This window comes from Paenirhodobacter hankyongi (assembly GCF_003664585.1).
In the GTDB taxonomy this organism is placed as follows: domain Bacteria; phylum Pseudomonadota; class Alphaproteobacteria; order Rhodobacterales; family Rhodobacteraceae; genus Rhodobacter; species Rhodobacter hankyongi.
Window position 1 is genome coordinate 56,209 of the sequence record NZ_RCHI01000006.1, and the last position, 53,130, is coordinate 109,338.

A 53,130-nucleotide genomic window follows, 5' to 3' on the forward strand; every position below is an offset into this window, starting at 1 on the left:
TGCGAGGGCGGCGGCCAGTTCGCCGCGGCGCTGATGCGGGCGGGGCTGGTCGACGAGCTGATCGGCTTCACCGCGGGTGTGGCGCTTGGCGCTGATGCCCGCCCGGCGCTTGGCCCGCTGGGGCTGGCGCATCTGCCGGATGCGCCGCGCTTCACCCTTGCCTCGGTCGAGACGCTGGGCGGTGACGTGCTGCACCGCTGGCGGCGCTAGCGCCAGAGGAAGGCCCAGGCGGCGAAGGCCCCCTGCAGTTTCGCGAGGCTGCGGTTCAGCGGCCCGGGCGCAGGCAACGGGCCGTTCGCCAGCCGGTCGAGCACGACCTCGGGCGGGCAGGGGCGGCGTGAGACCGGGTCGAAATAGCGGGGATAGGCGATCAGCACGGCATGAACGAAGGCGAGCAGGTCGGGCCGTGCGCTGCGTCGGGCCGGGACCCTGCCCAGGTCGCGGGTCAGCCCCCAGCCGGCATAGAAGGGCGCGCCGGTCACGGTGACGGGCACGCCGCGGATCAGCGCCTCGAAGCCGAGAAGCGAGGTCATCGTCCAGACCTCGTGCACCGCCCCGATCAGGGCGACGGGATCGGCCTGTTCGACGATCTGGTCGGCGAACCGCAGCGCTTCGGACGGTTCCACGCGGCCCGGGCGCAGACCCGCCTCGACATCGGGGTGAGGTTTGAAAAGGATAATCGCAGTCGGATTTTCGGCCCTGGCACGGGCTAATAATGCCAGATTAGTGCAGGTCTCGCCAGCGCCCAGCCGGATCGAGGCATCGTCTTCGACCTGTCCGGGCACCAGGATCCGGTGGCCTTCGGGCAGCGGGGGCAGGGTGCCGCCGAGGTTGTATTTCGACACCCCCGCCTTGCGGATCGCGGCGAGCAGGCGCTCGGCCCGGAGCCGCCCGCTGGGGGGCGGTTCGCGCGAAATCAGCGTCTCGAGATCCGAGGGGCGGGTGGGGTCGTAATAGATGCCCTGCGCATCGGTGACGAGCGAGAGCGGCGGGATCAGCTCGGCGCCCAGCCCGCGCGAGCGCAGGAAACCGTCCTCGACCCGCAGCGCGGATAGGTCAGGGGCCGCCTTGCCGGCCCAGACCAGCAGACTGCGGCCGGTATCGCGCGCCACCTGCGCGGCGCGGGCGGGCGGATCGACGAAGCGCAGCGGCGTCTCGCGGCCGAAGACCTGCTGCAGCGGGCGTCGCTTCCACAGCCGCATGCCGCTGGCGACATGACCGGCGCGGTCCTGCCGCCAGGCGCGGACCTCGGCCTCGAGCTGATCGACCGCCTCCTCGAAGCTGCAGATCCGCTGCCGGCACGGGTCGAACCAGGTCGGGGCAAGGAGGTGGCTTGCGGCGAACAGCTGGGCGCGGGTCAGCTGACGTTCGCGCCGGGCGACGGGATTCTCATCCTGCGTCAGGCCCCAGCCCGCATAGAAGGGCTGGCCGAAGACGCGGGGGCGGTGGCCGGCGAGGATCGCCTCGAACCCCATCAGCGACGAGACGGTATAGACCGCGATGGCGCCGTCGAGCAGCTGCCAGGGCGAGACCGGATCGGCGAACAGCTGCGTGCGGGCGTCGCAATGCTCGGGGCCGTAATGGCCGGGGCGCAGGCCGGCGCGGGTCTCTGGGTGGGTCTTGATCAGGATCCGCGCGCCCGGATGCTCGATCTGCGCGACGGCGAGCATCTCGCGGAAGGTGCGGGCGCTGGCCCCGCCATGGGGGATCGAGGCATCGCCCGCGGTCTGGTCGATCACCAGCACATAGCCCGGTGGCGGCGGTTCGAGGCGTTCGTCAAAATTGTTGTATTTTGACAGCTCAAGTGCCTTCAGTCGGCCGATCCCGTCGCGGGCACGTTGCAAAAGGTAAGTGTCGTCGAGCGGATGGCGGGCCAGGAGGCGCTCCAGCATCGACGGGCGGGCGCTGTCGAAATGCACGCCCTCGGGGTCGATCAGCAGGCCGAGCGGGCCGTCCCTGCCCGCCCTCCCGGGGTGCACGCTGCGCAGGAAGGCGTCCTCGAGCCGCACCAGCCCGACGCCGCGCCGCGCCGCCACCGCCTCGCCGCGGCCCGCATAGCGCGACCGGCCCCAGACCACGACGCGGTCCTCGGGACCGGGCAGGCCCAGATGCAGAGACCAGCTCGCGGCGCGCAGGATCTGCCGCAGCCGGCGTTCGCGCAGGAAGCCGCCGTTGTAGAAGAAAAGCCGCCGGGAAGGCTCCCCGGCGGCCGGATCGGGCGTGACCCCGGGCATCAGTTGCCGGCGAGGCTGCTGACCGAATTGACCGGGCCGAGCGAGCCGGTAATCGCCGAGAGCGATTTCTGCCACTGCACGTAGGGCGCTTCGGTCACATAGACGGTGTCGCCGTCGCGGATGACGAAATCGCGCGCAAGGAACATGCCGTTGGGGCTGGTCAGGTCGAGCAGGTAGACCATGCGCTGGTCGCCCACGAGGTCGTTGCGGCCAAGCACGACCGAGGCGATCTCGGCCGGTTCGTTGCGGAACACGAAGACGCCGGTCGGGTCGGCCAGGCCGGTCTGCAGCCCGCCCACGGTGGCGATCGCCTCGAGCGCGCTGAGCGTCTGCGTCTCGAAGGGCACGCGCGCCTGCGCGCCGGTGGCGCCGAGCGAGGTGAAGGAGCGGGTGTCCTGCTCGACGAGGATGACGTCGCCGCCGCGCAGGGCGATGTCCATCTTCGGGTTCTCGTAGAGATCCTTGAGCCAGACCGTGCCGGTCTTGGTGCCGCGGGTGACGGTGATCTTCGCCACCTCGGGCTTGACGGTCACGCCGCCGGCCCGCGCGATCATCGCCGAGAGGGTGCGGGTCGGCCGCTCGATCGCATAGACGCCCTGGCCGGCGATCGCGCCCATCACCGAGACGGTCGAGCCGTCGCCGGGCGCGCGCGCCACCGCGACCTGCGGGTCCGGCGTCTGCGCGTCGAGTTTCTCGGTGATCACCTTGCGCAGCGCGTCGGGCGAATTGCCCGCGGCCTTGATGCGCCCGGCGTAGGGGATGAAGATATAACCCGCGCCGTCGACCTGCACCTCGGTCAGCTGGGTCGGCACGCCCTTCTTGCTCATCACGCCGTCGTCGACGTTTTCCCAGATCGTCAGGGTCAGCGTGTCGCCGGGGTTGATCGTGTCGGAGCCGAGCACACCCGCATTGACGAAGGACGAGGTGAAGCCGAGCGCCGGCTGCACCGCGGTCGCCCGCACCACGTGGTCGTTGACGGTGACGACGAAGGCATCGCCCTGTTTCATCACCGAGCCGGCGAAGATCTCGCGCTTGTTCGGACCGGACCGGGGCAGACCGCAGGAGGCGGTGCCAAGAAGGGCCGCAGACAGACCCAGAAGCAGGGTCCTGCGGGACGGTTTGACGTTCACTGCTCGTGCTCCTCTCGCGGGGGCGCTTTTATGCTTTTGCGGCTGAAGTTAACGAAAACGGCAAGAAAAAACCAGTCTGTTCAGCGCACCACCCGCAACTGTTGCCGGGGTGCCGCGTTGCCGGCCGTCAGCGCGTCATAGGGGTCCTCGGGCGACAGCATCATGTCGACGACCTGGCGCAGCAGGATCCGTCGCCCGCGGGTGGAGTAGAACCCTCCCGGCACCTGGCTGGTTTCCAGCAGGTAGTGGCGATAGTCGCGATAGGCGCGGGTGTCGGGGCGGCGGGGGCTGGCGAAGAATTCGGCGATCGGCTGGGCCGAGACGAATTCGGGCTTGTCGAAGACCGCCCGGCCGAAGGCCTTGAGCGGCAGGCCGCGCCACAGCACCTGCTGTGCGGCGGTCGAGTTCACGGTGACGGCGCTGCGCGCCTGCGCGAGCAGACCGGCCAGCTTGCCGCCGCGGATGAAATGCACCCGGCCCGTCAGGCCAAGCCGCGCCGTCGCCTCGCGGATCGCGCGGGTGATCGGCGCGCGTCCGTCCTCGAGCGGGTGGGCCTTGAAGACGAGATGGTGATGGGCCGGGGCGCCGGCGGCGAAGCCCTCCATCACCAGGGTCACGAACTCGGTCTGCGAGGCGAAGGAGGAGTGCATGCGGAAGCTCGAATCATGTTCGAGCTGCATCAGCACCAGATGCACCGGAAAGCCGCCCCGCCGCACCCGCAGCGTGGCAAGTGCCCGCTCGATCCGGTGGACGGGCATCAGCAGCAGCCGGTGCAGGTAGAGGCGAAACTCCTCGATCACGGTGATATCGCGATGCGGGCGGAAGCCGCGATAGCGCCGGTTCAGCGCCATCACGAAGAAATGGTAGAGCGCGCCATAGAAGATGTGGTGGCGCATGTCGCCCCAGCGGGGCGGGGCCTCGGGGAACTCGATCTCGCTTTGCGCAAGCGCGGCGCGCATCTCGGCGACGCCGAGGGTCATCAGCCGCGAATTGCCGTTCGAGCCGCCGCGCTCGTAGGTCACCCAATAGGGGCGCAGATAGCCTTCCTCGAAGACATGCACGGTCACCCCGGCGGCGCGGGCGGCCGCGATCGCCTCGGCATGGATCGGGCGGGTGTCGCCGTAAAGGACAAGGTCGGTCACGCCCTTCTCGGCGATCAGCGCGGCGATGCGGGCGGGCCAGTCCTCGGGCGTGTCGGTGTAGCGGATCAGCGTGGCCGCATCGAACCAGAACGCCTCGTCGCCGCGGTTGAAGGCGACGCGCCAGATCCCGGCGCCCGCAGCCGCCAGCATCCGCCCCAGCTGGTGGAAGAAGGGGCCGTGCGGGCCCTGCAGCAAAAGGAAGGTGCGGTCGGCGTAACGATGCATCGGCGGTTCCGGAACTGTTCCCCTTCTGGGGCGAAATCCCGGGGCTGTCACGGGAATTCGCCGATCCTGGAGGGCAAGCGCGGCCGCAATGGGGCGAAAGCGTGGCCGCGATGTCCATTTCGCGCAGGCGCTGTGCGGCGCCGGCCTTGCGTGAACGGGCGGTGCGGGCTAGGCAGGGTGCGCCAGAGCAAGGGGATAGGAATGTTCACCGGAATCGTGACCGATATGGGAGAGGTCCGGGCGCTCGATCAGGCGGGCGACCTGCGCGCGCGGATCGGTTGCCATTACGACATGGAGGGCGTCGACATCGGCGCCTCGATCGCCTGCGACGGCGTCTGCCTGACGGTGATCGCCAAGGGCGCGGACTGGTTCGACGTCGAGATCTCGGCCGAGACCGTGTCGAAGACCAGCATCGGGCGCAATTCCTGGCATGTGGGCAGGCGGCTCAACCTCGAACGCGCGCTGAAGGTGGGCGACGAGCTGGGCGGGCATATCGTCTCGGGCCATGTCGACGGCGTGGCCGAGATCGTCGCGATGCGCGACGAGGGCGACAGCACCCGCTTCACCTTCCGCGCCCCCGAGGCGCTGGCGAAATACATCGCGCCGAAGGGCTCGGTCGCGCTCAACGGCACCTCGCTGACCGTCAACGAGGTCGAGGGCACGACCTTCGGCGTCAACATCATCCCGCATACCAAGGCGGCGACGACCTGGGGCGCGGCGCAGCCCGGCTACCCGGTCAATCTCGAAATCGACACGCTCGCACGCTATGTCGCGCGGCTGCAGGAGTGGAACGCATGACGCAACCGGTGGACAAGTCCGGCCTTCACGATACGCCCGGTCCGGTGGAAAAGCGCTATTCCGACGTGATTTCCTCGATCGAGGAAATCATCGAGGACGCGCGCAACGGCAAGATGTTCATCCTTGTCGACCACGAGGACCGCGAGAACGAGGGCGACCTCGTGATCCCGGCGCAGATGGCGACGCCGAACGCGATCAACTTCATGGCGATGCACGGCCGCGGGCTGATCTGCCTGGCGCTGACCGGGGCGCGCGTCGATGCGCTTGGCCTCAGCCTGATGAGCGCGAACAACTCGTCGCGGCAGGAGACCGCCTTCACCACCTCGATCGAGGCGCGCGAGGGCGTGACCACCGGGATCTCGGCGCATGACCGCGCCCGCACCATTGCCGTCGCGATCGACGCCGGCAAGGGCGCGGCCGATATCGCCACGCCGGGCCACGTCTTCCCGCTGCGCGCCCGCGAGGGCGGGGTGCTCGTCCGCGCCGGCCATACCGAGGCCGCGGTCGACATCGCGCGGCTTGCCGGGCTGAACCCCGCCGGCGTGATCTGCGAGATCATGAACGAGGATGGCACGATGGCGCGCCTTCCCGACCTCGTGGCCTTCGCGCAGCGTCAGGGGCTGAAGATCGGCACGATCTCCGATCTGATCGCCTACCGTCGCCGCTATGACAACCTGGTGCGCGAGACAGCGCAGAAACCGGTGCGCTCGGCCTTCGGCGGCGACTGGTCGATGCGCGTCTTCAGTGACGAGACCGAGGGCGCCGAGCACATCGTGCTGACCAAGGGTGACATCACCACGCCCGAGCCGGTTCTGGTGCGCATGCACGCGCTCGATCCGATGGCCGACGTGCTGGGGCTGAACCCGGCCAAGGCCGGCGAGATGGGGCGCGCGATGGAGGCGATCGCGGCCGAGGGGCGCGGCGTCGTCGTGCTGCTGCGCGAGACCTCGATGAAGATGGCCCAGCCCGGCGAGACCTCGCCGCAGACGCTGCGCCAATACGGGCTCGGCGCGCAGATCCTGTCGGCGCTCGGCCTGTCGAAGCTGATCCTGCTGACCAATTCGGGCCTGCCGAAGGTGGTGGGGCTGGACGGCTACGGGCTCGAAATCGACGGCACGCGGGGGTATTGAGATGGCGGCGAACGAACAGCACTACACCCTGCCGCTGCCGGTCTTCGACAAGCCGGTGCGCCTGCTCATCGTCGTGGCGCCCTATTACCGCGACATCGCCGACAACATGATCGCCGGCGCGAAGGCCACCGCGGCCGAGGCCGGCGCGAGTGTCGATGTGATCGAGGTGCCCGGCGCGCTCGAGATCCCGACGGCGATCGGCATGGCGGCGCGGATGGCCGATTACGACGGTTTCGTCGCGATCGGCTGTGTGATCCGCGGCGAGACCACGCATTACGAGACCGTGTGCAACGACAGCTCGCGCGGGCTGACGATGCTCGGCCTGCAGGGCGTGTGCATCGGCAACGGCATCCTGACCGTCGAGAACCGCCCCCAGGCCGAGGTCCGCGCCGACCCGGCCGATCAGAACAAGGGTGGCGGTGCTGCCGCTGCGGCCTTGCATCTTGTCGCGTTGTCGCGCAAATGGGCAGGCCGGACGCAGGGGATCGGCTTCCGCCCGCAGGGTGAGTCGTTCCGCCTGGCCGGCGAGACCGAAGGACCGAGCCAAGCATGACCGACACCGCCCCCGAGACCCCGCAGAAGCTGACCCCCGAGGAGAAGCGCCGGATGAAATCCGCCGCGCGACTCTATGCGGTGCAGGCGCTGTTCCAGATGGAAGCCGCGGGGCAGGGGGTGGACCGCGTCGCGCTCGAGTTCGAGAACTATCGCTTCGGCCTTGCCCTCGAAGAGGGCGAGGAGGCGCTGGCGGAAGGCGACATGAACCTGTTCCGCCGGCTGCTTGACGATGCCGTCATGTGGCAGGCGAAGATCGACCAGGCGACCGACCGCGCGCTGGTGGCGAAATGGCCGATCGACCGCATCGACCCGGTGCTGCGCGCGCTGTTCCGTGCCGCCGGGGCGGAACTGGTGAACCCGGCGACCCCCGCCCGCGTGGTGATCAACGAATTCGTCGAGGTCGCCCGCGCCTTCTTCCCCGAAGGCAAGGAGCCGAAATTCGTCAACGCCGTGCTTGACCACATGGCGCGCGAGATCCGGCCCGAGGCGTTCTGAGCCAGCTGGCCCGCCCGACCGGCGGGCCTTCGCCGCTTCGGGAAAAGAATTTTCCCCTGCGGCATTCCGGACTGTTTGATTTTGTCAGACATGCGTTACATTGCATGTAGCGAAAGGGGAATCGTCATGCCCGAACTCGTCCGGCTCTATATCCGCAATGTCATCTTCGGCGCCGGCCTCTCGGCCGCCTTCGTCGGTCTGCTGCTTGGCTTCGACGTCGCGCATCTGCGCCATCTGATCCTGTCGTCGGATATCGGCTATATCGCGGTGGCCATCCTCTTCCTGGCGAACACGGTGGTCTTTGCCGGCGTGCAATTCGCGATCACCATCATGCGCATGGCCGAGGACGAGACGCCCCCGGGCGGCGGCAAGCGCGACGGCATCCCGGCCGGGCTCGACACCGCGGTGCAGCTGGCGCCGATTCCGGTGCCGGTCGAGGCGAGGGCCAGCCGCAAGGTGCAGCGCCTGCCGCGCTGATCCGCGCGCGCGTCCCGGAACGAAAAAAGCCCTCCGCGCTGCGGGGGGCTTTTTCATTGGGTGGCGGAAACCGCAGCAACCGTCGGGGCGTGAATTTCCCGAGAGCCTGACAAGTCAGGTGGGGGCCAGGTAACGAGACCAGGATCTCGACAGAGCCAGCCCCCTCAGGAATGGTTATCGGCCACTGGAAAAGGGCCCCATTGACGCGAAGAGCAGTAACCGCCACGGCCAGAGATAGGCGTGTGACCGCGCTTCGGCAAGGGGGCAGGGGCTGGCTTTGCGGGCTGGACAAATGTTTACGTTTCGTTCACATTCGCCCCATGTCCCAGGATCTCACCCCCGGTCAGCTTCTCGCCTGCGGCGCCTGCCGCTGCCTTGTCGATCACGGCTTCGCCTGCGTGACCGAACTGGTGCCGAAGCCGGGGCTTCGCGTCGACGTGATGGCGCTTGGCCGCAAGGGCGAGATCTGGGTGGTCGAATGCAAGTCGGGGCGGGCCGATTTCACCTCGGATCACAAATGGCACGGCTATCTCGACTATGCCGACCGCTTCTTCTGGGCGGTGGATGCCGATTTCCCGGCCGAGATCCTGCCCGCCGACACCGGGCTGATCCGCGCCGACCGCTTCGGCGGCGAGATCGCGCGCATGGCGCCCGAGGTGCGGCTGGCGCCGGCGCGGCGCAAGGCGGTGACGCAGGGCTTTGCCCGCACCGCGGCGCTGCGGCTGCAGGGCCGCACCGACCCCGGCCTGCCGCTGGCGCCGGGGCCGGCGGGGGTTACTTTTTACCCTTAGGCTTCTGGCCCTTGCCGGACTTGCCGCTCTGGTCCTCGGCGATGGCGCGGGCCTGCTCGGCCGCAGCCATCAGTTCCTCGGCGATGTCTTCGGCCTCTTCGGGGTCGAAGTCGAAGGGGAACTCGAAATCCTCGCCGACGATGTAGATGCGCACCATGCCGTGATCGGTCGGCCCGATCTGCAGGTCACCGGCGATGTCGCTTTGCTTGTTGATGCTCATGGGGTGGCCTCCGCAACTGTCGAGCACGTTGGCTAACGCCAAGCCGGGCGCGAAGCAACGGAAAATGCCGAAAGGGGCGTTTCCGCCCCTTGCAATCCCGCGCGTCTGCCGCTAAATCCCCGCGCAGTGCCGCCTTAGCTCAGTTGGTTAGAGCACCAGATTGTGGATCTGGGGGTCTCCCGTTCGAACCGGGAAGGCGGTACCATTCATCTCACTGAACTCCTTTGGTTTTGCGGTCGGTGCCGGCGCTCGCTTGCGCATTGGTTTGCAGCCGGTTTGCAAAAGCTGTTTCCGGTGCGTTCTCGAAACGCAGAATCGCGGCCTTCGCGATCGCTTCCGTCGATGCCAGATAGTGCCGCAGGATGCGGTTCGCGCTTTCCAGCGTGTGCCCGGTGATCGAGCACACTTGCGGGATTGTGCAGCCGGCCTCGGTCAACAGCGTCACGGCCGTTCCGCGCAGGTCGTTGAAGTGCAGGAACCCCTGCTTCTCTTCCTTGCTCAGGTCCTCGAAGGGCTTCGGATAGAAGCCCGCGGCCTGCATGTGCCGGCGCCAGGCCTTGCCAAGTTCCTTGTCGTTTCGCTCGGTGTGCCAGGGGCGGCCATCGGCTCGGGTGAGGATGAAGGGGCCCTGCTTGGGCATGGCGTCCAGCATCCGTTTCAGCGCGGCCGAGGCGGGGACGGGCACCTTGGCCTTCGTCTTCGACTGAACCAGGCGGATGACCTCACCGTCAAAGTCCGACCAGCGCAGGCGGATCAGGTCGCCATACCGCTGCCCGGTGTGGATCGCGAGGATAAGTGCCTGTTGCAGCGGTAGGGGAGCACCGGCCATGAACCGAGCAATGTCAGCCTCGGTCCAGATGATTTCGGAACGGTCGCCCGTATAGGCGCGCTCGAAGCCATCCAGAGGGTTGCGGGCAATCTGCCCGCGCCGCTTCGCCTCGTTGAACACCGCGCACAGGACCGTCATGCGGTTGTCGGCCTCCCGCGGGCGGTCGAAGGCGATCTCCTCGTGATAGTCGATGAAGACCGCATTCACCCTCGGGCTTTCGAGCGCCTTGATCGGCAAGGTGCCGAGGCGCGCCTCGATCGCCGTCAGCATCCGCAGATATTCCCGCTTGGTCGCTTCCGACTTCGGCTTGCCCTTCTTGGTGTGGGTGAACTTGCGCCCAGTCGTGTATTCCCGGATCAGCGCGGCAACGGTGCCGGTGTCTCGGGCCGGGGACTTTTCGGCTTCGAGATAGGCCGCCAGGAACTCGGGGCTGCCCTTCTCGCCGGGCAGGCGCGCGCCTGTGGCCCGGTGATACCAGTAGGTGCGCCGGCTGCCATCGGCCAAGGTCTTGTAGGTCGGGAACACGCCCTTGATCGTCACCTTAGCCATTGTTCCTCATCCAGCGTTCAAGCGTGGCGTCAGCTTCGTTTTCCTTCGCATCCATCGTCTTGATGTGAATGCTGCCATCCGGCCCGACAACAATGCCGGTGACGGGCAAGCCCATGTCCTGGGCTGCCTTCACCAGCTTCTTGAGGTCGGGAACACGGAACGGCAGAGGCTCAGCCACGTCACACCCCCTTTGAGCTCGAGAACCTGACCACGTTCGAGGTGAGCGAGGTGCCGGTGGCGCGACGAATGCGTACCTCCAGATCACCAAGGGCCGCAGCCATCTGCTCGTCACTTCTGAACTCGATGCGTTCCCGACCGCACTCGACCACCTTGACCCCCTTGCCGCGGGCAAGGATCAGCCTGTCACGCATGTCGATCAGTTCGGACAGATCAATGGCCATCACACACCCTCGTTCTTCTGCCAGCCGCGGAAGTCGAGCCAGCCGGCACCGAAGTCGAGGCGCACCTTGAACTGGACACCATCGACCTCGAAGCCGGTGCGCGTTTCGACCTGCGGGCCCGGCGCGCCTTCAAGGTAGGCATATTCAAGCCCATCGATCGTGGCGGGGTCGGCCGCCAGATACCATTCCGTGCCATTCAGACGCGGCTCGACGATCAGCGACAGGTTGCCGAAGGGGTTCACGTCCTCCGTCTTCGTCGCGTTGATCTGGGTCAGGATCTGCTCGGCGAGGGTCTCTAGCTCGGGGCCGACCAGCAGGAAGCGAGGCGTCGCGTTGATCAGGACGCCGAGCGGGGTGGTCTGCCGGCGCATCGCCAAGCGGCGAGCCGAAAGCGTGGTGAGGCTCGGCGCCGCGCCGGTCTCGGCGAGGTTGCCGCGGTCGGCGTGAAACACCGGCTTGCCGTCCGACATGGCCGGGTTCTTCGTCACCATGCCGACCAGAATGTCAGCCTGGAAAGCGCTGGCGGCAGTGCCGATCTTGTTCGGGATCGTGGTGAAGGCGCCGAGGTCATCGTTCACGATGGCCTGACGGGTAATCCCGAAGATCTTGCCGAAGGTCTCGATCTTGTAGCTCTCGGCGCTTTCGTCGATCGTGCTGCTCTTGAATTCGCCACCTTCCGGGACCTTTTCGAGCGTCGAGAACTCCCCCATGGCAATCGAGCTCTTGGCGCGGAAGTCGCGGGCGGAGGACTGACGCGCGAGTTGGCGGATACCCGAGGGCGCCGCCTCATAGGCGCGGCGCAACTCGCGGCCGACGGCATCGCCCAGGATCAGCGGGAAGTCAGAGGTGCCGTGCAGCCCGGTCATGGCGCGGTTCAGGATCGCGTCTTGCGACAGGCCGGTGGTCGCCTGGCCGGAACGCTGCACCGATGCACGGGCGTGATCCATGATGCTCATATGCGCGAAATCCCGCGCGGCGCCGGAAAGATCGTGCTCGGGGTGAGACCGCGCAAACAGCGCCTCGCCGGCGCGGGCGGCGATCACGGCAGGGTCGGTGTTGTCGGTGCCGATCGTGGCGCGGGTGGTGCGCGTGGCCGAGGCGGCCGACCGGCGCTGCATCTCATCGAGGGCGGCGGCGCGAACGTCATCGAGGCTCGCCTCGGCGTCGATCTGGGCATCCGCCCAGGAGCGCGTGAGGCCGGCGGTCTCGGCGATGGTGCGGATCGCGCCATTGATCTCGGCGCGGGTCTGCATGGTCTGTTCGAGGGTTTCGGGCATGGTGGTGTTCCCCTTGCGGAAATGGGCACCGGCATCGGCCGGCACCGGGACAACGGACACCTCGATCGGTGTCCAGCGGATTGCGGCGCGGATACGGTCGTTGCCGCGCCTCTCGTCTTTCCACTCGGCCACGCTGTAGCCGATGGACAGGCCGCGCAGGGTGCCGTCCGCAATATCGGTCAGCACCGCCTTGGCGGCATCGTTGCTGCGGAAGCGCATCCGCACCCACAGCCCTTCCGAGCGGATCTCGGCCGCCTCGACAACGCCGAGCTGGTCGCTGGTCGAGGCGGAGCGATGCGCATCGAGAACCGGGGCCCCGATCAGCCGCGACAGGTCGGCGCCGGCGAGGTCCAGCCGCTCGATGAAGCCCGGGCGGCGGACTTCGGCCCCGGTCGAAACGATCGCCTCGACGGTGCGGGCCTCGGTGTCGACGGTCGAGGCGGCGGGGGCGGCGGCGCGAAGGTGAAGCGTCATGCGGGCACCTCCGCGGCCTGCGGGCGCATCGTGTCGCGGGCGCGCTCCTCGTCCAGCTCGTCAATGTCGCGGCCGCGGCCGGCCACGACCTCCTCGCGCGATTTCAGGCCGGCGGCGATTGCCGCCACATCGGCCGTCACCTCGTTCTGCGGATCGACCCAAGCCCAGCCCGGCGCCACGAAGCGCACGGCGTGGTAATCGGCGAGGTCCGTGGGGGTGACGGGAAGTTCCCCGGCAAGGGCGCGGACGTCGGTCCAGCGCTTCCACAGCGGGCGGAGGAACTGCGCCTCGATCAGGTTTTGCTGCATCGCCTCGGCGCGGCGGCGGAACTCCAGCATCCCGACGCGGGCCGAGCTGTAGTTCGCTTCGCCCAGATCGCCGGTCAGCGCCTCGAAGGTCAGGCCGACGCCGGCCGCGATCTCGCGGTCCTGGGCGCGCAGGAACTCGATTGCCTGGGCGAGCCCCTGACCCGGCTGCGAGAAGGTCACGTCCGCGCCCGTCGGCAGGATACGCATCGCACCGGGTTCGAGGGCAACGTTCATCGTCCCGTCCTCGGCCGCGAAGCCGGCCGCGCTGCCGTCGGGGTCATGGATGAAGCCGGTGATCAGCGAGGCAACCTTGAGCTGCATCAGCATGGCGTCCGAGGCCTCGTCGCGGTCGCGCAGCTTGAGCAGCACCGGCGTGAGCCAGCTCAGGCCGCGCACCTGGCCGGGAAACAGCGTGTCGAAGATGTGCAGCATGTCCTGCGCCGGCACGCGGACCGCGGCGCTGTAGGTCGCGAACGGCGTTCCTGGGGCATCGCGCAGAACGTGATAGGCCACGACCTGATCGGCCGCATCGAACTCGATCCCGGCGACAATCCGCGCCCCGTTGCCGAGGTCGCGGGTCAGGGACGGGTCAATCTGGTCGGCGGCCAGCAGCTTCGGGCGGAACGTGCCGCCCTCGCCCACGACCAGCTGAACGAAGGCCTCGCCGTCGCGGACAACGCCGCGGGCAAGCGGCAGCATGATGGGGCGGGTCACCGCCTCGAAGGCTTCGGAGAGGGCGCGGCGCTCGGCCGGGTCGGGGTGCTGCGGGCGCGCCTGCCAGCCCTTGCCGACCAGCGCCGACGCCAGACACTCCACGATCCGGTTGCCAAGTGCGGTGTTGAGGTAAAGCGCCGCCGCCCGGGCCTTCGACGCCCCGCGGGCGGCAAGCGTCTGCTGCTGAGGGGCCGTCAGCACAGCAGCCCCCTTCCAGCGATCGCCGCCGCCCCCCGCCTCGATCCCGGAGCGCTTGAACAGCCTCTCGATGATGTTGAAAAGGAAGGCCATTTGCCGTTACTCGTCCCGGTCCCAACCGTTGAGGAGCGCGCGACGCGCAGTTTCGGCTTTCTTGAACCACTCCGGATAGCCGGTCAGGTCTTCGGGCACCGAATGCACTTCGCCTTCCGGCAAGCCGAAGTCACGGGCTTCGCGCAGAACCTTGTGCGCGATCTTCGTGGCGGAAAGCGTCAGAACCGACCGCACGCGGATCGTGGGGTCGATCATCTCGGGCAGCTTCTCGAGCTGGTCCTTGATGTCCTGCCAGCGCCCGGCGAGCACGTAGGTGCAGGTCCAGTCCTCGGGCGCATCGTCCCAGTCATAGCGCACCAGAGCAATGAACAGCTCCTCGTCCCCGGTGTAGGCGAACGGGCTCAGCGGATAGAGCTTGTCGATGGCCTGTTTCGCAAGGGTGGAGGCGCCGGCGAGGTCGGTCCCGTCGGCGGCATCCAGAAGCGCCTGGAGCTGGAAGGCGTTGCCGATCGTGTAATCCGACCAGTTGCGCTCTTCGATGATGAACGGGAGGAAGCCGCGGGCGGAATACATCTCGAAGGCTTTCGGAGTGCAGCCGGTGACGGCCAGGAGTGCTTTGCGTTTCATGTTAAATCCCCTCTAGGTGTGTGGAGAATACAGGAATGCAGGTCACCACTCAAGACGTGTGCACTCTTTTTGTGTGGATCTTTGGTCCCGCTCAGTGCCACCCGCCCCCGCCCGGAAACCAGTTCAGCGCCCCGGCGTAACCGATCATGCGGCAGTCGTTCGGGCCCATGGGGATGCCCGGGGCGTCCTGAATGGTGATGGCGTAGCGCTCGACCCCCTCGGGCAGGGTCGGGCGGAAGTGCTGACGCATCATCTCGGCGATTTCCTCGGCGCGCTCTTCGAAGCTTGGCGCGGGAAGGGCGAGCATGGGCGCGGGAAGGCCGATCAGGCCGAGGGCCGGGGCGGCGGCGAGGAAGCTGCGGCGTTTCATGCCCGGGCCTCCATCAGCTTGCAGGTCTGGCGCAGGGCCGAGCGGATGTAGGCACGGGCCTCGCGTTCGGTCTGGCTGTAGCCGGCCGGGCGCTCGGTCGCGTCGAGCGCGAGCGCGAGGCAGTCGTGGATGACGTCAAGGCGGGCGGCAGGCAAGCCGGGGGCGGCTGCCGGAACATGGTTCGGCATTACGGGCTCCGTTGAGTGTTTTTCCTATTCTTGATATAAATCGCTCAATCTGACTGAAAGTCAATAGGTATCAATCAGAATGAGCGAAAACACTCACCCAACGGGGCGCCAGATCGCAGCGGCACGCACTTTGCTCGGGATGCCCCAAGCAGAGCTCGCGGCTGCCGCGAAGGTGTCTGTGCCAACGCTGCGCAGGATGGAAGCCAGCGAAGGGCCTGCGTCAGGCATGGCGAACAATGTTGATGCCGTGTGCCGGGCCCTCGAAGCCGCCGGCGTCGAGTTCATCCCGGAGAACGGCGGTGGTGCTGGGGTGCGGTTGCGGAAAACGTGATCACATTTTGGTCAAAAGTGGGCGGAACTCTGCACCGATGGCTTGATGTTTCACGTATTTCTAACATTTCGTTGTCAAGATCAGTTAGCTTACGTAAATAGCCGCTCACAAAAGAGCGGTTGATTCTTCACTGCTGTCGAGGAGGGGATGACATGCTTGACACCATTCCCGGGCGCGTTCGGTGGGACGTCGCGAAGGCGAAGGCCGATAGCCTTACCTGCAAGTTCGAGCGTCCACCTATTCCGGTTCGGGCTATCGCTGAAGGAACTGGCGTTGATGTTGTGTTTGCTGACTTTGGGAAGCATTCCAACTCAGTGGCGGGCTTCTGTGACTTCCGAGGGGAGCGTCTGTATGTGAACCGGGACGACAAGCCGGAACGCCAGACCTTCACCATCGCGCATGAACTCGGTCACTGGCTGTTGCATAAGGAGCTTTTTGAACGATCCCCAGATGCCTATGCGGTTCTGCCGCGGCATGCTGTGGCGAATAATCGTTCTGTGCTAGAGAAGGAAGCAAACCACTTTGCTGCGCACTTGCTTGTGCCTAGCCGGTTGCTCCGCCCTGTCATGCGGGCGTCGACTGTTTCCTCTTTGGCCGAGGCCTTCGGGGTATCCTACACCATGATGAGCTTCCGCGTCGCGAATGAAGAACGATGACGTGAGCGAGACAGAGACGGCAGCACCTAGTGGGCTGCCGTCCGTTGAGGATCTCCTCCAAGAGGCTGTAGCTAAAAATGATGTGGCTGCGGCTGCACAAAGGGATGCAGAAGACGACTATGATGAGACGATCAAAGCACAGTCCATCAAGAATGAGACTGCTTATGCTCATCTAAAGGGCGTTCAAGACCACTATGCGAACAAGACCGAATGGTCAGGGTTTCTCAGGAACCTCCTGTGTGGGATGATCGCCTTTCAATGGCTTTTGCTAGCGCTCGTCGGCTTCGGCATCTGGGATTTCACGAAATATCAATGGCTTTTGCCGATCTTGCTTGTCCAGAACCTGGGGCAGATCATTGGGCTTGCCGTTATTGTTGTCCGCTCACTGTTCAAAGACATTGCGCCTAAGCAGTAATCACCGCCTTCGCATCCAGTCCGACTGCAGCACTGGCCCCTTACGCGTGGTCGGCGCCGCCTCGGCCCGGGCCAGTTCCTCGCGCCGCACCTCGGGGTTGATGTTCACCATCTGCCGCGCGGCGAAGGCGTAGACGGTGCAGTCCAGCGCCTCGGCCCGGCGCCCGGGGATGCGCTCGAAGTTGCGCAGCGGCTGGCCGCGGGAATAGCGCACCACCGCCCGTTCCGAGGCCACCTGCTCATACCAGACCGCGGGCAGATCCTGCGAGAACCGGACCTGACCGGGGCGCGGCAGGCGGGCGAAGAGCTGCGTCTTGACCGTGTCCACGCCGACGATCCACAGCCGGGCGCCGGTCTTCGTCTTCGAGCCGGCCCGCTCGATCACCGGGCGGTTGCCCGACGCGCCCTTGATCGCGAAGACCTTGCGCGCGGTCCGGGGGCGGCAGAAGCCGGTGACCATGTTCATCGAGGTGCCGTCGCCCGCGTCGATCGCGGTGGCGTCGATCGCCATCTTGCCGCCGAGCGCGTGCGGGAAACGCTCGCGCAAGAGGGCATCGAGTTCTGCCCAGGTCCCTTCCGCGTCGAACGGGCCCCAGATCACGCGATGGCCGAGCACCAGCATGGCGCCGCTTTCGGTCCAGCCGACATAGGTCAGTTCCAGCCGGTCGTGCTGCACGTCGCAGCCCAGGGTGAGCACCAGCACCTCGGCCGGGATCTGTGCCAGGCCGAAGGGCTCGGCCCGCGCCGCCATGCTGTTCTCGTCGAGCTCGTCGCCCTCCGAGCGCCAGCCCTGGCCGAGGATCGTGTTCACGAAGGTCTGCAACAAGGTGGGATCGTCCTTCGAGGCGAGGAACTCGGTCGCCAGCTTGCCCCATGCCGCGTTCGCGTGAAGGCTGATCAGCGCATTCATGCGAAAGCCCGCGTGGCCCTCGACCTCGGGGCGGGTGACGCGCCAGCGGCCGGCCTCGATCATCGCGGGCTTGTGGCGCTCGCTCACCTCGGCCGCGCAATGCGGGCAGCACCAGAAGGCCGCCTCGGGCCGCCCCTCGGGCCAGCTGATCTGCGCCCACTCGATTTCCGTGAAGGTGCCGCAGTGCGGGCACGGCACCTCGAAGACGCGCTGATCCGACTGGGCGTAGGCGCGCAGGACGTGGCTCGTTTCCTCATGCACGGGGGTGGAACCGAGGATGATCTTGCGATCGGGGAAGGACAGGGTGCGGCGTTCGGCCAGCAGCAGCGGCGAGCCTTCGGGCGTGGGGGCCATGCCGTCCACCTCGTCCATCAGCAGGAAGCGGACGTTGTGCCGGCGCAGGTTGCGCGGCGCCTTCGCGGCAACCACCTTGAGCGAGCCGCCCGGGAAGCGGCGCGACAGGAGGGTGTTGCGGCCGGCCTCGTCCTGCTCGGTCCCGAGGGCGCTCGCCACGGCCGGCGAGGCCGCGAAGATCGGCTCGATATCCGACACCACGTAGTCGCGGCAGTCGCTCTCGGCCGGAAGCAGGCAGAGGATGGGCGCGGGGTCGTTCGCCACGAAGCTTGCCACGGCCGAGGACAGGAGCGTGGTGAAGCCGACGCGCACCGGCTTGACCAGGGTAACGCGCTCGATCAGCGGGTCACCGATCGCGTCGGCAATCTCGCGCTGGAAGGGCCAGAGGCGGACGGGGCCGGGCTGGCTTGAGACGCCCTCGGGCAAGCGAACCTCGCGCTCGATCCAGTCGGAGAGGCGCAGACGCGGCGGGGGCGTCAACGAGGCGAACGCGGCGGCGCAGAGCTCGTCAATCGTGGGCATGGGCAAGTTCCTCCAGGGCGGTGCGCAGTTCGCGGTCAATCGTCTCGACCTCGGCCGCGTCGAGGTGGGGCAGCGCCGAGCGGACGCGCGAGGGCACGGCGAGGATGCGCGATCGCACCTGGCGCAGGATCTCGGTCCAGCCGCGCAGCACCTCGGCGGCCTCGACCAGCTCGCCCCGGGCCACGGCGTTGCGGCGCGCGGCCTCGTCGGCCTTCTCGCGGGCAAGGCGGGCGCGGGCGGCAGTCAGGCTCTCGGCCTGTTCCTCATTGCCCCACCGCGCCGCCGTGCTGCGAAGATGCGCGGCATAGGCCCGGACCGTGGCGCGCAGGTCGTAGCTGTCGTGCGCGAGGTGAACCGCGATGCCGCGTTTCTTGAGGTCGGTCAGGGTGGCGGGCGAAATATCGAGAAGGTCGCACAGATCGGCGCCGCCGATCCGCTGGACCGCGCGCCCGCCGAGCTCGAACTCGTCCAGGATCTTCATGAATTTAACCCTTTGATTTTATTGTGCATAGGCTGAAACGTCGGGGTGCGAATTACCCGCGGCGTGAGGGTGTGGAAGGACCCGTGCGGGCTGTTGGGGCGGGAAGCCGCCTCGCTCGTGGCGGCGCAGGCGGTCGGCCAGCTGGCCGATGTGCTGCCATCCGTCATCGGGCGGGATCTGCGCAGAAGCCATCGCGGCTTCGTTGTCTCTGTTGTCGCTCATGTGTGTGCCGTCTCTCATCTCTTAACCTTTCCTGTTCTGCTCGATGGTGAGGCCATTGTGACGGGCATAGGGCGACCAGCCCGAGGCATTGCCTCAGGTTGGTCCCTATCCCGCCGCGTGAAGTCCTGCTCGACGGAGCCGGCCACCGCTTAGGGCGCCCGAGGTCGTTTGACCCCGCCTCGGGCTTGCTCGCGACTTGAAGGCGCCGGGTCTGGCACCTGATCCCCCGCTTCGAGCTTTCGGGCTGCGGTTGGCCTATGGGATCGCCCCGTGGCAGGCCTGTAATGTGTCGAACGCCACCGTCTGAACCGTCCGATCGACACATGGTTTCGGTCAGGCGCCGGTGCCCTCCTCGTCCTCCTCGATCGGGTTCCAGTCGTCATCGTCTTCGGGGCGCTGCTCGCGGTAGAGGTCGGCAACCATGCGCTGCATGATGCCGAGCTGCTTGGCCGAGGGCGCCCAGTCCTTGCGCCGGGCTTGCCGGGCGATGCTGAGTGCGAAGTTCCGTGCCCACCCCTCGGGGGCGCTACGGATCACCGCCTTCCAGCTCCAGAGCAGTTCTTCGAGGCTCGGCGCATTCGCGGAAATCTGGCTGTGCATCGTCATGGTCAGAACTCGACCTCGCTGATGTGAAACCAGAACTTCGCCTGATCCTGCGGGGTCATCGCCTCGAAGGCGGCGAGGGCGTAGGCCTTCAGCTCGTCAACGCTCGCGGCTTCGGCCCAGCTGCGGGCGGCGCGCATGGCGTCCTTGCCGTGGAGTTGCTGCCGATCGGTCATGCGCGGCCCCTCCCGTTCACCTGGGAGAGGAAGGCGCGGCGGTCCTCCGGGCCGAAGCTTTTCCAGATCGCCCAGAACAGGCGCTTGCGGGCGTTGCGGGCGAGCGCGAGCCCACGCAGCCGGTCGAGCCCCGCGGCAACATAGGCCGCGAGTTCGTTGACCGGGGCGCTTTCCGCCCAGATCATCGCTTCGCCGGCCGTGGTGCCGAAGGGGACGCCGAGCGCAGGCCCGCCCGTGCTCAGCGTGTCGAGGTATCCCGCGCAGACCTGAGCCGCGTCCTCGGGGTGGCAGTGGTCGAGCGCGAACCAGACGGCCCTTGCCCACTCGGCACGCAGCCGGTAGCCTTCCCCCTTGAAGCGAGCCGCTTCGAAGTCCGCCCCGGTCGCGCCCGCCAGCGCGCCGGGGTTTTTCATTTTCAGCGGCTGCGGAGCCTGCGGGGTGGTTTGCGGGCCTTCGCTAACCGATTGATTTGAAAGGTTGTCGTTGAAGAGCGGTTTGCGAAATTCTCGTTGAAGATCAACGGGAGCGCAAAGCTTGTGGATCTGGGGGTCTCCCGTTCGAACCGGGAAGGCGGTACCATCTCCCCTCGCGCATTGTCCTGCCAGCTCCGGCGCTATTGCGCCGCTTTGGTGCAGGTTTCGGCACCGGTGACACTGCCGCCCGGCGCCTGCTCCGAACACGCTCGAGGGCGTGGCCTATCGGGCGCGCGGGCGGCGGCCGATCCGGCCGCTTGCCAGCAGCACGCCAAAGATCGCCACCGCGACGCCAATCACCTGCGTCAGATGCGGCATCCGGCCGAAGGCCGCGGCGATCAGCAGCGCCGAGACCGGCACCAGGTTGAACAGCACCGAGGTCGCCGCGGGGCCGCGCACTGAGATCCCGACCTGCCAGAACAGATAGGCCAGCACCGAGCCGATCAGCGCCATCCACAGGATCGCGCCCCAGGCGGTGGGCGAGGCTGCGGCGGCGATCGCGAGCGGGTCTTCGAGGGCGAAGGCGGTGATCAATAGCGTCACGGCCCCGGCAAGCATCGTCCAGGCCGAGGTCTCGAGCGGGCTGGCGTCCCGCACCCAGCGACGGCAGCCGATGGTGTAAAGCGCCCAGGCCAGGCTGCCCGCGAAGATCAGCAGATCGCCCGGGGCAAAGCGCGCGCCGGAAAAGGCGCCGACGGTCAGCGCCACGCCGATCAGGCTGATCGCCATGCCGAAAAGCGCCCGCCGGGCTGGCCAGCGTCCGCCGATCAGCGCCTCGAGCAGGTTCGTGGTGAGCGGGCTCGTCCCCATGATCAGCGCCGCGGTGACCGGGCTCGAGGTGCGCATGCCAAGGAAAAGTGCGGCGTTGAAGCCCGCGACCCCCACCACGCCCAGCACGAGGAAGGCCAGGGCATTGCGCCGCAACGCCCGCAGCCCCGGTCCCTCGGCCAGGCGCAGCCACAGCAGGATGCCGAGCGCGGCAAAGACGAAGCGCCCGGCGGCGGCGCTCCAGGGCGGCAGCTCCTGCAGAACGATCCGCGTCGCTTCGAAATTCGAGCCCCAGAACACCGCGGCCAGCGCGCTCAGCACCAAGGCGGAGCCTTCGATGCGGCGGGTCTCGGCGTGGGGGTTTTCGGTCAGGTCGGTGAGGGACATCTCGGGTCTCCATCAGGTGGGAATGCCCCTGTCTGCCATTCCGTTCATTCGCTGAATATGGCAGGCTTCTTTCACCTGTTTTCCGAAAACGGAAAGACCATGGATCGGCGGAACTGGGACGACATCCGCATTTTCCTTGCGCTGGCGCGGGACGGCACGCTGTCGGGGGCGGCGCGACAGCTTGGCATCGGGGTTGCGACGATCTCGCGCCGGATCGAGCGGGTCGAGCAGGGCATGGGCCTGCCGCTGTTCCTGCGCCATCAGCAGGGCTATGACCTGACCGATCAGGGCGCGGCGCTGCTGCCGCGGGCCGAGGCGATGGAGCTTGCCGCCCAGCAGATGCGGCGCGAGGCCGAGGCGCAGGTCGAGATTCGCGGCCTTGTGCGGCTGGCCAGCATCGAGAGCCTGATCTCGCCCTTCGTGGTGCCGGCGCTCGCCCCGCTTCTGGCCGCGAATCCGGGGCTCGATGTCGAGATCAGCTTTTCGCCGATGACGGTGAACCTGCACCGCCACGACGCCGACCTTGCCCTGCGCATGGTCGAGCCGGAAAGCGGCAATCTGACGGTGCGGCGGCTCGCGGTGATGGGCTTCGGGCTGTATGGTCCGGCGGACGGGGCGCGGCCCGTGCGGCAGGTCAGCTGGCCCGATCTTGCCAGTCTCGGCACGCCGCTCGCCTGGTCGCGCGCCTTCGGGGCGGGAGAGGGCGGCCGCTTCGCCGTCAACACGCTCGAGGCGCAGGTGACGGCGGTGGCGGCGGGGCTGGGGGTCGGCGTGCTGCCGCATTTCCTGGCCCGCCGCGCCGGGCTCAGGCTGCTTGCCGAGACCCTGCCGCAGGGCGGGCGGATGGCGCGGCCGGTGCTGCTGGCGATTCACGCCGATCTCGCCGCCTCGCGCCGGGTGCGGGCGGTGGCCGATGCGATCGCCTCGGCGATCACCGCGCAGCGCCGCGCGCTGGAAGAGCCCTGACGGGGGCGACAGGTCCGTAAGACTGTCCTGTGCTGGGCGGATGTATGTTCCCCTGCAGTTTCAGGAACTTGACCTTGAGCACATCGCTGCGCTGATCGAGGTCGCGCCACTTGCCTGCATCGTGGCGCAGACGGAGGACGGACTGATCGCGAACCACATCCCCGTGTTGAGGGCGCCTGACGGGGCGCTCATCGGTCATGTCGCGACGGCGAACCCGATGCACCGGCTGATCCCGGAGGGGGGGCGAGGTTCTGGCGATCTTTCGCGGCGAGGATGCCTATGTCTCGCCCGGCTTCTCCCCCTCGAAGCCCGGGCATCACCGGCATGTGCCGACCTGGAATTATGAGGTGGTCCATGTCCATGGAACGATTACCTTCCAGCAAGACGAGCACGCCAGGCGCGCGACCGTCGGGCTGCTGACGCGCAGCCACGAGCGGCGCGTGAACGGCAAGGACGCCTGGCGGATGGCCGATGCGCCGGCCGATTACATGGCGCAGATGCTGGCAGGCGTCATTTCCTTCCGCATCGTGGTAACGCGGACCGTGGCGAAGGCGAAGCTGAGCCAGAACCGCGAGGCGCGCGATTACCTCGGCACCATCGAGGGCCTGCGGCGCACCGGCCACGCCGCGATGGCCGCCGACATGGAGGCCCGCCTGCCCCGAAGCGAGTGACCCGCCCGGATCTGGCGGTTTCGGGCCGTTGCCTTGCCGCTGACCCGGTCGGCCTGGTGCGGTTGCCTCGCCCGGCGACGCGACGCGCCGGCGGCGCACGATTTCGACTTGCCGATGCTGCGGCGTGTCGCTAAACGGGTCGGCGGAGACGTGGCCGAGTGGTCGAAGGCACACCCCTGCTAAGGGTGCAGGCCCGGAAGGGTCTCGAGGGTTCGAATCCCTTCGTCTCCGCCACCTATCATTGAAATCACTGACAGATGCGCGGCAGCGCCCCTTGACGCGCCAAGACACCTGCCAACCTATTTGCGCTTGGACGCGATTTGGTGCGGCAGTCAGGTGCACCACGGCCGGGCAAAGCGACAAGCTGATGGCGGTGCGGGGCTCGCCGAAGCCCGGCGTCTCCTCGGGCGAGGCGCTGGCCGAGATGGAGCGTCTGGCCAGCCAGCTGCCGCCGGGCTTCTCGCTGCAGTGGTCGGGCCTGTCGCTCGAGAAAGGGAAGCCCGGCAACGGCGCGATGATGCTCTCTGCGCTGTCGCTTGCCGCGGTGTTCCTGTGCCTTGCCGCGCTTTACGAAAGCTGGGTGATCCCGATCGCGGTGATCCTGGCGATGCCGGTCGGCATCCTCGGCACGCTCACCGGGACGGCGCTGACCATCTTCTTCGTGCTGAGCAACATGATCTTCGGAGGGCGCAAGAGAGCGGTCCGAGGGCAGGAAACGCGCTGCGCACGATCATGTCGGGCGGTCCTTTGGGGCGGCCCGGTGATCTGCGGCAGCCTTGCCGGGCACCGGTGTTTCGCTTGGGCCCGGGAAGGCTGGAAAGCTGCAGGAAGGCCGAGGCAGAGATCGGAGGAGGCACGGAAGCCCTCCCCGGACTTGTCTTTGGGCAAACGCGGCGCGATCCGGCGGCGCCGGTGCAGGCCGACCTCAGGCTGCGTCGACGAAGGCCGCTTGCAGCCGTTCCGATTCCATCAGAACCGCTGCCGTCTTGCGCAGATGCGCCTCGATGAGGTCGCCGGCTGCGGTGACATCGCGATCGAGCGCGGCGCGCATCAGCGCGGCATGTTCCGCATTCAGATCGCGCCCGCCCACCGGGCTGCCGCCCTGGGTGAGACCGGAGAGCTGACGGTAGCGCTCGGACTGAATGAAGAGTTGCTGGCGGAACCGCAACCACCAGCGATTGCCGCAGGCACTGGTCAGCGCGTCGTGAAAGGCCGTGTGCAGGGTCTGCCAGTGCAGGATGGCCTCGCGATCCGAGGTCGTGTCCAGGGCCCGGGTTGCTGCCGCGAGCCGGTGCTCCGCGGCGATCAGCTCGCTTTCCCAGTTCACGTCGCCGCGTGCGATCGAGGCGGTCAGACAGTGCCGCTCGACATCGACGCGGGCGTCGGTCAGCTCGGTCAGCTCGTCGCGCGAGATCGGCGAGACGATGAAACCACGCTGCGGCAGGGCGGTCACCAGCCCTTCGGCGCTCAGCCGCGCCAGAACCTCGCGGACGATGCCGGTCGAGGAGGAGAAGCGCAGCGCCAGATCGTCGATCTTGAGCTTGGTCCCGGGCAGGAAGTCGCCCAGCACGATGCTGGTGCGGAGATCATCGGTGATTTGCGCCGTGAGGCTGGATTTGGGGCTCTTGTCTTGCATGAAACATTCTTAGCATCATTCGGTAGCGAGTAAAAAATTAATTTTATGTTGAAAAATTGACTGCGCGCCTCTAGACCTGAAAATGGTTCCAGCAGGAGGAAGATCATGAGGTTTCTGGCATTCGAGGCGCAGGGCGCGAAAGGCCTCGCCGTTGCCGAGGGGGAGGGCACGTATCACGGCCTGACCGAAACGGATCCGGCCTTTCCGGGCGATCTCGAGGCGCTGATCCGGGCAGGGCTGCCGCCGGCGGCGATCGCGGCGCTGCAGGCCGGGCCGGAGATCGACCCGGCGGCGGTGCGTGTGGCGCTGCCGCTGCGCCGCCCGGGCAAGATCCTTTGCGTCGGTCTGAATTACGCGGCCCATGCGAAGGAATCGGGCCACGAGATCCCGAAGGTGCCCACCGTGTTCGGCCGCTTCGCGAGCGGGCTGATCGCCTCGGGCGAGGGGCTGGTGCGGCCGCGGGTGTCGGAGCTGTTCGATTACGAGGCGGAGCTTGCCGTGGTGATCGGCAAGGCGGGGCGCGACATTCCGAAAGAGCGCGCGCTCGAGCATGTCGCGGGCTACACGATCTTCAACGACGGCTCGGTGCGCGACTGGCAGCTGGCGACGCCGCAATGGACGGTGGGCAAGAATTTCGACGGCACCGGCGCGCTCGGCCCGGTGCTGGTGACGCCCGATGAGCTGCCGCCCGGCGCTTCGGGGCTGCATCTGCAGCTGCGGCTGAACGGGGAGGTTCTGCAGGACACGAAGACCGACGATCTGATCTTCGGCGTCGCCGATCTGATCGCCTTCCTGTCCACCGCGATGACGCTGGAACCCGGTGACATCATCGCCACCGGCACGCCCTCGGGCGTCGGCGGCGCGCGCAAGCCGCAGGTCTGGCTGCAGCCGGGCGACATTTGCGAGGTCGAGATCGAGGGCATCGGCATTCTGTCGAACCCGGTCGTGCAACAGGAGTGAGGCCCGGAGGAGGGCCGAGACAAGGGAGAGAGAAATGGCGGAATTCAATCCGAAGACGGTGGGGCTGGGCTATGTCGCGCTCGGCAGCACCGATCCGGCGCGGGCGGTGGCGCATTACCGCGACGTGCTCGGCCTGACTGAGACCGGCAGCGAGGGGGGCGCGACCTATCTGTCGCTGTGCGGCGCGCATCACGACATCGTGGTGACCAAGGCCAGCGAGAAGAGCTTTGTGCATCAGGGCTATCAGCTGCGCGAAGACATCGAGCTTGCGGGGTTCGCGCGGGAGCTGGAGGCGGCGGGCTTTGCCGCGCAGATCAAGTCCGACAGCCAGCCGGGCGTTGCGAAGCTCGTCGAGATGGTCGGACCGGGCGGCGTGACCTTCCAGTTCTACAAGGAGATGGCGCGCACCGTTTCCCCGGCCACACCCGCGGGGATCGCGCCGCTGCGGCTGGGCCATATGGCGATCATCAGCCCGGAGGCGGCGAAGCTCTTCGCCTTCTACCGCGACGTGCTCGGCTTCCACTACACCGACGACATCGCCGGGCTCGCCTTCTTCCTGACCTGCAACCGCGACCACCATGTGGTGAACCTCGTCGGCCTGCCCGACAGCCGGGTGCATCACATCGCCTTCGAGCTGCGCGACGGCGGCGATCAGGTGCGCGCCGCCGATATCCTGTCGCGGACCGGCAATCCGACGCTCTGGGGGCCGTCGCGGCATGGCGCGGGGCACAATCTGGCCGGCTATCACCACGACCCCGACAAGGTGATGATCGAGCTTTACACGCAGATGGACGTCTACCTTCCCGCGCTCGGCCAGCACGAGCCGCGGCCCTGGCATGGCGAATATCCGATGGTGCCGAAATCCTGGCCGATCGAGAAGATGTCGATCTGGGCCACCGCGTTCGATTTCAACATCGCGATGGGCTGAGCGTCGCCCAACAGCAAAAGAAGAGAGCCGGGGAATTCCCGGCTCTCTTTCGTTTCGGGGGGGCGTGACTGCGGCAGGCCTCAGCCCGCCGCGATCTCGAGCTTGAAGGTGAAGGGCTGCAGCGCCTCGCGCAGCGCCGCCGCGTCGCCCTGCGCGAGGGTGACATGGGCGACCATGCCGCGCGCCGGATCCTGCTCGACGCGCACGGCGGCGAGCGGGATCGCCGCATCGGCCGCGGTGTCGCGCAGCACGCTCTCGATCTCGCGCATCACCAGCGCCGGCTTGAAGATCTTGCCGACCGCGGTCACCGGCATCGCCTCGATCACATGGATCGCCTTCGGCCGGGCGGCGCGTTCGCCGATCTCGGCCTCGGCCCAGGCGGCGATCTCGGCCACGCTGAGCGTGGCGCCGGGCCTGGGCTGGACATAGAGCACCGGCACCTCGCCGGCATGGGCGTCGGGGCGTCCGACCGCGGCGGCAAGGGCGACCTGCGGGTGGTGGTGGATCGGGTTCTCGATCGTCGCGGGGTCGATGTTGTGGCCGCCGCGGATGATGAGTTCCTTGCGCCGGCCGGTCAGCCAGAAGAAGCCGTCGCCATCCTCGCGCCCGAGATCGCCGGTGTTGAACCAGCGCCGGCCCTCGACCTCGACCCAGGCCGCCGCGCTCTGGCCCGGATCGACATAGCCGGCAAAGACATTCGGCCCGTCGAGCAGCAGGCTGCCGGCCTCGTCGGTCGCGCACCAGCGCCGGAACCGCCCCTCGGCGTCGAGCTCGGCCGCGCGCATCCGCTGATAGGGCAGGCGCATCCCGATCGAGCCGATCCGCGGCGCGCCATTGGCCGGGTTCAGCGAGGAGACGCAGGCCCCCTCGGTCAGCCCGTAGCCCTCGAGGATGTTCAGCCCGGTCGCGGCCTCGAACGTGCCGAACAGCGCCGCCGGCATCGGCGCCGCGCCGCAGACGGCATATTCGAGCGAGGACAGGTCATGCCCCTCGACCGGCGTCGCCAGCAGCGCCGAGAGGATCGTCGGCACCGAGGAGAAGAGGGTGACGCGGAATCGCTCCACCACCTCCCAGAACCGCGCGAGCAGGCCGGGCGTGCGGTAGCCTGCCGCGCCGCCAAGCACCACCGCGCCGCCCTGCATCCAGACCGCGAGCCCGGTCACGAGCTGGGCGTTGACGTGGAACAGCGGCAGCCCGCAGAAGGCGACGGTGCCCGGGTGCAGCAGCCGCGGATGCGCCGCGGCGATCGCCCAGGCGTCGAAGATCTCCGAGCGCTGGCTGCGCCGGGCGATCTTCGGCAGGCCGGTGGTGCCGCCGGTGCAGAAATAGGAGGAGATGTCGTCGGGCCCGGGGGGCTCGAAGGTGAGCGCCTCGGCGGGATGGGCGGCGCGCAGGCGGTCGAAGTCGCGTACCGGGATCGCACCGACGGCCTCCGGCGCCGCTCCGGAGCCGACCACCAGCACCTGGCGCACGCAGCCGCTCGCGCCGGCCGCTCGGGTCGCCTTGTCCCAGATCTCCGGGTCGATCCCGGGCCCCGCGGCGACCAGCATCTTCGCCCCCGCGGCGGCGAGCAGCGCGCCGAGTTCCTCCGCGCCGAGCGCGGGGTTGAGCGCCATCACGATCCCGGCGGTCTCGCCGCCCCAGATCGTCCAATGCGTCTGCGGCAGGTTCGGCAGCAGATAGGCGACCACGTCATCGCGCCCGATCCCCTCGGCGCGCAGCATGTTGGCGGTGCGGGTGATCTCGGCGAGGAGCGCGCCCCAGGACCAGGTCTCGGGACGGTCGAGCGCCGCCAGTACCGGAAAGAAGCTCAGCGCCGTCTGCCCGGGCCGGGCGGCCGCGACTTCGCGCAGCGCCGCATAGGTGCTCGCGGGCAGCGGGCGCTCCTCGAGCGGCGTCGCCTCGATCCGAAGGATGTCCGCAAGCTCCGAGATGCCCCGGGGCAGGTCTTTCATGGTCATGCCGCGTTCTCCAATGTGAGGGGGGCTGCGGGGGTGATGCTGTAGGCCTCCGCAAGCCAGTCAAGCTGTCCGTCGCCGGCCCCGGGCAGAAGCTGGTCGGCGATGATCCGGTCCGGGCGCACGAGCAGCATCGCCGGCCCGGCGCCGAGCCAGCGTTCGAGCGCGCGGTCGGGGTCGCGCAGCGGCCCGCCGGCGTCGATCGCAACGATCCGCGCGTCCAGCCGGGCGAGCGTGGCGCGGTCCTTCGGGCCGAGCCGCGTCCCGGGATCGACGCCGAGGCCGACAAGGGCGAAACCGCGCCCCATCAGCGCGTCGAGCCGCACCGGCGCATCGCCGTCCGAAAGCTCGGGCGTCTCGATCAGCCGGCCGACCTTCCGGCCGGCCTGCCTTCGCACGAGGGGCGAGTGGCGCAGCACGTTGTGCGGCACGGGATCGTTGCAGTCGACATGGTTGCGCAGCGGCGGCAGGCTCCAGATCAGCCGCATGATCCCGTCGCGCAGCCGCGCGCGGGCCGGCTGCGTCGTCATGATGAAGCCGCCGAGCCGCACCGCGAACCCCGTCGCCTTCTTCAGCTGCGGCAGGCGCTCGCTGTAGTAGCTGTCGAGGATCTCTTCTCCGAACCGGCCCTGCAGCACGCCGGCCAGTTTCCACGACAGGTTGCCCGCGTCGCGCACCCCGCCGACCAGCCCCTGCCCGGCGAAGGGCGGGGTCACATGCGCGGCGTCGCCGGCAAGGAACACCTGCCCGACCCGGAACTGCGAGGCATAGCGGGCGTGGAAGGTGTAGATCACGCAGCGCTCGATGCCGAAGCCGGTGCCGCCGCGCCGCTCGGCGATCCGGGCGCGCACCCAGGCCTCGGAGGAGACCTCGGCCTCGTCGTCGCCCGGCATCACGAGGAATTCCCAGCGTCGCCGGCCGCCGGCATTGGGCAGGGTGAGCGCGGGCCGCGCCGGATCGCAGAAGAAGAAGATCCCGTCCTCGGGAAAGCGATCCTCGAGCGTGTCGACCACCACCCACTTCTCGGTGAAGGTTTCGCCCTCGAAGCGGAGCCCGAGTGCCGCGCGGATCTGGCTCGAGCCGCCGTCACAGGCGACGGCATAGCGCGCCCTCAGCGTGCTGCCGCCAAGATCGAGCGTCACCCCCCCGGCATCCTGCGCGAGCGACCTCACTTCGGTGCCGCGCCGCAGGATGACATTGGGCAGCTCGGCGATGGCTTCGGTCAGGCCGCGTTCGAGATCGGGCTGGTAATAGGTTCCGCGCGAGGCAAAGCCGAAGGCCTGCGGGCAGCGGGTGAAGGCGCCCAGCACCTTGCCCTTCGCGTTCAGGTAGCGCACGCCGAGGTCGTGGACGAAGGAGGCCGCGATCCGGTCGAGTACCCCCACCGTCCGCAGGCTGCGCATCAGCTCGGCGTCATAGGCGATCGCGCGCGGCGTGGTGAACGGCTCCGCGCGCTTTTCGAGCAGGCAGACGCGCAGGCCCGCCTGTCCCAGTTGCAACGCCATCATCAGCCCGGTCGGGCCGGCGCCGACGATCGCGAGATCGCAATCGCATGTCCTGTCATCCATGGTCCTCTCCCTCCCTGCGTTCAGTGGTCGGCAAGCCCCTGCATCGCCACCCGCGCGGCGGGCCGCGCGAGCAGCGCGTCGGCATGGGCGGCAAGCGGGCCGGGCAGGGCGAGCCCCAGCGCCCGCGCCCAGACGAAGACGTAGAACAGCGCCGCGTCATCCGGGCCGATCCGGTCGGGGGTGCGCGGCACCGCCTCCCATTGCGCCGCGAGCGTCGCGAAGCCCGTCTCGATCTCGCGGCGTCCGAGCGCGCGCAACGCGTCCTGCGCGCCGGGATCGGCGGTGAATTTCTGCGGCATCGCAAGGAAGGTGAAGCCGCGCGCATGGATCGAGCCGACGATGAAATCGAGGCGTTCGAGCAGCCGCGCCTCGGCCATTGCGCTTTCGGGCCAGAGCCCGGGGGCGCCATGGCTGCGGCAGAGCCAGCAGGCGATGGCCTGGAATTCCGTCAGCACCGCGCCGTCGTCGAGGCGCAGCGCCGGAACCTTGCCCTTCGGGTTCGTCTGGCGGAACTCCGGGGCATGCTGCGCGCCCGTGCGCAGGTCGACCGGCGCAAGCTGATAGTCGACGCCAAGCTCCTCAAGCAGAAATACGATTCCCATCGAGCAGGCGCCCGGGGCGTGAAACAGTGTAAGCATGATCTCTCCTCCTGACTCCCTCCTACCCGAAAAAATCGGCAAAAAGAAGAAAAATTAATTTTTATTCGAATATTGAATTGACTTTGATTTCATATTGACCAAGTGTTCATTTCGAGATGTCGCGGCGACCGCCGGCGTCTCGTATCGCAGCGGATCCGCACGGCCCGGGCAGGGGAGGCCCAGGTTCCTCATCCGACCGGTTCGCCCGCAGCGGCGGGGCCGGCGGCGGGGCGTGCCGGGCTGCTTCACTCAGGGAGGAGAATTCGCAATGCCCACGAAAGTTCAAACCGCAGCGCCCGATCTCGAGGTTCCGGTGCTCATCGTCGGCGGGGGCGGCGCGGGCCTGACCAGCTCGATGCTGCTCTCGGGCCTCGGCGTCGAGCATCTGCTGGTCAGCGGGTTGCCGACCACCTCGATCCTGCCCAAGGCGCATGTGCTCAATCAGCGCACGATGGAAATCCTCGAGGATGCGGGCATTGCCGAGGCGATCTACGCCCGAAGCACCCCGGCGCAGAACATGCGGGCGATGGGCTGGTATGCCGGCCTCGCGGGCGACGACCCGGACATGGGGAAGACGATCGCCAGGATCGAATGCTGGGGCGATGCGCTCGACAACGTCAACTGGCAGCAGGCGAGCCCGCTGCGATCGGCCAACCTGCCGCAAATCCGGCTCGAGCCGATCATGAAGGCGCGGGCCGAGGCGCTGAACCCCGGCCGGGTCCGGTTCCATCACGAGCTGACCGCGCTCGATCAGGACGCGGAGGGTGTCACCGCCCGGATCACCAATCACGACGACGGCTCGGACTACACCGTGCGGGCGCGCTATGTGCTTGGCTGCGACGGGGGGCGGACGATCCCGCGCCTTGTCGGCATCGCGCATCAGGGGCTGGGCGTGGTCGCGCAGATGGCGACGGCGCATGTCTCGGCCGATCTGTCGCAGCTCGCCCGCGATCCCGACGTGCTGATCCGCTGGATCTGGTGTCCGGCGATCGGCGAGATGGCGGTGCTGGTGCCGATGGGGCCCGACCACTGGGGGCCGGAGAGCGAGGAATGGGTGTTCCACATCACCTCTCACGGCGACCGGCCGAGCGATTTGAGCGACGTGCAGATCGTGGCCAACATGCGGCTCGCGCTCGGCATTCCGGATCTGCCGGTGACGGTGCACAAGACCACGCGCTGGGCGCTCGAGGGCATGCAGGCGGAGCGGTTCCGCGCCGGGCGGGTGTTCCTCGTCGGCGACGCGGCGCATCGCCATCCGCCGACCGGCGGGCTCGGGCTCACCAGCGGCATTCAGGACGCGCACAACCTGTGCTGGAAGATCGCCGCCGTGCTGAAGGGGGAGGCCGGCGCGGCGCTGCTCGACAGCTACGAGCCGGAGCGCGCCCCGGTCGACGGTCGCAACATCCAGCGGTCGATGGAGAATTCCGTCGCGCATATGGCGATCGGCCAGGCGATGGGGTTGTCGCCCACGGCAACGGCCGAGCAGAACTGGGCGCAGGTCAAGCGCGTCCTGAGCGACCGGCCCGAGGATGCCGCGCATCGCGCCACGGCGCTGCGCGCGATCCGGGCGCTCAGCATGGAGGCGAACGAGCTGAACATCGAATACGGCTATCGCTACGCCTCCGGCGCGATCGTCGGGGACGGCAGCGTGGCCCCGGCGAATGTCGACGAGATCCGGCTTTACGAGCCGAGCACCTTCCCGGGCAGCCCGCTGCCGCATGCCTGGCTCGATGACGCGCAGGGGCGGCGCCTGCCGATCAAGGATCTGGTGCGCCCCGGTCGCTTCCTGCTGATCGCCGGCGAGAACGGCGCCGCGTGGTGCGCCGCCGCCGAGGCGCTTGCCGTCGCGAACGGCCTGCCGCTCGATGCGCTGAGGATCGGTCATCTCGATGGCGACCTGTATGATCCGCGGCTGATGTGGGCGCGGGCGCGCGGTATCTCGGAAAGCGGTGCGGTGCTGGTGCGTCCCGACCGGGTGATCTGCTGGCGTCAGGCGGAAGCGGGGCAGGATCCCGCCGCTGCGCTGGCCGCGGCGCTCGGGCAGGTGCTGGGGCGCACGCTGGCCGCCGGTTGACGGCACGAGCACCGACCCCCGCCCGGCTGCGACCGGGCGGGGGTGTCGTGCGGGGGGTTGACCCCGGGCGGATTCGAAGCGCAGCTCGGCAGGCGAAGCAAGGGCTGCGGAAAGGATCTGCGATGGCGCGGGTGAACCTCGAACGACGGGCCGAGATCGGCCGGGAACGGCGGGCGCGCACGCGCGCGACGATCCTTGACGCCGCCCGCAGCTGCTATGCCCAGCCGGGCGTGCAGCCGGTCACCATCGAGATGCTGACCCAGGCCGCGGGGGTCGCGAAGGGCACCTTCTATGTCCATTTTCCCGATCTCGCGACGCTGGAGGCGGAGCTTGGCGACGAGATTCTCGGCGCGCTGGCCGAACGCCATCAGGCGGCGCTCGGGCTGGTGGCGGACCCGCTGACGCGGATCGCGACGGTGGTCACCATCCTGCTGCTTGACCTCGCGCAGCGGCCGGTGCAGGCGCGGCTCGTGGCGCGCGCCATCGCCGTCCTGCCGGATTTCGCACTGGCCGTTCAGGACCGGCTGCGCAACGACATCGTCCAGGTCCGGGATGCAGGGGTGCTGCAGATCGGATCGCCCTGCCTTGCCGCGCATGTCGTCGTGGCGATCGTCGCGCAGGCGGCGCAGCTGATCGGCGCGGGCGAACTTGAGGCGACCGGCATCGGGGACCTGGTGCGTGCCATCCTCCGGTCGCTTGGCTGTGCGCCGCAGGACGCCGCGCGGCGCGCCGAGACGGCGCTTGGCCACGCCGAGGCGATCATCCGCACCAGGCTGGACTGAGCCGGCGCCGTTCTGGGCCGGCTGTCGCCGATCGCGTGGTTGTCTCGCCAGATGTGTTCGTTCCCGCGCAGATGGACCGGTCTCCCACGGCTGAAAATTTTTAAAAATATAAAAAATTAATTTTAATTGAGAAAATTGACTTAACCTGTTACGCAGGGGAAGGCCGTGAGGGAGCGCGGCCGCCGGCCGCGGGCGCCGTGCGTCCTGAAAGGCCGGGCGAATGCAGGGAAGGTGCCGCGGGGCACCGGGGGAGAAAACATGAAGAAGATCACGATGACGGCGCTTGCCGTCGCGTTCAGCGCGGGTGCCGTTCACGCCGGGGGGGTGGAACGCGCCGATCCGTCAGTTGGGATTCTGTTCGAGCAGGGCCGCTACGTCGAATTCGGTTTCGGTGCGGCGCAGCCCAGGGTTTCGGGAACCGGGATCGACGCGACGACGACGGGGGTTGCGGGCTCGGGCGATCTGGTGCCGGGCTTTGGAACCTATGGCTTCGCCTACAAGGAGCCACTGAACGAAAAGCTTGATCTGGCGATCATCGTGAACCAGCCAATCGGGGCGTCGTCGCATTATCCGGACGACAGCGATTTCCTGCTGCGCGGGGTCACCGGGCAGATCGAGTCCACGGCGCTCACTGCCCTGCTTCGCTACCGGATGCCGAACAACCTGTCGGTCTATGGCGGGCTGCGGATCGAGCAGACCTCGGGCAGCACGACGGCGCCGCTTGCGGCCTACCGGATGGCCACCTCGACCGAGACGGATCTTGGCTATCTCCTTGGCGTCGCCTGGGAAAAGCCAGAAATCGGGGCGCGGGTCGCGCTGACCTACACGTCGAAGATCACCCACGAGTTCCGGGCGACGGAGCAATTCGGGGCCACCACGATATCCGACCGGTTCTCGATGACGGTGCCGGAATCGGTCAACCTGGAATTCCAGACCGGGCTGAACCCGAAGACGCTTCTGCTGGGGGCGTTGCGCTGGACGCACTGGACCCAGTTCGACATCACGCCCCCGGCCTACGCGGGGGCGATCAACCCGCTGACCTCGCAGCCTTTCGGCTCGCTGGTCAGCTTTGGCTCGAACGTGACGACGCTGCAGCTCGGGCTCGGTCGCAAGTTCAACGAAAGCTGGTCGGGGGCGGTGATGCTGGGCTACGAAGCTGACAGTGGCGATATCATGTCCAATCTCGGTCCGACCGATGGCTACAGCTCGATCACGGTCGCGGCAAACTGGCAGGCAACGGACCGCATCAAGATCTCGGGCGGGGTGAGCTATTTCGACATCGGCGACGCGCGAACGGCGGTCGGCAGGTTCCGCGGCAACCATGCCTGGGGTGCGGGGCTGCGCATCGGCATGAATTTCTGAGCCGGTTGGTGCCGAGCCTGCAACGAGCTGCGGGCCCGGTTGCGCAAGTCCCCTGAAGGCCGAATGCCGCTTTCCCGATATGGACATATCCTGCGCATCCTGGGTTCGGGCCCATTGATTTCAGGCATCTTGCGTGATGCGGGTCCTGCAAGGAGATCTGCTCGATGGGCAACCTTTACGGGCTGTCCGACGCCCGGATCGAGCGCCTCAGGCCTCTCTTTCCGAGAAGCCATGGCAAGCCGCGCGTCGGTGATCGGCGCGTCCCAGGCTGCATAGTCTTCATCAATCGCAAGGGCTTGTGGCGGTGCGACGCGCCGAGGGAATGCGCCCTGGCGAAGATCCTTTACAACCGCTGAAAGCGCGGGAGCGACACCGGCGTCTTCGCTCGGATCATGGGGGGCCTCGCGGTCGAAAGTGTTGAGCACCAGATGGCCAGGATCGACGCGACCTCTCTCATGGCGCACCGCTCGGCGTCGAGACTGCGGGCAAAGGGGGCGCTCAGGCCGGCGCGGTCGAACCACGCACGATCAGCTCGCCCGCCAGCACCACCCGCCGCGGCCGCATCTTGGCCGAGCCGATCCGGGCGAGCAGCGCCTGCATCGCCTCGCGGCCGAAATCCTCGACCGGCTGGCGGATCACCGTGATGCCCGGATCGACGAGGTCGGTCCAGACCTCGTCGTCGAAGCCCGCGATCGCCAATTGGCCCGGGATCGCGATCCGGCGCTCGTGGCACAGCTTCAGTGCGGCGCGCACGAAGAGGCCGTTCGACAGGATCAGCGCATCGGGCATCTCGCGCTCGAGCAGTTCCGCAAGCGCCGCGTGTCCGGCATCGAAGCTCGGCAGCGAGAGCGCGCTGCGCACCGGCAGGCCGTGACGCTCGAGCGCCGCCTCGACCTCGGCGCGCCGCTCCATGCCGGTGGCGGAGGTCGAGCCGAACAGCCCGGCGATCCGTCGCCGGCCCGAGGCCACCAGATGATCGACCAGCTCGGCCGAGGCGCGGGCATTGTCGAGCACGACGCTGTCGAAATCGGTCTCGGGCATGGCGCGGTCGACCAGCACAACGGGCCTGTCCACGCGGGCCAGCGCGGCGGGCGAGAGATGGCGCGTCGGCGTCATGATCAGCCCGCTCACCCGTTCCTCGGCCATCAGCTCGAGATACATCGCCTCGCGCGCCGGGTCCTCGTCGGTGTTGCACAGCAGCACCCGCATGCCCGCGGCATAGGCGGCATCCTCGACCGCCCGGCTGAGCTGGGTGAAGAACGGGTTGCGGATGTCGGCGACGATCAGCCCGACCGCCATCGAGCGCTGCGAGCGCAGCTGTCGCGCGGCAAGGTTCGGTCGGTAGCCGGTGGCGGCAACGGCCGATTCGACGCGGCGCAGCACCTCGGCGCTGACCGGCCCCTTGCCGAGCGCGCGAGAGACCGTCGAGGTCGAAACCCCCGCGGCCCGGGCGACATCCTTGATGCTGACGCTCATGTCACTGCAAACGTTTCCAGTTTCTGGCTGCGCGGAACATGCCATGTTTTCAGTGATTTCGCAATGAAATAGCGCGGGTATGTGGAGGGCCTTCGCAGGTGCAGCGGAAAATATTGTGGGAACGTTCCCACAGGCGTGTTAATGTGCCCTCACACGGTGGCTGGAGGAGCGCCAATGTCCCTTTCCCATGATCCCGGGCTTTTGCCCCGCGAATTGATCCGTCTGGATGCGAAGGTTGTCGACAAGGCCGACGCGCTGCGACAGGCGGCGGCGCTTCTGGCGGCCGCGGGCTGCACCCGGCCGGGCTTCGAAGCCAGCATGGCCAAGCGCGAGGCGGCGGCGGACACCTTCCTTGGCCGCGGCATCGCGATCCCGCATGGCATGCTCGACGAGCGCGATCTCATCCAGCGCGACGGCATCGCCGTGCTGCAGGTCCGCGACGGCGTGCGCTGGAACGAGGGGCAGACGGCGCAGCTGGTGGTGGCGATCGCGGCGCGCTCGGACGCACATATCGGCATCCTGCGCCGGCTGACCCGGCTGATGCAGGACGTGCCGCGGCTTGAACGCCTGTCCCGCACCGAGACTGCCGACGAGATCATCGCGGCGCTCGCGGGCGACGAGGGCGCGGCGCCGGCCGCCGCCCCGGCGACCGACCTCGGGCAGAGCTTCGACTGGGTGCTCGATTATCCCTCGGGGCTGCATGCGCGCCCGGCGACCGAATGGGCCGAGACGGCGCGGCGCTTCTCCTCGCGCATCCGCGTGCGCCACGGGGCCGAGGCGGCGGACGCGCGCAACATGCTGTCGCTGCTGCAGCTCGGGCTGAAGGCGGGCGATGCGCTGACCTTCTCGGCCGAGGGGCCGGATGCGGCCGATGCGCTCTCGACCCTGCGCATCGTCGTCGCGGGCCTGTCGGCGCGCGAGAAGGCGCAGGCCGCACAGGCCGAGGCGAAGCGGGCCGCGGCGCAGGCGGCGGGTGGCTGGCAGCCGGTTCACGCCCCCGATGTCGACGATGCGCGAGTGATCGACGGGGTGTCGGCCGCGCCGGGGCTGGCGATCGGGCGGCTCCATCGGCTCGAGACCGGGCCGACCGAGATCCCCGATGCCGAGCCCGGCAAGCCCGAGGATCTGGCCCGCGCCGCCGACCGTTTGCACGCGGCGCTGGCCCGGGCCCGTGAACAGCTGCGCGCGCTCGCCGATGACACCGCCCGCCGTCTGGGCGAGGCCGACGCCGGCATCTTCCGCGCCCAGGCCGAGCTGCTCGGTGATCCGGCGCTGGTGATCCATGCTTCGCAATCCCTGGTCGACGGCCATGGCCTTGCCTGGTCGTGGAACCGCGCGATCGAGGAGGCGGCCGAGCCGATGCGCCGCTCGGGCAATGCGATCCTCGCCGGCCGCGCGGCCGATCTGCGCGACGTGGGGCAGCGGGTGCTTGCCCTGATCGATCCGGTGCTGGCGCGTCCGACCCCGGCCGAGCTGCCCGAAGGCACGATCCTGATCGCCGACGACCTGACGCCCACCGACACCGCCGGGCTCGACCCCGCGCGGGTCCGTGGCCTGGTGACCGCGCAGGGCGGGCCGACCTCGCACAGCGCGATCCTTGCGCGCACGCTCGGCCTGCCGGCGGTGGTCGGCGCGGGCGCGGCGCTGTCGCGGCTGACCGATGGCGCCGAGGCGATCGTCGACGGCACCGGCGGGCGGCTCTATCTCGAGCCCTCCGAGGCGGATCTGGCTTCGGCCCGCGCCTGGATCGCGGCCGAGGAGGGGCGGCGCGAGCTGGATGCCGCCGCCCGCGCGCTGCCGGCGGCCACCACCGACGGTCACCGCATCGAGATCGGTGCGAACATCAACCTCGCCGAACAGGCGCCCTTCGCGCTTGCCCAAGGGGCCGAGGGCGTCGGGCTGATGCGCACCGAGTTCCTGTTCCTCGAACGCGCCGAAAGCCCGACCGAGGAAGACCAGTATCAGGCCTATCGCGCGATGGCCGAGGCGATGGGGGACCGGCCGCTCGTCATCCGCGCGCTCGACATCGGCGGCGACAAGCAGGTCTCCTATCTGGACCTGCCGCGCGAGGAGAACCCCTTCCTTGGCGTGCGTGGCGCGCGGCTTCTGCTGCGCCGGCCGGAACTGCTGGTGCCGCAGCTGCGTGCGCTCTACCGCGCGGCGCGCGATGGCGCCCGGATCTCGGTGATGTTCCCGATGATCACCTCGGAACCCGAGCTGATCGCGCTGCGCGAGACGGCGGGGCGGATCCGCGCCGAGATGAAGGCGCCCGAGATCCCGCTCGGCATCATGATCGAGGTGCCCTCGGCGGCGCTCCTGGCCGACCGGCTGGCGCGGCATGCCGATTTCTTCTCGATCGGCACCAATGACCTGACGCAATACACGCTGGCGATCGACCGGCAGAACCCGGTGCTGGCGCCCGAGGCGGACAGCCTGCACCCCGCGGTGCTGGCGCTGATCGCGGCGACGGTGAAGGGCGCGCATGCGCATGGCCGCTGGGTCGGTGTCTGCGGCGGTATCGCGGGCGATCCCTTCGGGGCGGGGCTGCTGGCCGGCCTTGGCGTCGACGAGCTGTCGATGACGCCGCGCGACATCCCGGCGGTGAAGGCGCGGCTGCGCGGTGCGGCGCTGCCCGCGCTGCAGGCGCTGGCCGAACGGGCGCTGGCGATGACCGACGCCGATCAGGTGCGCGCGCTCGCCCTTGATCCGCAGGTGGCGTCATGAGCGCCGCCGACCTTCACAGCGCCGACCTTCACACCGTCGCGCTGAACCCGGCCGTCGATCTGACCGTGGGGCTTTCGCAGCTGGTGCCGGGCGAGGTCGCCCGCGCCCGCTCGGCCCGCCACGACCCGGGCGGCAAGGGGGTGAACGTCGCCTCCTGCCTCGCGGACTGGGGCGCGCGGGTCGCCATTCATGGCCTGCTTGGCGCCGAAAACGCCGCGCGCTTCGAGAAGCTTTTCGCCTCGAAGGGGATTGCCGACCGCATGGTGCGGCTCGCGGAACCCACGCGCACCAACATCAAGCTGCTGGAGGAGGGCGGGCGCACCACCGACGTCAACCTGCCGGGCTTTTCCGCCTCGGCGCGCGATCTGGCGGCGGTGGCCGACAGCCTTGCGGATGTGGGCGCGGGCGCGCTTGTCGCGATCTCGGGCAGCCAGCCGCCGGGGCTTGAGGACGACGCCTCGGCGCGGCTTGCGGGCGGGTTGGCCCGGCGCGGCGCGCGGGTGATGCTCGATGTCTCGGGCGCGCCGCTGCGCGCGGCGCTGGCGCTGCCCGCCGATGCCGCCCCCTTCGCGATCAAGCCGAACCGGCACGAACTCGAGGAGTGCCTTGGCCGGCCTCTGGCCGTGCGCGCCGATCTGGTTGCCGCGGCGCGGGGGCTGCTTGATCGCGGCATTGCGCTCGTCGTCGTGTCGCTGGGCACCGAGGGGGCGATCTTCGTCGGTCGTGACGCGGCCGTCCACGCGGCCCCGGTCGCGCTCTCGCACGGATCGACCGTGGGGGCGGGCGACGCGATGGTGGCGGGGATCGTCTCGGCGCTGGCCGAGGGGTTGACGCTCGACCGGCTGGCACAGCGCGCCACCGCCTTTTCGGTGGGCAAGCTGCGCAACGCCGGCCCTCACCTGCCCGAAAGGACCGAGCTGCGCTCGCTTGCCAGCGCCGTGCCGGTGCGCCCGCTTTCGGCGTGGCTCGCCGAGGGCTGAGCGGGATTGCGGCCGGGGAGGGAGACCCGGCCGGACGAAAAGGGCGCACCGCCCACGGGCGGTCGCCGATGCGGGAGGCCCGGGCCCGGATGGGGCCGGGCGGAGAAGACACTGGAGGACAGGAGGAAGAAATGTCCGATATCGTGGCCGTGATCGGCGCCGAGACCCTGGCGACGCACGGGATGCTGGCGCGCGAAGCGCTGAAGAAGGCCGCGGCCGGGCTGGGCCGCGCGATCCGGATCGAGCTGCACATGCCCGAGGGCGTGAGCGACCCGCTCGACGCCGCGACGGTGGCGGGTGCGGCGAAGGTGCTGCTGGTGGGCGAGCTGCCGCCCGATCCGCGCTTCGAGGGCAAGCAGGTGCTGCGCGCGACGCTGCAGGAGGTGCTCGATGCGCCCGCCGCGGTGCTCGGCCGGCTCGAGGGCGCTGCATCGGCGCCGGGCATCGGCGCCGGGCTGAAGATCGTCGCGATCACCTCGTGCCCGACCGGCATCGCGCATACCTTCATGGCGGCCGAGGGGCTGCAGCAGGGCGCGAAGGAAATCGGCGCCGAGATCCGGGTCGAGACCCAGGGCTCGGTCGGTTCGGAAGACGCGCTGACGGCGGCGGAGATTGCCGCGGCGGACCTCGTGGTGATCGCCGCCGACCGCCAGGTCGAGCTGAGCCGCTTTGCCGGCAAGAGGGTGTTCCAGTCGCAGACGAAACCCGCGATCAACGACGGCGCCGGGCTGATCCGCCGCGCCATCGCCGAGGCCGCGGTGCTGAGGGCCGGGCAGGACGAGGCCCCGGCAGAGGCGCAAAGCGGTGCCGCTTCGGCGAAGGCCGGTGGCGCGGCGGGTGTCTACAAGCACCTGATGACCGGCGTGTCCTTCATGCTGCCCTTCGTCGTGGCGGGCGGCATCCTGATCGCCATCGCCTTCGCGCTTGGCGGCATCTATGTCTATGACGACGCGCATCAGGGCACGCTTGGCTGGACGCTGTTCCAGATCGGCGCGAAGGGGGCCTTCACGCTGATGGTGCCGGCGCTGGCTGGCTATATCGCCTTCTCGATCGCCGACCGGCCCGGCATCGCGCCCGGCATGACCGGCGGCGTGATCGCCGGCACGATCGGCGCGGGCTTCATCGGCGGCATCCTCGCGGGCTTCATCGCCGGCTATGCGGTGCTGTGGCTGAACCGCGCGATCAAGCTGCCGAAGACGCTGCAGGGGCTGAAACCCGTGCTGATCCTGCCGCTTCTGGGCGTCTCGATCACCGGGCTGCTGATGTTCTATGTGATCGGCAAGCCGACGGCGGAACTCCTGGCCGCGCTCACCGCCTGGCTGCAGGGGATGCAGGGCGCGCAGGCGGCGGTTCTTGGCGCGCTGCTCGGTGGGATGATGGCGGTCGACATGGGCGGGCCGATCAACAAGGCGGCCTACGCCTTCGGCACCACGCTGATCGCCGCGAACGTGACCGAGCCGATGGCCGCGGTGATGTGCGCCGGCATGACGCCGCCGCTCGCGCTCTCGATCGCGACGAAGCTCTTTGCCAACCGCTTCACCCCCGAGGAACGCGAGGCGGGCAATGCGGCCTTCGTGCTGGGCCTGTCCTTCGTCACCGAAGGCGCGATCCCCTTCGCCGCGCGCGACCCGTTCCGGGTGATCCCGTCGCTGATCGCGGGCTCGGCGGTGGCCGGTGCGATCTGCATGGCGATGGGGGTTCAGCTCAAGGTGCCCCATGGCGGCATCTTCGTGCTGCCGATCCCGAACGCGGTGGGCAACCTGCCGGGCTTCGTGATCGCGATGCTGGCGGGCACGGCGGTCTCGGTCATCGCGCTGCGGATCGTCAAGCCGCGGCTTGCGGCGGCGGCGACCTCCGCCCAGCTGAAGGCCGCCTGAGCGCGGCCTTCGGACAGATCCTCCCCGGTCGCCCGGGCGTCTTGCGCGGATCGCGTGCAGGGCGTCCGGGCGGCGCCTTTGGCGCCCCCCGGGATGTCCGTCCCGGATGGGCTCAGGCGTTGAACAGGAAGTGCAGCACGTCGCCGTCCTGGACTTCGTAGGTCTTGCCCTCGACGCGGAACTTGCCCGCCTCCTTGGCGCCGGTCTCGCCCTTGTATTTCACGTAATCCTCATAGGCCACGGTCTCGGCGCGGATGAAGCCGCGCTCGAAATCGCCGTGGATGACGCCCGCCGCCTGCGGCGCAAGCGTGCCCTTGCGGATCGTCCAGGCGCGGGCCTCCTTCGGGCCGACGGTGAAATAGGTCTCGAGGCCCAGAAGCTGATAGCCCGCCCGGATCAGACGGTCGAGGCCGGCCTCGTGCAGGCCGAGCTCCTCGAGGAACATCTTCGCTTCCTCGTCGTCGAGCTGGCTGATCTCTTCCTCGATCTTGGCCGAGATCACCACCGAGGCGGCGCCCTGTTCCTGCGCCATCTGCGCCACCTTCTCGGACAGCGCGTTGCCGGTCGCTGCCTGCGCCTCCTCGACGTTGCAGACATAGAGCACCGGCTTCGCCGTCAGCAGCTGCAGCATGTTCCAGGCCTTGCGGTCGTCCTCGACGATCTTGACGGTGCGCGCGGGAAGGCCCTTTTCGAGGACCTCCTTCGCGGCCAGCATCAGGCGCGCGTCTTCCTTCGCCTGCTTGTCGCCGGCGTTGATCTTGCGCGAAAGGTTCGCCAGCCGCTTTTCCAGGCTCTCGAGGTCGGCGATCATCAGCTCGGTCTCGATCGTCTCGGCATCGGCGATCGGGTCGACGCGGCCCTCGACATGGGTCACATCGCCATCCTCGAAGCAGCGCAGCACATGGGCGATGGCATCGACCTCGCGGATGTTCGCGAGGAACTGGTTGCCAAGGCCCTCGCCCTTCGAGGCGCCCTTCACGAGGCCCGCGATGTCGACGAAGGTCATCCGGGTCGGAATGAGCTGCTTCGAGCCGGCGATCGCGGCCAGCGCCTCGAGCCGCGCGTCGGGCACCGCGACCTCGCCCACGTTCGGCTCGATCGTGCAGAAGGGGAAGTTCGCCGCCTGCGCCGCGGCGGTCTTGGTGAGCGCGTTGAACAGCGTCGACTTGCCCACGTTCGGGAGCCCGACGATCCCCATCTTGAAGCCCATGATCTTGCCCTCTCGCTCATCCGCTGTTGCGGGCCTCTTACGCGGGCGCGCGTTGCATGGCAAGCCGCGCCCCTTTCGGCATTGATTTTCCCGCATCCATGCCGCAAACCCGGGCGGACAGAGCAGGGGACCGCACATGACTCGCATCGATGCCAGATTTGCCGCGCTGAAGGCCGAGGGGAAGAAGGCCTTCGTCGCCTATATCATGGCGGGAGACCCGGATATCGAGACCTCGCTCGCGGTGATGAAGGGGATGCCCGCGGCGGGCGTCGACGTGATCGAGCTGGGCATGCCCTTCACCGATCCGATGGCGGACGGTCCGACGATCCAGCTTGCCGGTCAGCGCGCGCTGGATGGCGGCCAGACCCTGCAGAAGACGCTCGACATGGTGGCCGAGTTCCGCAAGACCGACGACGTCACGCCGATCGTGATGATGGGCTATTACAACCCGATCTATAACCGCGGCAGCGAGAAGTTCGTGGCCGATGCGCTGAAGGCCGGTGTCGACGGGCTGATCGTCGTCGACCTGCCGCCCGAGGAGGATGCGGAGCTCTGCATCCCGGCGAAGAACGCGGGGCTGAATTTCATCCGTCTCGCGACGCCGACGACCGATGACAAGCGCCTGCCGAAGGTGCTGCAGAACACCTCGGGCTTCGTCTATTACGTCTCGGTCACCGGCATCACCGGCAGCCAGGCGGCGCAGGCGGGCGATGTCGGCCCCGAGGTGGCGCGGATCAAGGCCTCGACCGATCTGCCGGTGGTGGTGGGCTTCGGCATCTCGACGCCCGAGGCCGCGCGCACCATCGCGGGCGTCGCCGACGGCTGTGTCGTCGGCTCGGCGATCGTGAAGCTGGTGGGCGAGGGCAAGTCCCCGGCCGAGGTTCTGGCCCGCGTGGCCGAGCTTGCCGCGGGCGCGCATTCGGCCTGAGGGCGTTCCGGGCCCTGCGCAGGGGGGCCGTCTGCCCCCCTCTGCCTTCGGCATTCACCCCCCGAAGGTATTTTCGGCAAGGAGAAAGCCGGGCGGGAGAGTCGGGGCTTTCCGGCGGATTGATCTTTCCCGCTTGAATTGGTAAGGCGACATTACCAGAAGCGGAGGTTTTCCCATGGCCGTCATCACCTGCATCGCCGATCTGAAGGAGCTGCACCGCAAGCGCACGCCGAAGATGTTCTTCGACTATTGCGAGAGCGGCTCCTACACCGAACAGACCTTCCGCGAGAATATCTCGGATTTCGCCCAGGTCCGGCTGCGGCAGAAGGTGGCCGTGGACATGTCGGGGCGCAGCACCGAAAGCGCGATGATCGGCCAGAAGGTGGCGATGCCGGTGGCGCTGGCCCCGGTCGGGATGACCGGCATGCAGCGCGCCGACGGCGAGATCAAGGCGGCGCGGGCGGCGGCGAAATTCGGTGTGCCCTTCACCCTCTCGACGATGTCGATCTGCTCGATCGAGGATGTGGCGGCGCAGTCGCCGGCGCCGTTCTGGTTCCAGCTTTACGTGATGCGCGACGAGGACTTCGTCGACGCGATCATCGAGCGGGCGAAGAAGGCGGGCTGTTCGGCGCTGGTGCTGACGCTCGATCTTCAGATCCTCGGGCAACGCCACAAGGACCTGAAGAACGGCCTGTCGGCGCCGCCGAAGCTGACCCTGCCCAACATCGTCAACATGGCGACGAAGGTGCAGTGGGGGCTCGAGATGCTGGGCACGCCGCGGCGCTTCTTCGGCAATATCGTCGGCCATGCGAAGGGGGTGAACGACCCGTCCTCGCTGATGACCTGGACCGCCGAGCAGTTCGACCCCAAGCTCGACTGGTCGAAGATCGCGCGGATTCGGGACCAATGGGGCGGCAAGCTGATCCTGAAGGGGATCCTCGATGCCGAGGACGCGCGGATGGCGGCCGATTTCGGCGCCGATGCGATCGTGGTCTCGAACCACGGCGGCCGGCAGCTCGATGGCGCGCTGTCGACGATCCGCATGCTGCCCTCGATCCTCGCCGCGGTCGGCGACAGGACCGAGGTCTTCCTCGACAGCGGCATCCGCTCGGGGCAGGACGTGCTGAAGGCGCTGGCGCTTGGCGCGACCGGCACGATGATCGGCCGGGCCTTCATCTATGGTCTCGGCGCCATGGGCGAGGCGGGGGTGACCACGGCGCTCGAGATCATCCGCAAGGAGCTCGACACCTCGATGGCGCTGTGCGGGGAGCGCGACGTCAAGGCGCTGCGGCGCGAGAACCTGCTGGTGCCCGAGGGCTTCTTCGACAGCTACGCCTGAGCGAGGCGCTTCTCGAAGAAGACATCGGGGTAGGGATCGTCGTTGAAGCGCGCGATCTCGGTCCAGCCGGTGGCACGGTAGAGCGCGATGGCCTCGGGCAGGGCGCTGTTGGTGTCGAGCCGCAGCAGCGCGATGCCGAGACCCTGCGCCGCCGCCTCGGCGCCGTCCATCAGCCGGCGGGCCAGGCCGAGCCCGCGTGCCGCCGGGGCCACCCAGAGCCGCTTGATCTCGGCATAGCCCGCATCGGTGCCCTTCAGCCCGACGCAGCCGAGCGGCAGCCCGTCCGACATCGCGACGAGGAAGGCGCCGCGGGGCGCCATCATCGCCTCGGCCTGCGGGTCGCAGGAGAGCGAGACGTCGAAGCTGTGCGGCAGGCGCGCGGCCAGCTCGGCGTAATAGGCCTGCAGGCAGCGGAGCGCCTCGGGGCTGCGCGGGTCGCAGACCTCGAGCGTGATCCGGTCGCGCCCGAGCGCCGAACCGATCAGGTCCATCGCGGCGAGCAGTGCCCCGGGATCGGGGTGAGTGGCAAGGATGCCTGCGGCCTGGGCGTCCGACAGCCGCTCGTATTCGGCGAATTCCGCGGCGCCGGCCGGGGTCAGGTGCACCACCCGGCGGCGGCTGTCCTGCGCGTCGGCGGCGGTCGCGACCAGCCCCTCGGCCTCGAGCCCGCGCAGGAGCCGGCTCATCAGCCCCGAATCGAGGCCGAGATAGGCGCGGATCTCGCCCAGATCGCTGCGGCCCTGACCGATCGCGTTCAGCACCCGCGCCGCGCCAAGCGGCCGGCCACGGTCGAGGAACGAGGTGTTGAGCGCGCCGACGGCACGGGTGATGGCGCGGTTGAAGCGGCGCACGCGGGCGACGGCATCGGGTGGGGGCAGGTTTGCGGGCATGATGTCTGACCTTTGTCCGGTATTTTACCTGACTTATGTCAGATGAACTCCGCATGCAATCCCCGCCCGTGCGGGGCCGGGGCGGGGCCGGCGTCGGCGGGCCACTTTTGCCTTGCCAAACTGGGCTTTTCGGCTTATCCGCACCGCCTCATGGGCCGGCACCCTTGGAGGCGGCCCGAAACGCCAGATGTAAGGAATTCCCAAATGGCTAAAGAGATCGAAACGATCGAAGCCGTCGTGCGCACGGGGACGGGCAAGGGGGCCGCTCGCGCTGCACGTCGTCAGGGCATGGTGCCCGGCATCGTCTACGGTGACGGCAAGGAGCCGGTCGCTCTGAACTTCGACTACAACAAGCTGCTGACCCGCCTGCGCAAGGGCCGCTTCATGTCGACCCTCTTCAACCTGAAGGTTGAAGGTCAGGAAGATGTGCGCGTGATCTGCCGCGGCGTGCAGAAGGATGTGGTCAAGGATCTGCCGACCCACATCGACTTCATGCGCACCCACCGTGCCTCGCGCATCAACCTGTTCATCCACGTGAACTTCGACAACGCCGAGGCCGCGCCGGGCCTGAAGCGTGGCGGCACCCTGACCGTCGTGCGTCCGGAAGTCGAACTCGAGGTGCTGGCCGGTGACATCCCGGATCACATCACCGTCGACCTGACCGGCAAGCTGATCGGTGACGTCATCCACATCAATGACATCGCGCTGCCGGAAGGCTGCAAGCCGACCGTCGATCGCAACTTCGTCGTCGCCAACATCGCGGCGCCGTCGGGGCTGATCTCGGCCGAAGCCGCCGAAGGCGAAGCCGAAGCCTGATTTCGGCTCACATGCTTTGCACGAACGCCGGGCCCTGTGCCCGGCGTTTCGCATTTCCGGGGGGCGGATCTCCAAATCCGACTGTTTTTCTTTCCCTGGAAACCCTGATGAAATCAGTCAACTAATTGGAATCGTTGAATTTTTCTTGACGATGGCGAGTCGGGGGCGTAGTCTGCCTTCAGACAGCCAGCCAGCCTTGATGCCCGCCAGCCATCCGCGACCTGCAATCCAGCAAGCCAAGGAGGCGATCATGGCGCATCAATCCTGCAACGCCTGCGTGTTCTACGAAGACCACGTGGCAAACTCCCCCAGCCAGCTCGACGACGGCGGCCTGTGCCGCGCGAATCCGCCTGTCACCCAGAAGGATGACAGCAGCCGCGGCCTTTGGCCGGTGGTGAAGCCGAACGACTGGTGCGGCAAGTTCACCAACCTCTTCGCCGCCGAGTGACGGCAGCGCAGGCGGCCCCCTCGGGGGCCGCTTCGTGCCGTTTGGGCCAGAGGGTCAGGCGGCGGGGGCGGTGGCGAAGGCGAAGCCCTCGAACTCCCAGCCCAGGATCCCGCCCAGCATGATCTTCACTGGCCGGCCGAGCCGCGCCAGCGCCAGCGCCGCCTGTTCGGCCGCGTTGCAATGCGGGCCCGAGCAGTAGACGACGAAGAGCGTGTCCGCGGGCCAGCCCGCCAGCCGTTCGGCCGTCAGCTGCCGGTGCGGCAGGAAGATCGCGCCCGGCACATGGCGGCGGGCATAGGTCTCGGGCGTGCCCATCACATGCAGCAGCACGAACCCCGGATCGGGCAGGGCCATCGCGTCATGCACGTCGTGGCAATCGGTGTGCAGCGCGCATTGCAGCGCAAGCGGCGCGATCAGGCTTTCGGGCGCGGGGGCGGGGCGGGCAAGGACGGGGTTCATCGGGCTCTCCTTCTCTCGATGACCGGATCTTGGCAGCCGGCACCCGCGCGCGTAAGCTGGCAGCATGACAACGATCGCGCAGATTCTGCCAAACCTTGCCTTGCCGCCGATCGGCAACCCGCGCGTCGCGGTGCTGGCCTATGACGGGCTGTGCACCTTCGAGTTCGGCATCGCGACCGAGATCTTCGGCCTTCCCCGCCCCGAGATGGGGCCGAACTGGTATCGCTGTGCGACCGCCGCGGCCGATCCCGGGCCGATGCGGGCCGAGGGTGGGCTGCGCATCGGCTGCGATGGCGGGCTGGAGCTTCTGGCGGAGGCCGGGCTGATCGTGGTGCCGGGCTGGCGCGGCCTTGACGCGCCGGTGCCCGAGGCGCTGATCGCGGCGTTGCGGGTGGCGCATGCGCGGGGGGCGCGGCTCGCCTCGATCTGCTCGGGCGCCTTCGTGCTGGCCGCCACGGGGCTGCTCGATGGCCGGCGGGCGGTGACGCACTGGCGCTATGCCGAGGCGCTGGCCGCGCGCTTTCCGGCGGTGCGGGTGGAGCCCGATGTTCTGTTCGTCGACGAGGGGCAGATCCTGACCTCGGCGGGCTCGGCCGCGGGGATGGACCTTGGCCTGCATATCGTGCGCCGCGACTTCGGGGCCGAGGCGGCGAACCTTGTGGCGCGGCGCCTGGTCATGCCCGCCTCGCGCGAGGGCGGGCAGGCGCAGTTCCTGTTGCGCCCGGTGCCGCGGGCGGGGGAGGGAGGGCGGCTTGCGCCGATCCTCGAGGCGCTGGCGCGGGATCTGGCCGAAACCCCGCCGGCGCGGGCGCTGGCGGCGCTGGCGGGGATGTCGGAGCGCACCTTCCTGCGCCGCTTTGCCGAGGCGACGGGCACCACCCCCGCGCGCTATCACGCGCAGGCGCGGCTGGCGCGGGCGGCTGAGCTGCTCGAGTCCTCGGAGGCGCCGCTCGAGGCGGTCGCGGAGGCAGCGGGCTTCGGCTCGGCCGCGGGGCTGCGCCGCGCCTTCCACGCCCGCTATGGGCTCTCGCCCGGGGCGTGGCGGCGGCAGTTCGGCCGCGCTCTCAGGTGAGGAACAGCACCAGCCCCGGCACCAGCGTCAAGAGCGCGATGCGGATGATGTCGGCGACGATGAAGGGGCCGAGGCCGCGGAAGATCGTGCCGAGCGCCACGTCCGGCACCACCGAGCGCAGAACGAAGGCATTCAGCCCGACCGGCGGGGTGATGTAGGAAATTTCCGTCACCACCACCACGAAGATGCCGAACCAGATCAGGTCGAACCCCTGTGCCGCGACGATCGGGTAAAACACCGGCACCGTCAGCATGATCATCGACAGGCTCTCGAACACGCAGCCGAGCACCAGATAGATCAGCAGGATCAGCACGATCACCCCCCAGCGGTTGCCGCCGAAGGCCTCGAGAAAGGCCTGGATGTCGCGGGTCATGCCGGAGAGGTTGACATAGTTCGAGAAGGTCAGCGCGCCAAACAGGATGAAGAACATCATCGCCGTCGTCTTCATCGTGTCGTAGAGCACGTCGATCAGCGCGCCCCAGCTGAAGCGCCGCGACAGGATCGTCAGAAGCAGGGCCCCGCCCGCGCCCATGCCCGCGCTTTCGGTGGGGGTGAAGACGCCCAGATAGATCCCGCCCATCACATAGACGAAGAGCAGCAGCGCCCCCGCCGTGCCCTTCAGCGCCAGGATGCGGTCCCTGAGCGGCAGCTTCGGCTCGACCGGCAGATCGTCCTTGCCCGTGGCCACGGAAAAGCGCACCGCCATCGCATAGCCGAAGATGCCGAGGAGGCCGGGGATGATGCCCGCAAGGAACAGCTTGCCGATGTCCTGCTGTGTCATGATCCCGTAGAACACCAGGATCACCGAGGGCGGGATCAGGATGCCGAGCGTGCCGCCCGCCGCGATCGAGGCGGTGGAGAGCCGGTCGGGATAGCCGAAGCGCCGCATCGAAGGGAGCGCGATGCGCGTCATCGTCGCCGCGGTCGCCATCGACGAGCCGCAGACCGAGCTGAAGGCGCCGCAGGCGATCACCGTCGCCGTCGCGAGCCCGCCCTTGCGGTGGCGCAGCCAGGCATAGGCGGCATTGTAGAGCTCGCTCGCGATGCCCGATTGCACCACGAAATTGCCCATCATCAGGAACAGCGGCAGCACCGACAGCGAATAGTCGCGGCCATTGTCGAAGAAGGTCGAGCCGAGCAGCGCCATCGCCGGCGCCCAGCCGATGATCGAGATCGTGCCGACGAGCCCCACCGCGGTCAGCGCAAAGGCGATCGGCACGCCGCCCAGAAGCAGCACGAGAAGGATCGCGATGCCAAGCTGCCAATGTTCCATCATGTCCCCGTCACTTGCGACGCAGGCCGCGCAGCGCGGCGTAAAGGGTGAAGGCCGCGCCGATGGCGCAGCAGGTCGCGGCCAGATAGCCGAGCGGCGCGATCGGCAGGCGCAGCGAGTTCGTCGCCCCGCCATAGCCCGCGATCTGCCCGGCATAGACCCAGATCCGCCAGCTGACGACAGACAGCATCGCCGCCGAGACCAGCGCCGCCAGCAGCTCGCGCCAGGGCTGCAGCCGGTCGGGCAGGTGCTCGGTCACGATGTCGACGGTGACATGGTCACGGTCGAGGCTGACCGCCGGCAGGCCGAGGAAGATCACCGCGGCCAGCATCATCTCGGTCAGCTCGGTCGCGCCGGTGATCGGCGCGCCGAGCAGATAGCGGCCAAGAACGTCGGCCACGGTCAGCCCCATCATCGCCAGCAGCATCGCGCCGCAGATCGCGGCCAGCACCAGCCGCGCGCGGGTGCGGCGCACCGGCACGGGCTCGGGGTGGCGGCCCGAGGACGGGTCGGTCTCGGGGGTGCGGAGGAAGACCTCCGCAGCCTTGTCGTTCACTTCGCGGCCTCTTCCTTGGCGATCTCGTCCTTCAGCATCGCCTCGGCGGCGTTCGCGTCGATCCCGGCCGAGGCGGCCTCGGCGAGCTTTGCGTCGACGAGCGGCTGCAGCGCGGTCTTCCAGGCGGCGATCTGCGCCTCGGTCGCGGGCTCGATCGCGATCTTGCCTGCCATCGCCTCGCGACCGATCGCATCCTGACGGTCCCACATCTGCCCGGCCATCCGGGCAAGCGCCTCGCCGGTGACGCTGTCGATCTGCGCCTGTTCCTCGGGCGTCAGGCTGTCCCATTTCGCCTTGTTCATCACGATGTAGAACGAGGTGTTGAACAGCCCGCCCGGCACCGCCACCGCCTTCTTCAGCTGCGGGATCAGCTTGAAGTAATTCACCGATTCATAGGGGAAGGTGATGCCGTCGGCGACGCCCTGGCTGAGCAGCTCGTAGGCCTTCGACGACGGCCCCTCGACCGGCGCCGCGCCAAGCGCCGAGACGATCTCGTGCACGATGCCGCCGCCGACGCGGATCTTCTTGCCCTGCAGGAAGTCGGGCGAGGAGACGTCGCCGTCCTTCATGAAGATCTCGCCCGGGCCGTGGCTGAACACGGCGAGCACCTTGACCTGATCGTATTCGCCGGCGGGCTTGAGGTATTTCTCCCACACCTTCCAATAGGCGACCGAGACGTCCTCGGCGCTTTCGCCAAGGAACGGCAGCTCGACCACGTTCGTGGTCTTGAACCGGCCGGGGTTGTAGCCCTGCACACCGAAGGTGATGTCGGCGACGCCGTTCACCGCAAAGTCGAAATGCGCGCCGGGCGGCCCGAGCGGGGCGGGCAGGATCGTCGCCTTCACCTCGCCATGCGTCGCCTCGGCGATCTTCTCGGTCATCGGCACGATCACCTCCGACACCAGCGGATGCGACGGCGGCAGCCAGTTCGCCACGGTCAGCGTGGTTTCGGCGCCGGCCGGCGCCGCCAGTGCCAGAAGGATCGCGGTGCCGGTGGTAAGAAGGTGTTTGCCCATGTGTCGGTTCCCTGCTGCATGTCGCCGGTACGTGGCGCGCGGGGGAGCCCCGGCGCGCGTCCGGCATGATCTTCACGACAAGTGTTAGAGCATGAATTCGCAAGGGTCCATGGCACGGATGCATCCGCAGCATCCCTGTGCCGTTTTGTGCGGCGCTGCACAGTCGGACGGCCGAACCCGCCCTTGCATCGGAGGATGAGAGGCTTCATGAAGGTGGCCGAGGCGCGGCCGGCAGCGGCGGCACTGGAGGAGAGCGAGGCGCAGCCCGCGGCCGAAATTCCGGCGGCCCGGGAAAGCGCATGGCGGCATCTTCGGCAGATGGCGGATCCGGTGCGGGTCCTGCGCCCGGCGACGGGCGTCGGCATTTTCGGCCGCGGCGCCCCCGTCGCGGCGAATGGGGATGGTCTCCGGGGCGCGCGGGGCCGCACAGAGGGGCACGGCGGAACCGGCAGGGGCCGGGATCGCCGCGGAAAGGATTCTGGATGAAGGGTGCGCTGAAACCGGAGGCCGCGGCAGAGCGGATTCCCGACGGCTCGAGCCTGCTGATCGGCGGGTTCATGGGGGTGGGCACGCCCGAGCGGATGATCGACGCGCTGGTGGCGCGGCAGGCCCGCGAGCTGACGGTGATCGCCAATGACACGGCGAATCCCGGGCGCGGGATCGGCAAGCTGATCACCGCGGGCGCGGTGCGCCGCGTCGTCACCTCGCATATCGGGCTGAACCCCGAGACCCAGGCGAAGATGCTGGCGGGCGAGATCGCGGTCGAGCTGGTCCCGCAGGGCACGCTGATCGAGCGGATCCGCTCGGGGGGCGCGGGGCTCGGCGGGGTGCTGACGCCGACCGGGCTCGGCACCGAGGTCGAGGAGGGCAAGCGGGTGATCGAGGTCGAGGGCAAGCGCTTCCTGCTCGAGCTGCCGATCACCGCCGATTTCGCCCTGATCGGCGCGCATCAGGCCGATTACATCGGCAACCTGACCTATTCCCTGACCGCGCATAACTTCAACCCGATCATCGCGCTTGCCGGTCGGGTGGTGATCGCC

At 68.5% G+C, this 53,130-nt stretch carries 57 protein-coding genes, 2 tRNA genes and 2 pseudogenes (2 of these 61 cut by a window edge); 32 read left to right on the forward strand and 29 right to left on the reverse strand.

Features of this window, described 5'->3' with window-relative positions; all coding sequences use genetic code 11:
- A protein-coding gene (ribD, locus tag DYS74_RS07980; RefSeq protein WP_245965233.1) for a bifunctional diaminohydroxyphosphoribosylaminopyrimidine deaminase/5-amino-6-(5-phosphoribosylamino)uracil reductase RibD crosses the window boundary here: on the forward strand, positions 1–210 show its end. Its footprint begins 879 nt before the window's first position; 210 of the gene's 1,089 nt are visible here — the last part of the coding sequence; the start codon falls outside the window, past its left edge; it ends in the stop codon at positions 208–210.
- On the opposite strand, the gene DYS74_RS07985 is transcribed toward ribD, so the two are convergent.
- From DYS74_RS07985 to DYS74_RS07995, 3 genes are all read right to left on the reverse strand, one after another.
- Complete coding sequence (locus DYS74_RS07985) at positions 207–2,234, reverse strand: capsular polysaccharide biosynthesis protein (RefSeq protein ID WP_121532639.1); 2,028 nt, start codon at positions 2,232–2,234, stop codon at positions 207–209. The genes ribD and DYS74_RS07985 overlap by 4 nt on opposite strands.
- Positions 2,234–3,364 (reverse strand): polysaccharide biosynthesis/export family protein, encoded by a 1,131-nt coding sequence (locus tag DYS74_RS07990; RefSeq protein ID WP_121532641.1) that lies wholly within the window; start codon positions 3,362–3,364, stop codon positions 2,234–2,236. The genes DYS74_RS07985 and DYS74_RS07990 overlap by 1 nt, the downstream gene beginning before the upstream one ends.
- 80 nt (positions 3,365–3,444) lie before the next feature.
- On the reverse strand, positions 3,445–4,731 hold the full coding sequence (locus DYS74_RS07995; RefSeq protein ID WP_121532643.1) for a capsule biosynthesis protein: 1,287 nt from the start codon (positions 4,729–4,731) through the stop codon (positions 3,445–3,447).
- A gap of 201 nt (positions 4,732–4,932) precedes the next feature.
- Between DYS74_RS07995 and DYS74_RS08000 the strand changes: the two genes are divergently transcribed.
- The 6 genes from DYS74_RS08000 to DYS74_RS08025 all read left to right on the forward strand — a co-directional run bounded on the left by DYS74_RS08000 (position 4,933) and on the right by DYS74_RS08025 (position 8,977).
- Positions 4,933–5,529 (forward strand): riboflavin synthase, encoded by a 597-nt coding sequence (locus tag DYS74_RS08000; protein WP_121532645.1) that lies wholly within the window; start codon positions 4,933–4,935, stop codon positions 5,527–5,529.
- Positions 5,526–6,659, forward strand: a complete 1,134-nt coding sequence (gene ribB / locus DYS74_RS08005) for a 3,4-dihydroxy-2-butanone-4-phosphate synthase (RefSeq protein ID WP_121532647.1) — start codon at positions 5,526–5,528, stop codon at positions 6,657–6,659. The genes DYS74_RS08000 and ribB overlap by 4 nt, the downstream gene beginning before the upstream one ends.
- A gap of 1 nt (position 6,660) precedes the next feature.
- A complete protein-coding gene (locus tag DYS74_RS08010; protein ID WP_121532649.1) occupies positions 6,661–7,212 on the forward strand; it encodes a 6,7-dimethyl-8-ribityllumazine synthase in 552 nt (183 codons plus the stop codon).
- A complete protein-coding gene (gene nusB / locus DYS74_RS08015) occupies positions 7,209–7,709 on the forward strand; it encodes a transcription antitermination factor NusB (protein ID WP_121532651.1) in 501 nt (166 codons plus the stop codon). The genes DYS74_RS08010 and nusB overlap by 4 nt, the downstream gene beginning before the upstream one ends.
- 126 nt (positions 7,710–7,835) lie before the next feature.
- On the forward strand, positions 7,836–8,186 hold the full coding sequence (locus DYS74_RS08020) for a hypothetical protein (protein ID WP_121532653.1): 351 nt from the start codon (positions 7,836–7,838) through the stop codon (positions 8,184–8,186).
- A 320-nt stretch (positions 8,187–8,506) separates the two neighbouring features.
- Positions 8,507–8,977, forward strand: a complete 471-nt coding sequence (locus tag DYS74_RS08025; protein ID WP_121532655.1) for an MmcB family DNA repair protein — start codon at positions 8,507–8,509, stop codon at positions 8,975–8,977.
- Here DYS74_RS08025 and DYS74_RS08030 read toward each other — a convergent pair.
- The gene (locus DYS74_RS08030; RefSeq protein ID WP_121532657.1) at positions 8,961–9,197 is read right to left on the reverse strand and encodes a DUF6324 family protein; all 237 of its coding nucleotides are present in this window, start codon (positions 9,195–9,197) and stop codon (positions 8,961–8,963) included. The two genes, DYS74_RS08025 and DYS74_RS08030, sit on opposite strands and share 17 nt — an antisense overlap.
- Before the next feature lie 128 nt (positions 9,198–9,325).
- On the opposite strand from DYS74_RS08030, the gene DYS74_RS08035 reads away from it, so the two are divergent.
- Positions 9,326–9,402 (forward strand) — tRNA-His (locus DYS74_RS08035).
- A gap of 6 nt (positions 9,403–9,408) precedes the next feature.
- On the opposite strand, the gene DYS74_RS08040 is transcribed toward DYS74_RS08035, so the two are convergent.
- The 8 genes from DYS74_RS08040 to DYS74_RS08075 form a co-directional block, all read right to left on the reverse strand.
- Positions 9,409–10,575 carry a tyrosine-type recombinase/integrase gene (locus DYS74_RS08040; protein ID WP_121532659.1) on the reverse strand — a complete coding sequence of 389 codons (1,167 nt, stop codon included), beginning with the start codon at positions 10,573–10,575 and terminating at the stop codon, positions 9,409–9,411.
- The gene (locus DYS74_RS08045; protein WP_121532661.1) at positions 10,568–10,753 is read right to left on the reverse strand and encodes a hypothetical protein; all 186 of its coding nucleotides are present in this window, start codon (positions 10,751–10,753) and stop codon (positions 10,568–10,570) included. The genes DYS74_RS08040 and DYS74_RS08045 overlap by 8 nt, the downstream gene beginning before the upstream one ends.
- A 1-nt stretch (position 10,754) precedes the next feature.
- Positions 10,755–10,976: a phage head-tail joining protein gene (locus tag DYS74_RS08050; RefSeq protein WP_121532663.1), complete on the reverse strand. Its 222-nt coding sequence runs from the start codon at positions 10,974–10,976 to the stop codon at positions 10,755–10,757.
- Positions 10,976–12,727, reverse strand: coding sequence for a prohead protease/major capsid protein fusion protein (locus DYS74_RS08055; protein ID WP_121532665.1), 1,752 nt, complete (start codon positions 12,725–12,727; stop codon positions 10,976–10,978). The genes DYS74_RS08050 and DYS74_RS08055 overlap by 1 nt, the downstream gene beginning before the upstream one ends.
- Positions 12,724–14,040 carry a phage portal protein gene (locus DYS74_RS08060; protein WP_121532667.1) on the reverse strand — a complete coding sequence of 439 codons (1,317 nt, stop codon included), beginning with the start codon at positions 14,038–14,040 and terminating at the stop codon, positions 12,724–12,726. The genes DYS74_RS08055 and DYS74_RS08060 overlap by 4 nt, the downstream gene beginning before the upstream one ends.
- Before the next feature lie 6 nt (positions 14,041–14,046).
- Positions 14,047–14,628 carry a hypothetical protein gene (locus DYS74_RS08065; protein ID WP_121532669.1) on the reverse strand — a complete coding sequence of 194 codons (582 nt, stop codon included), beginning with the start codon at positions 14,626–14,628 and terminating at the stop codon, positions 14,047–14,049.
- A gap of 91 nt (positions 14,629–14,719) precedes the next feature.
- Positions 14,720–14,998: a hypothetical protein gene (locus DYS74_RS08070; RefSeq protein WP_121532671.1), complete on the reverse strand. Its 279-nt coding sequence runs from the start codon at positions 14,996–14,998 to the stop codon at positions 14,720–14,722.
- The gene (locus DYS74_RS08075; RefSeq protein WP_121532673.1) at positions 14,995–15,186 is read right to left on the reverse strand and encodes a hypothetical protein; all 192 of its coding nucleotides are present in this window, start codon (positions 15,184–15,186) and stop codon (positions 14,995–14,997) included. The genes DYS74_RS08070 and DYS74_RS08075 overlap by 4 nt, the downstream gene beginning before the upstream one ends.
- A gap of 79 nt (positions 15,187–15,265) precedes the next feature.
- Here DYS74_RS08075 and DYS74_RS08080 point away from each other — a divergent pair, with 79 nt between their 5' ends.
- From DYS74_RS08080 to DYS74_RS18475, 3 genes are all read left to right on the forward strand, one after another.
- Positions 15,266–15,517: a helix-turn-helix domain-containing protein gene (locus tag DYS74_RS08080; protein WP_121532675.1), complete on the forward strand. Its 252-nt coding sequence runs from the start codon at positions 15,266–15,268 to the stop codon at positions 15,515–15,517.
- Positions 15,518–15,669: 152 nt separating this feature from the next.
- The gene (locus DYS74_RS08085; protein ID WP_121532677.1) at positions 15,670–16,173 is read left to right on the forward strand and encodes an ImmA/IrrE family metallo-endopeptidase; all 504 of its coding nucleotides are present in this window, start codon (positions 15,670–15,672) and stop codon (positions 16,171–16,173) included.
- 1 nt (position 16,174) lies between these two features.
- A complete protein-coding gene (locus DYS74_RS18475) occupies positions 16,175–16,588 on the forward strand; it encodes a hypothetical protein (protein ID WP_147435473.1) in 414 nt (137 codons plus the stop codon).
- Here DYS74_RS18475 and DYS74_RS08090 read toward each other — a convergent pair whose 3' ends face one another.
- The 6 genes from DYS74_RS08090 to DYS74_RS08110 all read right to left on the reverse strand — a co-directional run bounded on the left by DYS74_RS08090 (position 16,589) and on the right by DYS74_RS08110 (position 21,483).
- Positions 16,589–18,373 carry a phage terminase large subunit family protein gene (locus DYS74_RS08090; RefSeq protein WP_121532679.1) on the reverse strand — a complete coding sequence of 595 codons (1,785 nt, stop codon included), beginning with the start codon at positions 18,371–18,373 and terminating at the stop codon, positions 16,589–16,591.
- Positions 18,360–18,854 carry a DNA packaging protein gene (locus DYS74_RS08095; protein ID WP_121532681.1) on the reverse strand — a complete coding sequence of 165 codons (495 nt, stop codon included), beginning with the start codon at positions 18,852–18,854 and terminating at the stop codon, positions 18,360–18,362. Before DYS74_RS08095 ends, DYS74_RS08090 begins: the two co-directional genes overlap by 14 nt.
- A 555-nt stretch (positions 18,855–19,409) precedes the next feature.
- Positions 19,410–19,682 carry a hypothetical protein gene (locus DYS74_RS08100; protein WP_121532683.1) on the reverse strand — a complete coding sequence of 91 codons (273 nt, stop codon included), beginning with the start codon at positions 19,680–19,682 and terminating at the stop codon, positions 19,410–19,412.
- Between the two features lie 2 nt (positions 19,683–19,684).
- Positions 19,685–19,855: a hypothetical protein gene (locus DYS74_RS18645; protein WP_164881194.1), complete on the reverse strand. Its 171-nt coding sequence runs from the start codon at positions 19,853–19,855 to the stop codon at positions 19,685–19,687.
- Complete coding sequence (locus DYS74_RS08105) at positions 19,852–20,268, reverse strand: hypothetical protein (RefSeq protein ID WP_121532685.1); 417 nt, start codon at positions 20,266–20,268, stop codon at positions 19,852–19,854. Before DYS74_RS08105 ends, DYS74_RS18645 begins: the two co-directional genes overlap by 4 nt.
- A gap of 282 nt (positions 20,269–20,550) precedes the next feature.
- Positions 20,551–21,483 (reverse strand): DMT family transporter, encoded by a 933-nt coding sequence (locus DYS74_RS08110; protein WP_121532686.1) that lies wholly within the window; start codon positions 21,481–21,483, stop codon positions 20,551–20,553.
- 99 nt (positions 21,484–21,582) lie between these two features.
- Between DYS74_RS08110 and DYS74_RS08115 the strand changes: the two genes are divergently transcribed.
- From DYS74_RS08115 to DYS74_RS08130, 5 genes and pseudogenes are all read left to right on the forward strand, one after another.
- Positions 21,583–22,449 (forward strand): LysR family transcriptional regulator, encoded by an 867-nt coding sequence (locus DYS74_RS08115; protein ID WP_121532688.1) that lies wholly within the window; start codon positions 21,583–21,585, stop codon positions 22,447–22,449.
- Between the two features lie 40 nt (positions 22,450–22,489).
- Positions 22,490–22,795, forward strand: a complete 306-nt coding sequence (locus DYS74_RS19040) for an FMN-binding negative transcriptional regulator (protein ID WP_281272458.1) — start codon at positions 22,490–22,492, stop codon at positions 22,793–22,795.
- Positions 22,707–23,120 carry an FMN-binding negative transcriptional regulator gene (locus DYS74_RS08120; RefSeq protein WP_281272462.1) on the forward strand — a complete coding sequence of 138 codons (414 nt, stop codon included), beginning with the start codon at positions 22,707–22,709 and terminating at the stop codon, positions 23,118–23,120. The genes DYS74_RS19040 and DYS74_RS08120 overlap by 89 nt, the downstream gene beginning before the upstream one ends.
- Positions 23,121–23,264: 144 nt before the next feature.
- Positions 23,265–23,354: transfer RNA gene (locus DYS74_RS08125), tRNA-Ser, on the forward strand.
- Positions 23,355–23,487: 133 nt separating this feature from the next.
- A pseudogene (locus tag DYS74_RS08130) lies at positions 23,488–23,769 on the forward strand (efflux RND transporter permease subunit); the annotation flags it as partial.
- 276 nt (positions 23,770–24,045) lie between these two features.
- Here the strand turns inward: DYS74_RS08130 and DYS74_RS08135 are convergent.
- Complete coding sequence (locus tag DYS74_RS08135) at positions 24,046–24,756, reverse strand: GntR family transcriptional regulator (protein ID WP_121532690.1); 711 nt, start codon at positions 24,754–24,756, stop codon at positions 24,046–24,048.
- A 105-nt stretch (positions 24,757–24,861) separates the two neighbouring features.
- On the opposite strand from DYS74_RS08135, the gene DYS74_RS08140 reads away from it, so the two are divergent.
- Both DYS74_RS08140 and DYS74_RS08145 read left to right on the forward strand, forming a co-directional pair.
- Complete coding sequence (locus tag DYS74_RS08140) at positions 24,862–25,716, forward strand: fumarylacetoacetate hydrolase family protein (protein WP_121532692.1); 855 nt, start codon at positions 24,862–24,864, stop codon at positions 25,714–25,716.
- A 34-nt stretch (positions 25,717–25,750) separates the two neighbouring features.
- Positions 25,751–26,644, forward strand: a complete 894-nt coding sequence (locus tag DYS74_RS08145; RefSeq protein WP_121532694.1) for a VOC family protein — start codon at positions 25,751–25,753, stop codon at positions 26,642–26,644.
- 80 nt (positions 26,645–26,724) lie between these two features.
- On the opposite strand, the gene DYS74_RS08150 is transcribed toward DYS74_RS08145, so the two are convergent.
- From DYS74_RS08150 to DYS74_RS08160, 3 genes are read right to left on the reverse strand one after another with little or no spacing between them, the layout of a single operon-like run.
- Positions 26,725–28,605 (reverse strand): acyl-CoA synthetase, encoded by a 1,881-nt coding sequence (locus tag DYS74_RS08150; RefSeq protein ID WP_220668835.1) that lies wholly within the window; start codon positions 28,603–28,605, stop codon positions 26,725–26,727.
- Positions 28,602–30,170 (reverse strand): bifunctional 3-(3-hydroxy-phenyl)propionate/3-hydroxycinnamic acid hydroxylase, encoded by a 1,569-nt coding sequence (locus DYS74_RS08155; protein WP_121532696.1) that lies wholly within the window; start codon positions 30,168–30,170, stop codon positions 28,602–28,604. Before DYS74_RS08155 ends, DYS74_RS08150 begins: the two co-directional genes overlap by 4 nt.
- A 20-nt stretch (positions 30,171–30,190) precedes the next feature.
- Complete coding sequence (locus DYS74_RS08160; RefSeq protein ID WP_121532698.1) at positions 30,191–30,808, reverse strand: glutathione S-transferase family protein; 618 nt, start codon at positions 30,806–30,808, stop codon at positions 30,191–30,193.
- A 268-nt stretch (positions 30,809–31,076) separates the two neighbouring features.
- On the opposite strand from DYS74_RS08160, the gene DYS74_RS08165 reads away from it, so the two are divergent.
- The 4 genes and pseudogenes from DYS74_RS08165 to DYS74_RS18930 all read left to right on the forward strand — a co-directional run.
- Positions 31,077–32,882, forward strand: a complete 1,806-nt coding sequence (locus tag DYS74_RS08165) for an FAD-dependent monooxygenase (RefSeq protein ID WP_121532700.1) — start codon at positions 31,077–31,079, stop codon at positions 32,880–32,882.
- Between the two features lie 122 nt (positions 32,883–33,004).
- Complete coding sequence (locus tag DYS74_RS08170; protein ID WP_121532702.1) at positions 33,005–33,664, forward strand: TetR/AcrR family transcriptional regulator; 660 nt, start codon at positions 33,005–33,007, stop codon at positions 33,662–33,664.
- Between the two features lie 258 nt (positions 33,665–33,922).
- Positions 33,923–35,026, forward strand: coding sequence for an OmpP1/FadL family transporter (locus DYS74_RS08175; RefSeq protein WP_121532704.1), 1,104 nt, complete (start codon positions 33,923–33,925; stop codon positions 35,024–35,026).
- A 164-nt stretch (positions 35,027–35,190) separates the two neighbouring features.
- Positions 35,191–35,517 (forward strand): annotated as a pseudogene (locus DYS74_RS18930) (IS5/IS1182 family transposase); the annotation flags it as partial.
- Between the two features lie 7 nt (positions 35,518–35,524).
- Here DYS74_RS18930 and DYS74_RS08185 read toward each other — a convergent pair.
- Entirely contained in the window at positions 35,525–36,502 is a 978-nt protein-coding gene (locus DYS74_RS08185; RefSeq protein ID WP_121532708.1) for a LacI family DNA-binding transcriptional regulator, read from the reverse strand.
- Between the two features lie 174 nt (positions 36,503–36,676).
- On the opposite strand from DYS74_RS08185, the gene ptsP reads away from it, so the two are divergent.
- The 3 genes from ptsP to DYS74_RS08200 all read left to right on the forward strand — a co-directional run bounded on the left by ptsP (position 36,677) and on the right by DYS74_RS08200 (position 42,083).
- A complete protein-coding gene (ptsP, locus tag DYS74_RS08190) occupies positions 36,677–39,226 on the forward strand; it encodes a phosphoenolpyruvate--protein phosphotransferase (protein WP_121532710.1) in 2,550 nt (849 codons plus the stop codon).
- Positions 39,223–40,206: a 1-phosphofructokinase family hexose kinase gene (locus DYS74_RS08195; RefSeq protein WP_121532712.1), complete on the forward strand. Its 984-nt coding sequence runs from the start codon at positions 39,223–39,225 to the stop codon at positions 40,204–40,206. Before ptsP ends, DYS74_RS08195 begins: the two co-directional genes overlap by 4 nt.
- Before the next feature lie 131 nt (positions 40,207–40,337).
- Positions 40,338–42,083 carry a fructose-specific PTS transporter subunit EIIC gene (locus tag DYS74_RS08200; protein ID WP_121532714.1) on the forward strand — a complete coding sequence of 582 codons (1,746 nt, stop codon included), beginning with the start codon at positions 40,338–40,340 and terminating at the stop codon, positions 42,081–42,083.
- 112 nt (positions 42,084–42,195) lie between these two features.
- Here the strand turns inward: DYS74_RS08200 and ychF are convergent, their stop codons facing one another.
- On the reverse strand, positions 42,196–43,293 hold the full coding sequence (gene ychF, locus DYS74_RS08205; protein WP_121532716.1) for a redox-regulated ATPase YchF: 1,098 nt from the start codon (positions 43,291–43,293) through the stop codon (positions 42,196–42,198).
- Positions 43,294–43,429: 136 nt separating this feature from the next.
- Between ychF and trpA the strand changes: the two genes are divergently transcribed.
- A complete protein-coding gene (gene trpA, locus DYS74_RS08210; RefSeq protein WP_121532718.1) occupies positions 43,430–44,221 on the forward strand; it encodes a tryptophan synthase subunit alpha in 792 nt (263 codons plus the stop codon).
- A gap of 175 nt (positions 44,222–44,396) precedes the next feature.
- Entirely contained in the window at positions 44,397–45,560 is a 1,164-nt protein-coding gene (locus DYS74_RS08215; RefSeq protein WP_121532720.1) for an alpha-hydroxy acid oxidase, read from the forward strand.
- Here DYS74_RS08215 and DYS74_RS08220 read toward each other — a convergent pair.
- Positions 45,551–46,450 (reverse strand): bifunctional helix-turn-helix transcriptional regulator/GNAT family N-acetyltransferase, encoded by a 900-nt coding sequence (locus DYS74_RS08220; RefSeq protein WP_121532722.1) that lies wholly within the window; start codon positions 46,448–46,450, stop codon positions 45,551–45,553. The two genes, DYS74_RS08215 and DYS74_RS08220, sit on opposite strands and share 10 nt — an antisense overlap.
- A gap of 204 nt (positions 46,451–46,654) precedes the next feature.
- Between DYS74_RS08220 and DYS74_RS08225 the strand changes: the two genes are divergently transcribed.
- Positions 46,655–47,266 carry a 50S ribosomal protein L25/general stress protein Ctc gene (locus DYS74_RS08225; protein WP_121532724.1) on the forward strand — a complete coding sequence of 204 codons (612 nt, stop codon included), beginning with the start codon at positions 46,655–46,657 and terminating at the stop codon, positions 47,264–47,266.
- A gap of 250 nt (positions 47,267–47,516) precedes the next feature.
- Positions 47,517–47,714 carry a hypothetical protein gene (locus DYS74_RS08230; protein ID WP_121532726.1) on the forward strand — a complete coding sequence of 66 codons (198 nt, stop codon included), beginning with the start codon at positions 47,517–47,519 and terminating at the stop codon, positions 47,712–47,714.
- A gap of 54 nt (positions 47,715–47,768) precedes the next feature.
- Here DYS74_RS08230 and DYS74_RS08235 read toward each other — a convergent pair whose 3' ends face one another.
- Positions 47,769–48,173: a rhodanese-like domain-containing protein gene (locus DYS74_RS08235; RefSeq protein ID WP_121532728.1), complete on the reverse strand. Its 405-nt coding sequence runs from the start codon at positions 48,171–48,173 to the stop codon at positions 47,769–47,771.
- Positions 48,174–48,237: 64 nt separating this feature from the next.
- On the opposite strand from DYS74_RS08235, the gene ftrA reads away from it, so the two are divergent.
- On the forward strand, positions 48,238–49,245 hold the full coding sequence (ftrA, locus tag DYS74_RS08240; protein ID WP_121532730.1) for a transcriptional regulator FtrA: 1,008 nt from the start codon (positions 48,238–48,240) through the stop codon (positions 49,243–49,245).
- On the opposite strand, the gene DYS74_RS08245 is transcribed toward ftrA, so the two are convergent.
- From DYS74_RS08245 to DYS74_RS08255, 3 genes are read right to left on the reverse strand one after another with little or no spacing between them, the layout of a single operon-like run.
- Positions 49,238–50,518 carry a TRAP transporter large permease gene (locus DYS74_RS08245; protein WP_121532976.1) on the reverse strand — a complete coding sequence of 427 codons (1,281 nt, stop codon included), beginning with the start codon at positions 50,516–50,518 and terminating at the stop codon, positions 49,238–49,240. The genes ftrA and DYS74_RS08245 overlap by 8 nt on opposite strands.
- 10 nt (positions 50,519–50,528) lie before the next feature.
- A complete protein-coding gene (locus tag DYS74_RS08250; protein ID WP_245965234.1) occupies positions 50,529–51,074 on the reverse strand; it encodes a TRAP transporter small permease in 546 nt (181 codons plus the stop codon).
- The gene (locus tag DYS74_RS08255; RefSeq protein ID WP_121532732.1) at positions 51,071–52,090 is read right to left on the reverse strand and encodes a TRAP transporter substrate-binding protein; all 1,020 of its coding nucleotides are present in this window, start codon (positions 52,088–52,090) and stop codon (positions 51,071–51,073) included. Before DYS74_RS08255 ends, DYS74_RS08250 begins: the two co-directional genes overlap by 4 nt.
- 207 nt (positions 52,091–52,297) lie before the next feature.
- Between DYS74_RS08255 and DYS74_RS08260 the strand changes: the two genes are divergently transcribed.
- The gene (locus DYS74_RS08260) at positions 52,298–52,576 is read left to right on the forward strand and encodes a hypothetical protein (protein ID WP_121532734.1); all 279 of its coding nucleotides are present in this window, start codon (positions 52,298–52,300) and stop codon (positions 52,574–52,576) included.
- Positions 52,573–53,130, forward strand: the 5' portion of a protein-coding gene (locus tag DYS74_RS08265) for a 3-oxoacid CoA-transferase subunit A (RefSeq protein WP_121532736.1). 93 nt of this gene lie beyond the right edge of the window; the window shows 558 of its 651 coding nt (coding positions 1–558); its start codon is at positions 52,573–52,575; its stop codon lies off the right edge, out of view. The genes DYS74_RS08260 and DYS74_RS08265 overlap by 4 nt, the downstream gene beginning before the upstream one ends.

What these genes read in the sequence shown, in the direction of transcription:
- DYS74_RS07985 (WP_121532639.1), bottom strand. Translation starts at nt 2,234, where the DNA reads ATGCCCGGGGTCACGCCCGATCCGGCCGCCGGGGAGCCTTCCCGGCGG.
- DYS74_RS07995 (WP_121532643.1), bottom strand. Translation starts at nt 4,731, where the DNA reads ATGCATCGTTACGCCGACCGCACCTTCCTTTTGCTGCAGGGCCCGCAC.
- DYS74_RS08000 (WP_121532645.1), top strand. Translation starts at nt 4,933, where the DNA reads ATGTTCACCGGAATCGTGACCGATATGGGAGAGGTCCGGGCGCTCGAT.
- ribB (WP_121532647.1), top strand. Translation starts at nt 5,526, where the DNA reads ATGACGCAACCGGTGGACAAGTCCGGCCTTCACGATACGCCCGGTCCG.
- DYS74_RS08010 (WP_121532649.1), top strand. Translation starts at nt 6,661, where the DNA reads ATGGCGGCGAACGAACAGCACTACACCCTGCCGCTGCCGGTCTTCGAC.
- nusB (WP_121532651.1), top strand. Translation starts at nt 7,209, where the DNA reads ATGACCGACACCGCCCCCGAGACCCCGCAGAAGCTGACCCCCGAGGAG.
- DYS74_RS08020 (WP_121532653.1), top strand. Translation starts at nt 7,836, where the DNA reads ATGCCCGAACTCGTCCGGCTCTATATCCGCAATGTCATCTTCGGCGCC.
- DYS74_RS08025 (WP_121532655.1), top strand. Translation starts at nt 8,507, where the DNA reads ATGTCCCAGGATCTCACCCCCGGTCAGCTTCTCGCCTGCGGCGCCTGC.
- DYS74_RS08030 (WP_121532657.1), bottom strand. Translation starts at nt 9,197, where the DNA reads ATGAGCATCAACAAGCAAAGCGACATCGCCGGTGACCTGCAGATCGGG.
- DYS74_RS08040 (WP_121532659.1), bottom strand. Translation starts at nt 10,575, where the DNA reads ATGGCTAAGGTGACGATCAAGGGCGTGTTCCCGACCTACAAGACCTTG.
- DYS74_RS08050 (WP_121532663.1), bottom strand. Translation starts at nt 10,976, where the DNA reads ATGGCCATTGATCTGTCCGAACTGATCGACATGCGTGACAGGCTGATC.
- DYS74_RS08055 (WP_121532665.1), bottom strand. Translation starts at nt 12,727, where the DNA reads ATGACGCTTCACCTTCGCGCCGCCGCCCCCGCCGCCTCGACCGTCGAC.
- DYS74_RS08060 (WP_121532667.1), bottom strand. Translation starts at nt 14,040, where the DNA reads ATGGCCTTCCTTTTCAACATCATCGAGAGGCTGTTCAAGCGCTCCGGG.
- DYS74_RS08065 (WP_121532669.1), bottom strand. Translation starts at nt 14,628, where the DNA reads ATGAAACGCAAAGCACTCCTGGCCGTCACCGGCTGCACTCCGAAAGCC.
- DYS74_RS08070 (WP_121532671.1), bottom strand. Translation starts at nt 14,998, where the DNA reads ATGAAACGCCGCAGCTTCCTCGCCGCCGCCCCGGCCCTCGGCCTGATC.
- DYS74_RS08075 (WP_121532673.1), bottom strand. Translation starts at nt 15,186, where the DNA reads ATGCCGAACCATGTTCCGGCAGCCGCCCCCGGCTTGCCTGCCGCCCGC.
- DYS74_RS08080 (WP_121532675.1), top strand. Translation starts at nt 15,266, where the DNA reads ATGAGCGAAAACACTCACCCAACGGGGCGCCAGATCGCAGCGGCACGC.
- DYS74_RS08085 (WP_121532677.1), top strand. Translation starts at nt 15,670, where the DNA reads ATGCTTGACACCATTCCCGGGCGCGTTCGGTGGGACGTCGCGAAGGCG.
- DYS74_RS08090 (WP_121532679.1), bottom strand. Translation starts at nt 18,373, where the DNA reads ATGCCCACGATTGACGAGCTCTGCGCCGCCGCGTTCGCCTCGTTGACG.
- DYS74_RS08095 (WP_121532681.1), bottom strand. Translation starts at nt 18,854, where the DNA reads ATGAAGATCCTGGACGAGTTCGAGCTCGGCGGGCGCGCGGTCCAGCGG.
- DYS74_RS08100 (WP_121532683.1), bottom strand. Translation starts at nt 19,682, where the DNA reads ATGACGATGCACAGCCAGATTTCCGCGAATGCGCCGAGCCTCGAAGAA.
- DYS74_RS18645 (WP_164881194.1), bottom strand. Translation starts at nt 19,855, where the DNA reads ATGACCGATCGGCAGCAACTCCACGGCAAGGACGCCATGCGCGCCGCC.
- DYS74_RS08105 (WP_121532685.1), bottom strand. Translation starts at nt 20,268, where the DNA reads ATGAAAAACCCCGGCGCGCTGGCGGGCGCGACCGGGGCGGACTTCGAA.
- DYS74_RS08110 (WP_121532686.1), bottom strand. Translation starts at nt 21,483, where the DNA reads ATGTCCCTCACCGACCTGACCGAAAACCCCCACGCCGAGACCCGCCGC.
- DYS74_RS08115 (WP_121532688.1), top strand. Translation starts at nt 21,583, where the DNA reads ATGGATCGGCGGAACTGGGACGACATCCGCATTTTCCTTGCGCTGGCG.
- DYS74_RS19040 (WP_281272458.1), top strand. Translation starts at nt 22,490, where the DNA reads ATGTATGTTCCCCTGCAGTTTCAGGAACTTGACCTTGAGCACATCGCT.
- DYS74_RS08135 (WP_121532690.1), bottom strand. Translation starts at nt 24,756, where the DNA reads ATGCAAGACAAGAGCCCCAAATCCAGCCTCACGGCGCAAATCACCGAT.
- DYS74_RS08140 (WP_121532692.1), top strand. Translation starts at nt 24,862, where the DNA reads ATGAGGTTTCTGGCATTCGAGGCGCAGGGCGCGAAAGGCCTCGCCGTT.
- DYS74_RS08145 (WP_121532694.1), top strand. Translation starts at nt 25,751, where the DNA reads ATGGCGGAATTCAATCCGAAGACGGTGGGGCTGGGCTATGTCGCGCTC.
- DYS74_RS08150 (WP_220668835.1), bottom strand. Translation starts at nt 28,605, where the DNA reads ATGACCATGAAAGACCTGCCCCGGGGCATCTCGGAGCTTGCGGACATC.
- DYS74_RS08155 (WP_121532696.1), bottom strand. Translation starts at nt 30,170, where the DNA reads ATGGATGACAGGACATGCGATTGCGATCTCGCGATCGTCGGCGCCGGC.
- DYS74_RS08160 (WP_121532698.1), bottom strand. Translation starts at nt 30,808, where the DNA reads ATGCTTACACTGTTTCACGCCCCGGGCGCCTGCTCGATGGGAATCGTA.
- DYS74_RS08165 (WP_121532700.1), top strand. Translation starts at nt 31,077, where the DNA reads ATGCCCACGAAAGTTCAAACCGCAGCGCCCGATCTCGAGGTTCCGGTG.
- DYS74_RS08170 (WP_121532702.1), top strand. Translation starts at nt 33,005, where the DNA reads ATGGCGCGGGTGAACCTCGAACGACGGGCCGAGATCGGCCGGGAACGG.
- DYS74_RS08175 (WP_121532704.1), top strand. Translation starts at nt 33,923, where the DNA reads ATGAAGAAGATCACGATGACGGCGCTTGCCGTCGCGTTCAGCGCGGGT.
- DYS74_RS08185 (WP_121532708.1), bottom strand. Translation starts at nt 36,502, where the DNA reads ATGAGCGTCAGCATCAAGGATGTCGCCCGGGCCGCGGGGGTTTCGACC.
- ptsP (WP_121532710.1), top strand. Translation starts at nt 36,677, where the DNA reads ATGTCCCTTTCCCATGATCCCGGGCTTTTGCCCCGCGAATTGATCCGT.
- DYS74_RS08195 (WP_121532712.1), top strand. Translation starts at nt 39,223, where the DNA reads ATGAGCGCCGCCGACCTTCACAGCGCCGACCTTCACACCGTCGCGCTG.
- DYS74_RS08200 (WP_121532714.1), top strand. Translation starts at nt 40,338, where the DNA reads ATGTCCGATATCGTGGCCGTGATCGGCGCCGAGACCCTGGCGACGCAC.
- ychF (WP_121532716.1), bottom strand. Translation starts at nt 43,293, where the DNA reads ATGGGCTTCAAGATGGGGATCGTCGGGCTCCCGAACGTGGGCAAGTCG.
- trpA (WP_121532718.1), top strand. Translation starts at nt 43,430, where the DNA reads ATGACTCGCATCGATGCCAGATTTGCCGCGCTGAAGGCCGAGGGGAAG.
- DYS74_RS08215 (WP_121532720.1), top strand. Translation starts at nt 44,397, where the DNA reads ATGGCCGTCATCACCTGCATCGCCGATCTGAAGGAGCTGCACCGCAAG.
- DYS74_RS08220 (WP_121532722.1), bottom strand. Translation starts at nt 46,450, where the DNA reads ATGCCCGCAAACCTGCCCCCACCCGATGCCGTCGCCCGCGTGCGCCGC.
- DYS74_RS08225 (WP_121532724.1), top strand. Translation starts at nt 46,655, where the DNA reads ATGGCTAAAGAGATCGAAACGATCGAAGCCGTCGTGCGCACGGGGACG.
- DYS74_RS08230 (WP_121532726.1), top strand. Translation starts at nt 47,517, where the DNA reads ATGGCGCATCAATCCTGCAACGCCTGCGTGTTCTACGAAGACCACGTG.
- DYS74_RS08235 (WP_121532728.1), bottom strand. Translation starts at nt 48,173, where the DNA reads ATGAACCCCGTCCTTGCCCGCCCCGCCCCCGCGCCCGAAAGCCTGATC.
- ftrA (WP_121532730.1), top strand. Translation starts at nt 48,238, where the DNA reads ATGACAACGATCGCGCAGATTCTGCCAAACCTTGCCTTGCCGCCGATC.
- DYS74_RS08245 (WP_121532976.1), bottom strand. Translation starts at nt 50,518, where the DNA reads ATGGAACATTGGCAGCTTGGCATCGCGATCCTTCTCGTGCTGCTTCTG.
- DYS74_RS08255 (WP_121532732.1), bottom strand. Translation starts at nt 52,090, where the DNA reads ATGGGCAAACACCTTCTTACCACCGGCACCGCGATCCTTCTGGCACTG.
- DYS74_RS08260 (WP_121532734.1), top strand. Translation starts at nt 52,298, where the DNA reads ATGAAGGTGGCCGAGGCGCGGCCGGCAGCGGCGGCACTGGAGGAGAGC.